At 40.6% G+C, this 57,671-nt stretch carries 50 protein-coding genes and 1 tRNA gene (2 of these 51 cut by a window edge); 25 read left to right on the top strand and 26 right to left on the bottom strand.

Features of this window, described 5'->3' with window-relative positions:
* The 6 genes from mnmG to CFT42_RS09590 form a co-directional block, all read right to left on the bottom strand.
* On the bottom strand, positions 1-471 hold the 5' portion of the coding sequence (mnmG, locus tag CFT42_RS09615; protein WP_088816015.1) for a tRNA uridine-5-carboxymethylaminomethyl(34) synthesis enzyme MnmG. 1,416 nt of this gene lie to the left of the window's left edge; the window shows 471 of its 1,887 coding nt (coding positions 1-471); the start codon lies at positions 469-471; its stop codon lies off the left edge, out of view.
* Between the two features lie 12 nt (positions 472-483).
* A complete protein-coding gene (gene mnmE, locus CFT42_RS09610; protein WP_088816014.1) occupies positions 484-1,857 on the bottom strand; it encodes a tRNA uridine-5-carboxymethylaminomethyl(34) synthesis GTPase MnmE in 1,374 nt (457 codons plus the stop codon).
* A gap of 191 nt (positions 1,858-2,048) precedes the next feature.
* The gene (locus CFT42_RS09605) at positions 2,049-3,296 is read right to left on the bottom strand and encodes a DUF1015 domain-containing protein (RefSeq protein ID WP_088816013.1); all 1,248 of its coding nucleotides are present in this window, start codon (positions 3,294-3,296) and stop codon (positions 2,049-2,051) included.
* Between the two features lie 69 nt (positions 3,297-3,365).
* Positions 3,366-4,550 carry a 3-phosphoglycerate dehydrogenase family protein gene (locus CFT42_RS09600; protein WP_088810081.1) on the bottom strand — a complete coding sequence of 395 codons (1,185 nt, stop codon included), beginning with the start codon at positions 4,548-4,550 and terminating at the stop codon, positions 3,366-3,368.
* A complete protein-coding gene (serC, locus tag CFT42_RS09595) occupies positions 4,543-5,637 on the bottom strand; it encodes a 3-phosphoserine/phosphohydroxythreonine transaminase (protein ID WP_088816012.1) in 1,095 nt (364 codons plus the stop codon). Before serC ends, CFT42_RS09600 begins: the two co-directional genes overlap by 8 nt.
* 273 nt (positions 5,638-5,910) lie before the next feature.
* The gene (locus CFT42_RS09590) at positions 5,911-6,264 is read right to left on the bottom strand and encodes a hypothetical protein (protein ID WP_088810083.1); all 354 of its coding nucleotides are present in this window, start codon (positions 6,262-6,264) and stop codon (positions 5,911-5,913) included.
* Between the two features lie 203 nt (positions 6,265-6,467).
* On the opposite strand from CFT42_RS09590, the gene CFT42_RS09585 reads away from it, so the two are divergent.
* Positions 6,468-7,067 (top strand): nitroreductase family protein, encoded by a 600-nt coding sequence (locus CFT42_RS09585; RefSeq protein WP_088810084.1) that lies wholly within the window; start codon positions 6,468-6,470, stop codon positions 7,065-7,067.
* A gap of 38 nt (positions 7,068-7,105) precedes the next feature.
* Here the strand turns inward: CFT42_RS09585 and CFT42_RS09580 are convergent, their stop codons facing one another.
* Both CFT42_RS09580 and CFT42_RS09575 read right to left on the bottom strand, forming a co-directional pair.
* Complete coding sequence (locus CFT42_RS09580) at positions 7,106-7,423, bottom strand: thioredoxin family protein (RefSeq protein ID WP_088810085.1); 318 nt, start codon at positions 7,421-7,423, stop codon at positions 7,106-7,108.
* A 65-nt stretch (positions 7,424-7,488) separates the two neighbouring features.
* A complete protein-coding gene (locus CFT42_RS09575) occupies positions 7,489-8,838 on the bottom strand; it encodes a hypothetical protein (RefSeq protein ID WP_088816011.1) in 1,350 nt (449 codons plus the stop codon).
* Between the two features lie 112 nt (positions 8,839-8,950).
* On the opposite strand from CFT42_RS09575, the gene CFT42_RS09570 reads away from it, so the two are divergent.
* Positions 8,951-9,334: a VOC family protein gene (locus tag CFT42_RS09570; RefSeq protein WP_205408901.1), complete on the top strand. Its 384-nt coding sequence runs from the start codon at positions 8,951-8,953 to the stop codon at positions 9,332-9,334.
* A gap of 143 nt (positions 9,335-9,477) precedes the next feature.
* Here the strand turns inward: CFT42_RS09570 and CFT42_RS09565 are convergent, their stop codons facing one another.
* The 13 genes from CFT42_RS09565 to CFT42_RS09500 form a co-directional block, all read right to left on the bottom strand.
* Positions 9,478-10,269, bottom strand: coding sequence for a class A sortase (locus CFT42_RS09565; protein WP_088816009.1), 792 nt, complete (start codon positions 10,267-10,269; stop codon positions 9,478-9,480).
* Between the two features lie 29 nt (positions 10,270-10,298).
* The gene (locus tag CFT42_RS09560; RefSeq protein ID WP_088810089.1) at positions 10,299-10,811 is read right to left on the bottom strand and encodes a DUF4352 domain-containing protein; all 513 of its coding nucleotides are present in this window, start codon (positions 10,809-10,811) and stop codon (positions 10,299-10,301) included.
* A complete protein-coding gene (locus tag CFT42_RS09555) occupies positions 10,808-11,032 on the bottom strand; it encodes an FmdB family zinc ribbon protein (protein ID WP_088816008.1) in 225 nt (74 codons plus the stop codon). Before CFT42_RS09555 ends, CFT42_RS09560 begins: the two co-directional genes overlap by 4 nt.
* A 59-nt stretch (positions 11,033-11,091) precedes the next feature.
* Positions 11,092-18,495 (bottom strand): isopeptide-forming domain-containing fimbrial protein, encoded by a 7,404-nt coding sequence (locus CFT42_RS14675; protein WP_117590153.1) that lies wholly within the window; start codon positions 18,493-18,495, stop codon positions 11,092-11,094.
* Between the two features lie 615 nt (positions 18,496-19,110).
* Positions 19,111-20,223: a glycerate kinase gene (locus CFT42_RS09540; RefSeq protein WP_088816007.1), complete on the bottom strand. Its 1,113-nt coding sequence runs from the start codon at positions 20,221-20,223 to the stop codon at positions 19,111-19,113.
* 11 nt (positions 20,224-20,234) lie between these two features.
* Positions 20,235-22,379, bottom strand: a complete 2,145-nt coding sequence (locus CFT42_RS09535) for a glycoside hydrolase family 65 protein (protein WP_088816006.1) — start codon at positions 22,377-22,379, stop codon at positions 20,235-20,237.
* Positions 22,376-23,404: a Gfo/Idh/MocA family protein gene (locus CFT42_RS09530; protein WP_088810094.1), complete on the bottom strand. Its 1,029-nt coding sequence runs from the start codon at positions 23,402-23,404 to the stop codon at positions 22,376-22,378. Before CFT42_RS09530 ends, CFT42_RS09535 begins: the two co-directional genes overlap by 4 nt.
* A 15-nt stretch (positions 23,405-23,419) precedes the next feature.
* Complete coding sequence (locus CFT42_RS09525) at positions 23,420-24,211, bottom strand: sugar phosphate isomerase/epimerase family protein (protein ID WP_088810095.1); 792 nt, start codon at positions 24,209-24,211, stop codon at positions 23,420-23,422.
* A gap of 12 nt (positions 24,212-24,223) precedes the next feature.
* The gene (locus CFT42_RS09520) at positions 24,224-25,276 is read right to left on the bottom strand and encodes a zinc-dependent alcohol dehydrogenase (RefSeq protein WP_088810096.1); all 1,053 of its coding nucleotides are present in this window, start codon (positions 25,274-25,276) and stop codon (positions 24,224-24,226) included.
* A 71-nt stretch (positions 25,277-25,347) separates the two neighbouring features.
* Positions 25,348-26,199 carry a carbohydrate ABC transporter permease gene (locus tag CFT42_RS09515; RefSeq protein ID WP_088816005.1) on the bottom strand — a complete coding sequence of 284 codons (852 nt, stop codon included), beginning with the start codon at positions 26,197-26,199 and terminating at the stop codon, positions 25,348-25,350.
* Positions 26,186-27,067: a carbohydrate ABC transporter permease gene (locus CFT42_RS09510; protein ID WP_088810098.1), complete on the bottom strand. Its 882-nt coding sequence runs from the start codon at positions 27,065-27,067 to the stop codon at positions 26,186-26,188. Before CFT42_RS09510 ends, CFT42_RS09515 begins: the two co-directional genes overlap by 14 nt.
* Before the next feature lie 93 nt (positions 27,068-27,160).
* A complete protein-coding gene (locus CFT42_RS09505) occupies positions 27,161-28,465 on the bottom strand; it encodes an ABC transporter substrate-binding protein (protein WP_088810099.1) in 1,305 nt (434 codons plus the stop codon).
* The gene (locus tag CFT42_RS09500) at positions 28,462-30,153 is read right to left on the bottom strand and encodes an alpha-amylase family glycosyl hydrolase (RefSeq protein WP_088816004.1); all 1,692 of its coding nucleotides are present in this window, start codon (positions 30,151-30,153) and stop codon (positions 28,462-28,464) included. Before CFT42_RS09500 ends, CFT42_RS09505 begins: the two co-directional genes overlap by 4 nt.
* Positions 30,154-30,362: 209 nt before the next feature.
* Here CFT42_RS09500 and CFT42_RS09490 point away from each other — a divergent pair, with 209 nt between their 5' ends.
* From CFT42_RS09490 to CFT42_RS09465, 6 genes are all read left to right on the top strand, one after another.
* The gene (locus tag CFT42_RS09490) at positions 30,363-31,382 is read left to right on the top strand and encodes a LacI family DNA-binding transcriptional regulator (protein ID WP_088810101.1); all 1,020 of its coding nucleotides are present in this window, start codon (positions 30,363-30,365) and stop codon (positions 31,380-31,382) included.
* Positions 31,383-31,574: 192 nt separating this feature from the next.
* A complete protein-coding gene (locus CFT42_RS09485; RefSeq protein ID WP_088810102.1) occupies positions 31,575-31,907 on the top strand; it encodes a PadR family transcriptional regulator in 333 nt (110 codons plus the stop codon).
* Entirely contained in the window at positions 31,900-32,487 is a 588-nt protein-coding gene (locus tag CFT42_RS09480; RefSeq protein WP_088810103.1) for an HAAS signaling domain-containing protein, read from the top strand. Before CFT42_RS09485 ends, CFT42_RS09480 begins: the two co-directional genes overlap by 8 nt.
* 1 nt (position 32,488) lies before the next feature.
* The gene (locus CFT42_RS09475) at positions 32,489-33,580 is read left to right on the top strand and encodes a DUF4097 family beta strand repeat-containing protein (protein ID WP_088810104.1); all 1,092 of its coding nucleotides are present in this window, start codon (positions 32,489-32,491) and stop codon (positions 33,578-33,580) included.
* A gap of 95 nt (positions 33,581-33,675) precedes the next feature.
* A tRNA-Val gene (locus CFT42_RS09470) sits at positions 33,676-33,748 on the top strand.
* A 100-nt stretch (positions 33,749-33,848) separates the two neighbouring features.
* A complete protein-coding gene (locus tag CFT42_RS09465) occupies positions 33,849-35,015 on the top strand; it encodes a metallophosphoesterase (protein WP_088816003.1) in 1,167 nt (388 codons plus the stop codon).
* 130 nt (positions 35,016-35,145) lie between these two features.
* Here the strand turns inward: CFT42_RS09465 and jag are convergent, their stop codons facing one another.
* The 5 genes from jag to CFT42_RS09440 all read right to left on the bottom strand — a co-directional run bounded on the left by jag (position 35,146) and on the right by CFT42_RS09440 (position 37,862).
* Positions 35,146-35,766 (bottom strand): RNA-binding cell elongation regulator Jag/EloR, encoded by a 621-nt coding sequence (gene jag / locus CFT42_RS09460; RefSeq protein ID WP_088810106.1) that lies wholly within the window; start codon positions 35,764-35,766, stop codon positions 35,146-35,148.
* Positions 35,763-36,626, bottom strand: coding sequence for a membrane protein insertase YidC (yidC, locus tag CFT42_RS09455; RefSeq protein WP_088810107.1), 864 nt, complete (start codon positions 36,624-36,626; stop codon positions 35,763-35,765). Before yidC ends, jag begins: the two co-directional genes overlap by 4 nt.
* Positions 36,627-36,666: 40 nt before the next feature.
* The gene (rnpA, locus tag CFT42_RS09450; RefSeq protein ID WP_088810108.1) at positions 36,667-37,029 is read right to left on the bottom strand and encodes a ribonuclease P protein component; all 363 of its coding nucleotides are present in this window, start codon (positions 37,027-37,029) and stop codon (positions 36,667-36,669) included.
* A gap of 83 nt (positions 37,030-37,112) precedes the next feature.
* Positions 37,113-37,247: a 50S ribosomal protein L34 gene (rpmH, locus tag CFT42_RS09445; protein WP_007548627.1), complete on the bottom strand. Its 135-nt coding sequence runs from the start codon at positions 37,245-37,247 to the stop codon at positions 37,113-37,115.
* A gap of 147 nt (positions 37,248-37,394) precedes the next feature.
* Positions 37,395-37,862, bottom strand: a complete 468-nt coding sequence (locus CFT42_RS09440; protein ID WP_088810109.1) for a hypothetical protein — start codon at positions 37,860-37,862, stop codon at positions 37,395-37,397.
* A gap of 437 nt (positions 37,863-38,299) precedes the next feature.
* On the opposite strand from CFT42_RS09440, the gene dnaA reads away from it, so the two are divergent.
* The 17 genes from dnaA to CFT42_RS09355 form a co-directional block, all read left to right on the top strand.
* Positions 38,300-39,649 (top strand): chromosomal replication initiator protein DnaA, encoded by a 1,350-nt coding sequence (gene dnaA / locus CFT42_RS09435; RefSeq protein WP_088810110.1) that lies wholly within the window; start codon positions 38,300-38,302, stop codon positions 39,647-39,649.
* Positions 39,650-39,830: 181 nt separating this feature from the next.
* Positions 39,831-40,976, top strand: a complete 1,146-nt coding sequence (gene dnaN, locus CFT42_RS09430) for a DNA polymerase III subunit beta (protein ID WP_088810111.1) — start codon at positions 39,831-39,833, stop codon at positions 40,974-40,976.
* 52 nt (positions 40,977-41,028) lie between these two features.
* Positions 41,029-42,372 carry an MATE family efflux transporter gene (locus CFT42_RS09425; protein WP_088816002.1) on the top strand — a complete coding sequence of 448 codons (1,344 nt, stop codon included), beginning with the start codon at positions 41,029-41,031 and terminating at the stop codon, positions 42,370-42,372.
* Positions 42,373-42,606: 234 nt separating this feature from the next.
* A complete protein-coding gene (locus tag CFT42_RS09420; RefSeq protein WP_369821470.1) occupies positions 42,607-42,771 on the top strand; it encodes an RNA-binding S4 domain-containing protein in 165 nt (54 codons plus the stop codon).
* Positions 42,772-42,783: 12 nt separating this feature from the next.
* On the top strand, positions 42,784-43,890 hold the full coding sequence (recF, locus tag CFT42_RS09415) for a DNA replication/repair protein RecF (protein WP_088810114.1): 1,107 nt from the start codon (positions 42,784-42,786) through the stop codon (positions 43,888-43,890).
* Between the two features lie 50 nt (positions 43,891-43,940).
* Positions 43,941-45,878, top strand: a complete 1,938-nt coding sequence (gene gyrB / locus CFT42_RS09410; RefSeq protein ID WP_088810115.1) for a DNA topoisomerase (ATP-hydrolyzing) subunit B — start codon at positions 43,941-43,943, stop codon at positions 45,876-45,878.
* 62 nt (positions 45,879-45,940) lie between these two features.
* Positions 45,941-48,466 carry a DNA gyrase subunit A gene (gene gyrA, locus CFT42_RS09405; RefSeq protein ID WP_088816001.1) on the top strand — a complete coding sequence of 842 codons (2,526 nt, stop codon included), beginning with the start codon at positions 45,941-45,943 and terminating at the stop codon, positions 48,464-48,466.
* A 135-nt stretch (positions 48,467-48,601) separates the two neighbouring features.
* Entirely contained in the window at positions 48,602-48,856 is a 255-nt protein-coding gene (locus CFT42_RS09400; RefSeq protein ID WP_088810117.1) for a hypothetical protein, read from the top strand.
* The gene (locus CFT42_RS09395) at positions 48,853-50,205 is read left to right on the top strand and encodes a tripartite tricarboxylate transporter permease (protein WP_088810118.1); all 1,353 of its coding nucleotides are present in this window, start codon (positions 48,853-48,855) and stop codon (positions 50,203-50,205) included. The genes CFT42_RS09400 and CFT42_RS09395 overlap by 4 nt, the downstream gene beginning before the upstream one ends.
* A gap of 21 nt (positions 50,206-50,226) precedes the next feature.
* A complete protein-coding gene (gene mvk, locus CFT42_RS09390; RefSeq protein ID WP_088810119.1) occupies positions 50,227-51,195 on the top strand; it encodes a mevalonate kinase in 969 nt (322 codons plus the stop codon).
* On the top strand, positions 51,152-52,120 hold the full coding sequence (gene mvaD / locus CFT42_RS09385; protein ID WP_088816000.1) for a diphosphomevalonate decarboxylase: 969 nt from the start codon (positions 51,152-51,154) through the stop codon (positions 52,118-52,120). The genes mvk and mvaD overlap by 44 nt, the downstream gene beginning before the upstream one ends.
* Positions 52,113-53,186 carry a phosphomevalonate kinase gene (locus CFT42_RS09380; protein ID WP_088815999.1) on the top strand — a complete coding sequence of 358 codons (1,074 nt, stop codon included), beginning with the start codon at positions 52,113-52,115 and terminating at the stop codon, positions 53,184-53,186. The genes mvaD and CFT42_RS09380 overlap by 8 nt, the downstream gene beginning before the upstream one ends.
* Before the next feature lie 270 nt (positions 53,187-53,456).
* Complete coding sequence (gene qoxA, locus CFT42_RS09375; RefSeq protein WP_088810182.1) at positions 53,457-54,560, top strand: cytochrome aa3 quinol oxidase subunit II; 1,104 nt, start codon at positions 53,457-53,459, stop codon at positions 54,558-54,560.
* 18 nt (positions 54,561-54,578) lie between these two features.
* On the top strand, positions 54,579-56,558 hold the full coding sequence (qoxB, locus tag CFT42_RS09370; protein ID WP_088810122.1) for a cytochrome aa3 quinol oxidase subunit I: 1,980 nt from the start codon (positions 54,579-54,581) through the stop codon (positions 56,556-56,558).
* Positions 56,546-57,157, top strand: coding sequence for a cytochrome aa3 quinol oxidase subunit III (gene qoxC, locus CFT42_RS09365; RefSeq protein ID WP_088810123.1), 612 nt, complete (start codon positions 56,546-56,548; stop codon positions 57,155-57,157). Before qoxB ends, qoxC begins: the two co-directional genes overlap by 13 nt.
* A gap of 1 nt (position 57,158) precedes the next feature.
* Complete coding sequence (gene qoxD, locus CFT42_RS09360) at positions 57,159-57,491, top strand: cytochrome aa3 quinol oxidase subunit IV (protein WP_088810124.1); 333 nt, start codon at positions 57,159-57,161, stop codon at positions 57,489-57,491.
* A 147-nt stretch (positions 57,492-57,638) separates the two neighbouring features.
* Positions 57,639-57,671, top strand: the 5' end (the start) of a protein-coding gene (locus tag CFT42_RS09355; RefSeq protein ID WP_088810125.1) for a tyrosine-protein phosphatase. 867 nt of this gene lie beyond the right edge of the window; the window shows 33 of its 900 coding nt (coding positions 1-33); its start codon is at positions 57,639-57,641; the stop codon falls past the right edge of the window.

The following is a 57,671-nucleotide window of genomic DNA, read 5'->3' as shown; positions in this document are numbered from 1 at the left end:
CGTCGTTAAAATGACAGCATCCGCCGTGTATTTTGCACCGCCATTTGTAATGACACCTTTGCAAACTCCGTCTTCGATGACTAGGCGATCAACGAGACCTTGCTTTAGCGTAATATTAGGCTCTTTTTCGATGGTGTGCTTCATTTCGTGCTGATAATCCCATTTGTCCGACTGTGCACGGAGCGCGCGCACTGCTGGGCCTTTTCCGGTGTTTAGCATGCGCATTTGCACATACGTTTTATCCGTGTTACGTCCCATTTCGCCGCCGAGCGCATCGATTTCGCGTACGACAACGCCTTTTGCGGGACCGCCGACAGACGGATTACACGGCATGAATGCCACCATATCCAAATTAATTGTGAGCATGAGCGTTTTTGCGCCCATACGCCCGCTAGCTAAGCCTGCTTCAACGCCTGCGTGGCCAGCTCCAACGACAATAACATCATATTGTCCTGCATCATAAATTTGCATCTATTTCACTCCTTATTTTCCAAGGCAAAACTGATTAAATAATTGATCTAATAATTCGTCCTGTACCGAGTCGCCTGTAATTTCGCCTAGCAAGTCCCAGGCGCGGGTCATATCAATTTGCACGATATCAACTGGCATGCCTGTTTCAACACCTAAAATGACAGCGTCTAGCGCGTCTGACGCCTGATGAAGCAAGGCGATGTGGCGCACGTTTGAAACATACGTCGCATCTCCAGCATCAATTTCGCCAGTGAAGAAGAGCGTTTTAATTGCTTCCTCAAGCTCCACAATGCCGCCGTCCGTTAACATGGATGTTTCTACGACTGGTTGCCCGCCTGCTAAACGCGTGACGCTAGCGATATCTATTTTGCGTTCTAAATCGGTTTTGTTTAACACGACAACAAAACGGGTTCCGCGTGCGGCTTCAAAAAGCGCCTCGTCCTCTTTCGTTAGCGGTTCATTTTGGTTCAAAACGAGCAACAGAAAATCGGCTTCTGCGAGAGCTTTTCGTGATCGTTCTACCCCGATTTTTTCTACAATATCCTCGGTTTCGCGAATGCCCGCCGTATCAATCAAGCGAAGCGGCACGCCGCGCACATTCACGTACTCTTCAATGATGTCACGCGTCGTTCCTGCGATGTCCGTGACAATCGCTTTATCTTCCTGAATGAGCTGATTCAAAAGCGATGATTTCCCCACATTTGGTCGGCCGATAATGGCCGTCGCAAGACCTTCTCGTAGAATTTTCCCCTGACTTGCGGTTTGAAGCAACTGGTTCACCGACGCTTTCACGAGGTGCGTTTTCTCGAGTAGCATTTTCACGGTCATTTCTTCCACGTCGTCGTATTCTGGGTAGTCGATGTTCACCTCGACTTGCGCTAGCGCGTCTAAAATTTCCTGTCTAAGGCTCCGTATTAAGCGCGACAAATTGCCGTCCATTTGCTTGAGCGCAATGCCCATCGCTCTGTCCGTTTTCGCTCGAATTAAGTCCATCACGGCTTCCGCTTGTGATAAATCAATTCTTCCGTTTAAAAAGGCGCGTTTTGTGAACTCTCCTGGTTCAGCTAGGCGAGCGCCACTTCTTAGTAGGAGCTGCAACACCTGATTCACCGATACGATGCCACCATGGCAATTGATCTCCACAACATCTTCACGTGTAAACGTCCGTGGCGCACGCATAACCGAGACCATCACCTCTTCAATTGTTTCGCCTTCTTCTTTTATATGACCATAATGAATGGTATGACTTTCTGCGTCACTAAGCCGTTTTTTGGCATAAAAAATACGATCCGCTACTGGAATCGCCTCATCACCGCTTAATCGAATAATTGCAATGGCACCCTCGCCTGGCGGTGTTGAGATCGCAGCAATAGTATCAAAATCCATTCTACCCCACCTTTCTCCGCAACAAAACGGATAAATTTAGTTTGAATAAATTTTCATTTGCACTCAACAGTTCGCTCTGCTTTCACCAAAGCTTGCTATTCACAAGTTATAAAATTTAATATCTACTATTTTAACTTATCCACATGTGAATAACAACCGTTTTTTTAAAATTAGACTGATGAAGATTATCATCAGTCTAATTTACTTTCTAGTTCGTGGACAAAAAGACCGCTTAATAGTTTAGGTTCAAACCATGTGGATTTTGGTGGCATAATTTCATTGGCGTCTGCCACGCTTAGTAGGTCATTCATTGTTGGCGGGTACATGGCGAAGGCAATAGAAAATTCGCCACTATCTACGCGTTTTTCTAGTTCGGAAAGGCCGCGAATGCCGCCAACAAAATCGATGCGGTCGTCACGTCTAATATCGCGGATGTCGAAAATCGGTGTGAGCACTTCATTTTGGAGAATCGAAACATCAAGGCTGCCGATGACATCATTCGGTATGCGACTTTTTTTGGCGGTTAAGCCGTACCAATTGCCGCCTGTGTAAAGTCCAATTTGTTTTGGCGCGCTTGGTTTAAACGGCGCAGATTGTTTTTCTGTGATGTCAAAACGCGCTTTTAGTTGGTCGAAGAAATCGGTCGGGATAGGTACATTTAAAACGCGATTGTAGTCGAGGATTTCGAGTTCTTCAGCCGGGAATAAGACAGCTAAAAAGAAATTGAATTCCGCGTCTGGCCCTTCATTCGGGTGCGCCTCCCTCCGTTTTAATCCTACCTTAACAGCCGATTCCGTGCGATGGTGGCCGTCCGCAATGTAAAGCGCCGGAATGGACGCGAATGCCGCCGAAATGCTTGCGACAATGTCCGCATCGTCAATATGCCAAACCTTGTGTGCCACATCGTGAAAGCTTGTAAAATCATAAATAGGGTCGTTTTCAGCCTTAAATTGCTGAATCACAGCATTGATTTCTGCTTTTCCACGGTACGTCAAAAAAATCGGACTCGTATTCGCATCACAAGTGTCAACATGACGAATCCGGTCGAGCTCCTTTTCCTCCCGCGTGAACTCATGCTTTTTAATCTTCCCAGAAATATAGTCGTCAATCGCCGTCGTTGCTGCAATCCCCGTCTGCGTGCGCCCATTCATCTCCAGTTCATAAATGTAAAAACCCGCACGAACATCTTTTTTCAACCATTCTTTTTGTAAAAACGCCCGTAAATTTTCTTTCGCTTTTAAGTAAACCATGTCATCATACGGCGATAATGATTTCTCAAGATCAATTTCCGCTTTATCAATATGTAAAAATGAATATTCATTCGCATCGCCTAGCACCCTTGCTTCTGCACTACTTAAAACATCGTATGGCAAGGACGCCATTTTATTCGCTACATTTTCATTCGGTCTTACTGCCTGAAACGGTCGTACATTCACCATTAGTTTTCCTCCTAAATTTGAAGAGCCTCAAGAAATTTCTCAAGGCTCCATTATTTCCCGGGAAATAATTTATACCGTAACGCCTAAAGGCTCGATAATTCGCACACGCAAAATGCCACCAACAGCTTCTAATTCAAGCTTGATTGCTTCTAAACTATTGGAATCATTTCGGTCCATATCGACTAGCGTATATGCATAATCGCCGCGGCTACGGTTCGTTAAATCCATAATGTTCATCGCATGATTCGCGACAATCGTCGTCACTTGTCCAACCATGTTCGGGATATTGCGGTGGCACACACCAATTCGCGGATGCCCGTTATAGGGCATATCAACCGCTGGATAGTTCACCGAATTTTTGATGCTACCTGTTTCTAAGAAATATTGTAATTCGCGGGACGCCATCAGCGCACAATTGGTTTCCGCTTCTTCCGTTGAAGCACCAAGGTGAGGTAGGACGCGAACTTTTTCCGTTTGAAGCAGCTGCTTGGTTGCAAAGTCAGTAATATACATGCGCAATTGATTGGCTTCTAGCGCCTCACAAATTGCGTCTTGATTCACAAGTTCCCCGCGGGAGAAGTTAAGCAACACGGCGTTTTGCTTTAATAAAAGCAAGGTTTCCGCATTGAACATTTCGCGCGTATTGTCGCGCAGCGGAACATGAACCGTAATATAGTCGCATGTCGCTAAAACTTCTTCAAGTGTGATGGCACGTTTGACGTCTTTTGAAATCTTCCATGCCGTGTCCACCGAAACATACGGGTCAAAGCCAACGACATCCATACCGAGCGCCACCGCATCATTGGCAACCAGTGCACCAATCGCGCCAAGTCCAATAATACCTAATTTTTTCCCATAAAGCTCCGTTCCAGAAAAAGCCTTTTTGCCCGCTTCTACTTTCGTTTCAACATCCTCGTCATCGATTCCTTGCACCCAAATGTTGCCCTCGATAATCGGCCGAGCCGCCATAAATAAACTCGCAAGCACTAACTCCTTCACCGCATTTGCATTGGCTCCAGGCGTATTAAATACGACAATACCGCGCTCCGAGCAGACTTCAAGCGGAATATTATTCACACCCGCACCAGCGCGCGCAATCGCCTTTAATGATTCCGGGAAATCATAATCGTGCAGACCATAACTTCTAAGTAAAATACCATCAGGGGACGCATTCGCATCAAGCACATATTTTTCCAAATCAAAAGTTCTTAACCCCTCATCGGCAATCGCATTTAACGTTTCAATATTAAACATGAACCTTTCCCCCTTCATGGCTACGTGCAAAATCCTTCATAAAAGCAACAAGCGCCTCAACGCCTTCAATTGGAAACGCATTGTACACGCTCGCCCGCATTCCGCCAACCGAACGATGCCCTTTTAAATTCACAAAACCTTTTTTTAGAGCCTCTTTTATAAACGCTTGATCTAGTTCTGCGTCACTGGTCGTAAAAGGAATATTTGTCAGCGAACGAACAGACGGCTCAACAGGTGAGCTAAATAGATTCGATTCATCGATATACGAATAAAGCAGACCTGCTTTTCGGCGATTCAAAGCCTCCATGCCGCTCACACCGCCTTGCGCCTTAATCCATTCGAATACTAGTTTCGCCACATATATCGCAAACGTAGGCGGCGTATTGTGCATCGACCCATCATCTGCCATCACCTGATAATCAAGCATAGAAGACAAGTTCTCCGCCCCCCCAATTAAATCCTCGCGAACAATGACAATCGTAAGTCCAGCTGGGCCGATATTTTTTTGCGCACCCGCATAAATAAGTCCAAAATCACGCACATCGTAGTGGCTCGCTAAAATATTCGATGACATATCCGCAACTAACGGCACATCACCCGTCTTAGGCACGTTAAATATCGCTGTTCCTTCAATCGTATTGTTTGCTGTAATATGCAAATAAGCTGCATCTTCAGACGGTGCAGGGATATTTGGAATATAGCTGAAATTTCTATCTTCAGATGACGCAATGACGGAAGTCGTAACATTCGGCAGCTTTTTAGCCTCTGAAATTGCCTTTTTCGACCAACTTCCTGTATTCACAAATTCTATTTTTTTGCCTTGCGCTAAATTTAAAGGCACCATCGCAAATTGTAAACTTGCACCGCCCTGTAAAAAAAGCACTTTGTAATTATCTGGAATATCCATTAACTCGCGAAGCAGCTGCTCGGCCGAATCAATAATTTCTTGAAAAAGTGCAGACCTATGGCTTAGCTCCATGACTGACATCCCTGATCCTTTATACGATAATAGTTCTTCTTGGACTTGCTTTAGTACTGGAACTGGCAAAGTTGCCGGTCCCGCTGAAAAATTATAGACACGCTCCACTCATCATCGCTCCTGTTCACAGTCATTTTACTAAAAAACGAATCACCAGTATTTCTTCTCAAAAGGTTACCAATCATTTGCGCCAACCGGTGAGACATGAGCCTTTTTTGTTTTTTTCGACAAGACACCTACTTTCGAAATTGTGAAGTTAGCCACAATTTTTTAAATTGCTTAAAAAAACTGTCTTTTTATACTTTTGTATATTATAGCAGAAGCTCTTTTGAATTTAAACAAAAAAATAGCAAACGACCATGATAGTCGCTTGCTATTTCCCTACATTAATTCAATATTCACTATATCGCTAAATTGAACGGCATAGATAATTCCAAGTACATCTTGCAGTAAAATCTCCTGCGTTACTTCATCTAATTCGAGAGGCACAAGCTCTAACGTGCGTACCCAGCCTAACCCGTGAAAAGCTTCCGGATCTTCAAATGGAGCCAAGTTTAAATGGGCTACGTCGGCCTCCTCAAAATATTGCAACCGCACCAGCCATTCTCGTTTTATGGCATCTTGAAGTGTAATAAGAAAACTTTCTTGTTCCACAACATCGCGCACTGGACGCACTTTTAAAGACGCTAGACTGGTATCAAATTCAATTTCTTTTAGCGGCAAAGCATAAACCATTATCATCACCTCTTCCTAATCCCATCATACGAACAAATGTTCTTTTTTGCAAGTTTTTTATTCTTACTTTTAAATTTTTTTCATTTAGAACCGCAACATAGATAGCGTTTACATGAACTTTTCTCGAAATTTTATAGTTGAAATTAAAAATATAGTTGCTATACTTATGTAAGTAGATAACATTTAAAAAGGAGTTTTAATCAATGACAAATACATTTTTAGATTCAATTAAAGTTCGCCGTTCCATCTATGCTTTAGACAAAAACGTCTCTTTATCACAAAACGAAATCGAGGACATCATCAAGGAAGCCGTTAAATTAAGCCCATCTTCTTTTAATTCCCAAAGTTCTCGTGCCGTTATTCTTTTTGGAGAAAGCCATGACAAGCTTTGGAATATGACGGAGGAAACGCTTCGCGGCATCGTTCCTGCTGAAAGCTTTGCGTCCACTGAAGAAAAAATCGCTTCATTCCGTGCTGGCTACGGCACCGTTTTATTCTTTGAAGATACAGAAGTTATCGAAGGCTTACAAGAAAACTTCGCTTTATACGCAGACAACTTCCCAATCTGGTCTGAACAATCAACTGGTATCGCGCAACATTCTGTATGGGTGGCACTTGCAAACGCTGGAATTGGCGCGTCCTTGCAACATTACAACCCCCTAATTGATGATGCTGTACAAGCTGAGTTCGACCTTCCAGCAAACTGGAACTTACGCGCACAAATGCCATTTGGTAACATTGTCGCTGAACCAGGTGAAAAAGAATTTATCGATGACGAAAAACGTTTCCGTACGTTTAAATAAAAAAAGAAGCCACATGTCGCTGAATGACATGTGGCTTTTTAAATGAAACTTTTTACGCGACTACGAAGCTCCTCGCAACTTACAATTCCCGCAATACTCCCTTTTATTTCACCATCCACAATTACGATGGAATTCGGAATCCCTTTCACTTGAAAACGCTCCGCAAGTGGTCTTTCTTTATCTATATTTACCTTCACAACTTGAATAAATTCGCCTTCCATCTCAGAAAATCGGTCTAGCGTTGGCCAAAAACATCGGCACGGTGCGCACCATTCCGCCCAAAAATTCAATAATATTCTCGGATGATTGGAAATTAATTCGTCAAGTTCCTCTTCTTTCGCATGTATAATCGCCATTTCCCTCACCTCTCGTTCAGATTATGCCAAAGTCCATTATGCGTCAAGCAAACGAGCTTAGGTGTTTACTTTTTAACACTTTTTACATATTTTTTTATCCCGATAAACCAGTAACTCATAATCGCAAGTGCAATTACACCAGCAGCAAAAAGCAAATCTGGGAGAAAAGCATGCTCAAAATTTCCTTTACCGCCGAGCGCGTAGACAACATTTGTGATCGTCAACTTTTCAGAAAAAAGGCTCCCTAGGAAAAGCAAGAACACCAATGTAATTTGATGTGCAATACTGCCTAATTTATTCCAACGACTTCGGAGCAACAAACTCGCGTCTTTCATCGCGTCCGACGAATGACTATACGCCTGCCGATTTAAAAACCGGCCCGTCATTGAAGAAAACATGCCTATAATGAAAACGCCAATTGAAATCGTCCATGGGAAAACCATACAGACTACCCCAATAGCTATTCCTATCGCGTATAGCTCCAAAATCGGGCGCTTTTTCCAAAATTTCTTAAACAACGGTTCAAATAGCAGTGAAAATATAATGCCGAAAAAATACACTAAATAAATTCTAAACATCATGTAATTGAAATTTTGCTCTGCTAAAGAGTAAAACGTCCCATATAAGAGGGCAAAACTAACGGCCATTCCTTGACCAAGTGAAAAATAGTGAACTAGCACGGATAGTTTTAAAACAGGACGGAAGCGAATAAGCGTCACGGTTAAGATGATAATCCCTACTAGGCAGGCTAGAACTGCAAGGGTTACTAGGCTTGCCAAATCAGTTGTTCGGACACCTTTTATAACGAAAATGATGGCTGAAAACACAAGAAAAATAATAAATGGGCGCATTAAAAAGCCGGTTTTTTCAATTCTCCCCACTTCATAATTTGGCAATTTGTAAACAAAATAGAAAGTCACAACTAAAAGTAGCGCATAAAATAAGAACGCCACCCATGGAAAAGTAAACTTCACGAGGAAGATTGCGGCACAAATTGCGACAAGGAGAACAGAAAGCGCAGCTAAGTAATTTTTATTGCTCATTTTTCTCCCATAAAAAAATCGCTCGTGATATTGCAAAGTAATGTAAAGTGGCAGAATCATACTGCTTGAAATCCCGATAAAAATGGCACCGATTTCAATCCAAAATGTTGCAAACGGGGCAAGCGTGGCAATTAGCGAACCGAATATGCCCATGCATAAAAGTAGCAATAAATGCTGTTTGGCGTTCATTCTTCTACCGAATGCGTTAAATAAAAATGTTCCTGTGTAATTAAACACGTAAAAAATAATAAGTGCGGCATAGCCGTTTAGCCAGCCTTCGTACTCATTTCCGACTAAAATAAATAGTAGATATGGCAAAAATGGCGCTGCATTCACAACCGCATACATATAAAACTTCCCTCTAGGGCTCATCCAATTCAACCTCCCTATTCCTTTTCAATCATACACTTTTTCTAGCGACTTTTCACACATTATTAGCCATGTTATAATGCAAAAAAAGACGTTTTTAGAAGGAGGAATTCAGTTGAAAGAAATCAATTCTTTTCTAATGTTCCAAAATAAAGCGGCTGAACAGGCGATACAGCTCTATTTAGAAACTTTTCGTGATGCGGAGATACTCTTCATAAATAAACATCCAAATGAAGCTGATGGCATCATGCTTGGGAAAATCAAAATCCATAATTTAGAAATTTTCATAAGCGATAGCAGCGTTAAACACGATTTTGATTTCACCCCATCTACTTCTTTTTTCATTAACTGTGAGGATTTAGAAGAACTCGAATCCTATCTTGCCCTACTTTCCGCAGATGGCAAAGTTTTAATGCCTCTAGATAACTACGGATTTAGCCAAAAATTCGCATGGGTATCAGACCGCTTTGGCATTTCATGGCAATTAAATCTACCATAATGTTTCACGTGAAACAATTTTTAAATCTCTCACAATAGGTTTGCGATGATAATTTTGTTTTCACCCATTTTTCGGCAAGCAAAAAGGAGCCTCCAATACGCGAGACTCCTTTTCATTTTATTCTAAACTAATTGAGGCCTAGGTTATTTATTCTTTTTAGGCTTTCTCCACATAATCACAATTATGAGGCCAACTATAAAAATAACACTTATTCCGATAATGATTGTCCAAAAGTTAAAGGTTGGCATTGTTTTCGTTTGAAAAACCATTTCGCTCTTACTTACTTGAGTTAATGAGAGTTTCTGTACTAAGTCTGCCGTTACAATGAGGCGATTTGTTGTTGCTGTTGGTTTGTCACAAGTAATAAGCGTAAGTGTAGGCTTTTCCGTTTGTTTCAACACATTTGTATTCGTTTCTGGAACTACTTTTACGTTTGAAATTTGGTAGCTGTATTGAAATGTGTCGTCTTGGAGATAAACCTTTTCTCCCTTTTTTGCATTCATAAGAGGACCAAAGAAAGCATTCTCTCGGTGAATATGATGGGCGGCTAAAACATAGTTACCCTCTCCCATTTTCCGGTCACTAACCACCGGAGCTGCACCTACATATAAATTTTCGTTTGTCATTTTTTGTAATATCGGTAGCTGGATATGGAGCTCCGGTATGCTAATTCCGCCAACAACATCCTCCGAATAGTTGTGCGTCGCTGATTTCGATATGCCTTTTACGGATGGTGGCTGTATATCTGCAGGCGTATTGCTCTTAGGAGCTTCTGTGCTCGCCTTATCTTCATTTGCTGCAAGTTCTTGACTTGTATACTGCGTTACATCATATTTAGTCGTCTGGTAAGTTAGGTATTCATTTTTCAGAAAAGGTATACTAAAAAGAAGAACACCAATCCAGATTAGCAAATAGCAAGTAATTCGGAATTTCATAACTTAGTGACTCCCTTATTTAAAACAGATTAATTCTGTATTTTTATCGATTTTTGTTGAGCTGTTTTTGTGCTTGAAATAACAAGTTCCAGACTATCTGCTTTTGCTGCTTTTGCAGGCATTTCAAAAACGAGTTGTCCTTCTTTACTTTCTCCCTTTGCTAAAGTACTCAAGAAAAAGACATCTTTCATTTTCCCGTCTTTATTTAAAGCGTTTGAAATTGTTGCGCTTTCAGATAATGGATATTCTTTTTTTGTTTTTGTATCTTTTATTTTAAATGTCAATAGGCTAGCCGGCTGCTCTTTATTAGCTTGATTGGTCATTTCAGCATCTAAGATGAGAAATGTTCCTGTTGCTTTCTTTTTCCACTCAGAAGTCCCGACTTGATCTGTCGTTTCTTGACTTAATACTTGTACTTTCATGTTGTCTACAACTGCACTAGTAGCTTCTTCTTTAAAATTAAACGCCCAGTAGCCTCCAAATCCAATCAAAACTACACTGACAACGATAATGAACAAATACCATTTATTACGTTTCTTCATTTTTGAATCTCTACTTTCTTTTTAAAATTGCGATGAAAAGTTGTTCGACATTTTGGACAGCTTACATTTTGCATTTTTTGTTGAATTGTAAAATGATAACCACACTTCTTACAATGAAAACTTACCTCTTTATTTTTTAAATAGGCTTGAATAATCGCTTCTTGTTCCTTTAGCGACTTCTTTTGAATCCTTGGATATGTTTCGGGCTCATTATTTTTCAATTTTTTATTTCCTTTCAAAAAATAGCTAGGCAAGACACTCTTGCCTAGCTATTGTTGTGTTAAGCGTTATTGTTACGTTTTCTGCGCGCTACAAGCGTAAGCGTGCCTAGTAGTACAAGTGCACCAGCAAGTATCCAAATCATGTTGTCGGTATCACCTGTATGAGGTAGATTACCAGCAGGATAATCAAGTGGTGGTGTTACTGTTGGTTTTTCCGAATAGATTGTTTTAGATGTTTCACCAAATGTTAGGCTCGCACTATTTGGAATACCCCCATTTTTAACAAATGGCGCTAATTCTTCGTTTGTCGCACTATCTTTGATTTTTGTCGTAATCGTCATTGTATACGTATGACCTGCTAGATACGAGAAGTCGCCATCTTTCTTCGCTAAGTCAAACGAAACGTTGTTTCCATCAATGTTTACTTGACCATTGCCTGTTACATCTGTTCCGTTTTCATCAACTACAGTAACATTTTGAATGTCTAGTAGGTCATTAACTGCATCGCTGATGTTAGCTTGTGCCCATGATGATGTTGTGTTTCCAAAGCTTGTTTTTACATGCCAGTCAAAGCTGTCATCGCGGTTTGCCAAGTCTAAGTGTTGTGTGTTCTCGACATCTTTATGAATCACTGGCTCCTCTGTTGGAGGAGTAACAGTTGGAATTTCAGAGTGAATCACTTCTCCAGCATTACCAAAGTGTAGATCCGCTTGGTTTGGAATTCCTCCTGAAGCAATATATGGTGCTAACTCTTCGTCTGTTGCACTATCTTTGATTTTTGTCGTAATCGTCATCGTGTACGTATGACCTGCTAAATACGTGAAATCGCCGTCTTTCATTGCTAAGTCAAACGAAATGTTGTTACCGTCAATGTTTACTTGACCATTGCCTGTTACATCTGTTCCGTTTTCATCAACTACAGTAACATTTTGAATGTCTAGTAAGTCGTTAATAGTATCGGTGATACTTGCTTCTGCCCATGTTGTTGTTGTGTTTCCAAAGCTTGTTTTTACATGCCAGTCAAAGCTGTCATCGCGGTTTGTTAAGTCTAGGTGTTGCACGTTTTCAACATCTTTATGAATCACTGGTTCCTCTGGCGGTGGAGTAACAGTTGGAATTTCAGAGTGAATCACTTCTCCGGCATCACCAAAGTGTAGATCCGCTTGGTTTGGAATTCCTCCTGAAGCAATATACGGTGCTAATTCTTCGTCTGTTGCACTATCTTTGATTTTTGTTGTAATCGTCATTGTATACGTATGACCTGCTAAATACGTGAAATCGCCATCTTTCATTGCTAAGTCAAACGAAATGTTGTTACCATCAATGTTTACTTGACCATTGCCTGTTACATCTGTTCCGTTTTCGTCAACTACAGTAACATTTTGAATGTCTAGTAAGTCGTTAATAGTATCGGTGATACTTGCTTCTGCCCATGATGTTGTTGTATTTCCAAAGCTTGTTTTTACATGCCAGTCAAAGCTGTCGTCACGATTTGTTAACTCTAGAGCTTGCGTGTCCTCGACATCTTTATGAATCACTGGTTCCTCTGGCGGTGGAGTAACAGTTGGAATTTCAGAGTGAATCACTTCTCCGGCATTACCAAAGTGTAGATCCGCTTGGTTTGGAATTCCTCCTGAAGCAATATATGGTGCTAATTCTTCGTCTGTTGCACTATCTTTAATTTTTGTCGTAACTGTCATCGTGTACGTATGACCTGCTAAATATGTGAAATCGCCATTTTTCATTGCTAAGTCAAACGAAATGTTGTTACCGTCAATGTTTACTTGACCATTGCTTGTTACGTCTGTTCCATTTTCATCAACTACAGTAACATTTTGAATGTCTAGTAAGTCGTTAATAGTATCGGTGATACTTGCTTCTGCCCATGATGTTGTTGTGTTTCCAAAAGTTGCATTTACATGCCAGTCAAAGCTGTCATCGCGGTTTGTTAAGTCTAGGTGTTGCACGTTTTCAACATCTTTATGAATCACTGGTTCCTCTGGCGGTGGAGTAACAGTTGGAATTTCAGAATGAATCACTTCTCCGGCATTACCAAAGTGTAGATCTGCTTGGTTTGGAATTCCTCCTGATGCGATATATGGTGCTAATTCTTCATCTGTCGCACTAGCTTTGATTTTGGTTGTAATTGTCATCGTGTACGTATGACCTGCTAAATACGTGAAATCACCATTTTTCATTGCTAAATCAAATGAAATGTTGTTGCCGTCAATGTTTACTTGACCATTGGCTGTTACATCTGTTCCGTTTTCATCTACGACGGTTACATTTTGAATGTCTAGTAAGTCATTGATTGTATCCGTAATACTTGCTTCTGTCCATGATGTTGTTGTATTTCCAAACTCTGCGTTCACATGCCAGTCAAAGCTGTCATCACGGTTTGTTAAATCTACATGTTGTGTGTTTTCCACATCTTTATGAATCACTGGTTCCTCCGGCGGAGGCGTCACAGTTGGAATTTCAGAGTGAATCACTTCTCCAGCATTACCAAAGTGTAAATCTGCTTGGTTTGGAATTCCTCCTGATGCGATATATGGTGCTAATTCTTCATCTGTTGCACTATCTTTGATTTTTGTCGTAATCGTCATCGTGTACGTATGACCTGCTAAATATGTGAAATCGCCATTTTGCGTTGCTAAGTCAAACGAAATGTTATTACCATCAATGTTTACTTGACCATTACTTGTTACGTCTGTTCCATTTTCATCAACTACAGTAACATTTTGAATGTCTAGTAAGTCGTTAATAGTATCGGTGATACTTGCTTCCGCCCATGTTGTTGTTGTGTTTCCAAAAGTTGCATTTACATGCCAGTCAAAGCTATCATCGCGGTTTGTTAAGTCAAGGTGTTGCACGTTTTCAACATCTTTATGAATCACTGGTTCTTCTGGCGGTGGAGTAACAGTTGGAATTTCAGAGTGAATCACTTCTCCAGCATTACCGAAGTGTAGATCCGCTTGGTTTGGAATTCCTCCTGAAGCAATATACGGTGCTAATTCTGCGTCTGTTGTGCTATCTTTAATTTTTGTCGTAACTGTCATCGTGTACGTATGACCTGCTAAATATGCGAAATCGCCATTTTGCGTTGCTAAGTCAAACGAAATGTTATTACCATCAATGTTTACTTGACCATTACTTGTTACGTCTGTTCCATTTTCATCAACTACAGTAACATTTTGAATATCTAGTAAGTCGTTAATGGTATCGGTGATACTTGCTTCTGTCCATGTTGATGTTGTGTTTCCAAAAGTTGCATTTACATGCCAGTCAAAGCTATCATCACGATTTGTTAAGTCTACATGTTGTGTATTCTCAACATCTTTATGAATGACTGGTTCCTCTGGCGGTGGAGTAACAGTTGGAATTTCAGAGTGAATCACTTCTCCGGCATCACCAAAGTGTAGATCCGCTTGGTTTGGAATTCCTCCTGAAGCAATATATGGTGCTAATTCTTCATCTGTTGCACTATCTTTGATTTTTGTCGTAATCGTCATCGTGTACGTATGACCTGCTAAATATGCGAAATCGCCATTTTGCGTTGCTAAGTCAAACGAAATGTTATTACCATCAATGTTTACTTGACCATTACTTGTTACGTCTGTTCCATTTTCATCAACTACAGTAACATTTTGAATATCTAGTAAGTCGTTAATGGTATCGGTGATACTTGCTTCTGTCCATGTTGATGTTGTGTTTCCAAAAGTTGCATTTACATGCCAGTCAAAGCTATCATCACGATTTGTTAAGTCTACATGTTGTGTATTCTCAACATCTTTATGAATGACTGGTTCCTCTGGCGGTGGAGTAACAGTTGGAATTTCAGAGTGAATCACTTCTCCGGCATCACCAAAGTGTAGATCCGCTTGGTTTGGAATTCCTCCTGAAGCAATATATGGTGCTAATTCTGCGTCTGTTGCGCTATCTTTAATTTTTGTCGTAACTGTCATCGTGTACGTATGACCTGCTAAATAATTAAAACTACCATCTTGCATCGCTAAGTCAAACGAAATGTTGTTACCGTCAATGTTTACTTGACCATTGCTTGTTACATCTGTTCCGTTTTCATCAACTACAGTAACATTTTGAATATCTAGTGAGTCGTTAATGGTATCGGTGATACTTGCTTCTGTCCATGTTGATGTTGTGTTTCCAAAAATTGCATTTACATGCCAGTCAAAGCTATCATCACGATTTGTTAAGTCTACATGTTGTGTGTTCTCAACATCTTTATGAATGACTGGTTCTTCCGGTACATCATTAACAACGACACCAACACGTTCAGGTTCAACAGCTTGTAGATTGTTAGAAGCATAAGCAAATGAATTCCATGCTGCACGAGTTTGTTCATCGATTGTTGGGTTTGTTAAACTTGCATCTAACACTGTTGGTGCTTGCATAGAGAAGTTTAACGCGATGTTATCACCAGTATTAAAGCTTGCATTATCAAGTAAAGTAATCTTAAAGCTGTGAATTTGACTCCAATCCATTACAGATGTTGCGTCCATCCAATTTGGTTGTTGCGCATCTATTGGATTTGTAATTGGAGTTGTTGTTTCTGGATAAAGAACGTTTTCTGTTAAATCATCTCTAGTCGGATTAGTAGCCGTACTATAAGTGATGGCTACTTTTCCAGCCCATTCAGCCGGAACTGTAATCGGACCCGTCATAATTGGTGTAAATTGGCTTCCCCGTTGTGTATTATCTGTAATACCTAAATCGCCAACAGAAGGAAGTACGTCCATTAATACCATTTGATTAACTTGGGTTTCTCCGTCATTTGTAAGATTAAGTTGATAATCAATTGTTCCACCTAATGAAGTATGACCAAATTTAGAAAACTCCGTATCTTGGTCGCCTTTAACAAGTTTAGAAGTCGTAATCTTATCTTCGCGAAGAATATAGTATTTATTACCTGAAACTACTAAGTTTTCATCTACATTACCATTGCCATTAATATCATTTGTATCTTGTACTTTAACAGAATTAGTAATAACATCCCCGGTTTGTGTTGGAACATCAAAATTAGCGTCTCCAACCGAACCATAGACCATTGGTGTTAAAGTAGATGGTGCATCTTCGGCAATATTAACAGCGAAGAAATAAGAAATGGATTTTCCAGGATATAAACTATCTTCATTCCATTTAACGTGAATTAGTTGTTGCCCCGTTCCATTGTAGTTGGAATCAACTATTTTAATAGTTCCCTCTTCGTTATTTCCATCAGTGGTAGCTGATCCCCACGCAAGCTGATCAGCCATTTGATACATAGGATTCGCTTCATCCACGGTAACCCCTTTTGGAAGCAACAACATCTCTTCTAATGGACTTCCTGCTTTTTCTACAGAAGAAGTGTCATTAGCTAATTGACCTTGAACAAAATTTCTTCCTGGTTGAACAATCCCGTTTTCTTGATTTACTATTTTGATAGAGCTACTAAGAATTGGAATCGAACCTGCTGGTTTTGGAACAATGGTTGCCGTTCTCTCGCCTGTCAGCGTCGAACTATCATTCATATCAGCATCATTATTCCAAGAAACTTGATTTCCTTCTGCATTGTAACCTGTCACATCATAAGAAACCGTGTTAGTAACTCCACCAGTGTATCCAGGTGTCACACTATAATACATATAAATCCAATTATTATATCCTGCTGGTCGATATTGATAGGAATACCGAATCTTACTAACATGCGTCCCATCAGCAATTCCATAATCATGTAATTTATATGTTCCTGGTCCAACACCTTGTGCTAGTAATTGTTCTTGCCCATTAATCGTGACATAGATATCCACTTTCGATTCTTTTGAAGGGTCAACAGAAACCGCATCAGGGGGAGCAGCATCCGGGTTATAATCACTAGGATTAATCACGAACTCACTTAAATTTAATGCATTATCAATATTATAATTCACTTCGTATTTATCATAATCCATTGTAGGACTATTTGTTAAATAGTTTGTTAAAGCAAGTAAAAATCCTAAACGAGCACTATCATATACACTTGGATTTGGATTAGCACTATCTCCGCCAACACCGCCTTCTGCATCCTTAGGACCATAATGCGATGGACTAATAAGCGTTCCAGATGGTGCTGGAACATCTCCACCAAATGGACCCGCATACGTCTTAGCGGTTGCATCCTTAGAAATCGCTTGATCACTGTAATCTACAGCTGAAACCGTAGCGGTATTCGTATAGGATGTTATCTCCGTTATGCCCGCATCATAAGTCGTACGGACTTCAATCGTTTTATTAAATAAGGAATCTCCGCTTGCTACTGCTTTTTGTGCATCAATCGTAGGTGCATCAAATTCCCATGTTACAGTTCGTGCTGCGCTATCATACACTCCGCCAGAATCATCACTAACATAAGTTAATCCCGCGGGAATCGTATCTACTACTTTAATTTTACTTCCTTCTTTAAAGTAAAGTAAGCCTGTGTCTTTTGCATCTGCATTAACTTTGATAGACCATACACCAGTATCGCCTTCTACTGCTGGATCACTACTTGCAGTACCATTTTTCAATGTTTCTACATATGCTTTTGAAACCGAAACACTTGATGAAGCTTTTGCTGTAACAGTTGCATCATCTGTTGCATTTCCAGTAAAATTATCAGCTGTGAAACTAGCCTTTGCAACGAACTGTGTTCCATCCGTTGTGACACCATTTTCAGTGTGTACCTTAATAATTACTTGCTCTGCTTGCCCAGCACTTAATGTATCAAAATGATACGTTAAACGATGTGCATTAGCATCATAGCTTGGAACAACATTGAAAATGGCCAACTCATTTAAATCCTGCGTAAATGAACCATTCGCTGGAAGATCAATAGTAATATTTGCATTTTGATATGTTATTTGACTTCCTGTTACTTTAAAGTTCAAAGCAAAAACAGTATCTTGCCCTGCTTGAACAGAAGCGTTCACTGGAGCAATATCAATATCAGCATTGACAGTCCCAGATTTAAGTGAAGGCGTTCCTAACGAGCTTTCTGCCGTAATTAGCAATGTGTTTGATGTGTGATCCACACCATCTATAGTTGTTTTACCGATAAGACCATAATTACCCGCTTTTTCAGCCTTCAATGTTAAATCAGCGGCGTTATCTTTTTTATCCTCATTCCAAGTAATCGTGATTTCTGATTTATCTTGGTTAAAAGTTGCAGTTTTAATGTTTGCTTTTAAGTTGTTGTCGGCAACTTTATCAAAGGAAATATCATTTGGGATTGCAATTGTTGCTGTATCACCACTTGTTTGGGAAATATGAACATCAAAATTAGAGCCCGTTTTAACGTTCTGATTTTCCGTTGATAATTTAAGCACTTGATCTTCTGTACCTGAGTTAGTGTTTGTTGCAGCTAAACTAACAATGGGAGATACAAGCGTTTGAATGATCAATAGCAAAATTGCAATGCCAGCAAATCCTTTTTTGAAATTTGGCATCTTTCTTCCCTTCCTTTGTAATCTATTAATTTGATAAACATCCTTTCTCTTACGAAATGTGGTTGCATATAATACCGTATGCCATTAGATTTTAGCATTACTAACTTCAAAACCTATGCGTAATTTACACATTTAAAAAAATTTTTGTGACTATTTTTAAAACATTAGTCAATCTCTATTAAACCATTGCTTTCACTATCCTAAAACAACTCTTTAATAAACGTTCTTTATTGTCACCACATGATTAACTAAATAACTTTTCCATGATTAAAATAAAACCACGGACAACGTAAAAATTACAGAAAATATTTGGCTTTATTTTATATCGCTGAAAAGAAAAATGTTATAAAATTTTAAACGCAATAAAAAACTTAAACTTTTGTTTCAATCACACCCTATCATATTATAATTGATAACTTTGAAACGCTTGTGTAGTTTACACATTTCAAATCTTGTTTGTGGCAATTCTTTAAAGTTCTACCTTATATCCTACTTCAGCATTATGATAAACAAAAATAAGCATAAACCTAGTAACTACCATCCTCAAAATGGCTTTATTACTAGATTTATGCTTTTAAATCTATTTATCTTGAAACGAACTCAAAAAATCAGCTTTTAGAAGCCTCTTGTCACTAGCGCTGCGACATTGCGAGCTGTCCGTTCAATATTTTCAGCCGCGTCATAGAGCGTTTCAGCAAGCGAAGCTACACGACCTATTGAAGGGAAAACAGCCGTAATACCTTTTGAATAAAGCTCCGAAACGTCTTCTGTCACACTACCACAGATGGCGATGACGGGCACGTTTTTGGGGGCACATTTTGCTACACCAAGCGGCGCTTTTCCTTGCGCGGTTTGACCGTCCATGCGCCCTTCGCCCACAATGATAAGATCAGCATCTTGGCAGACTTCTTGCATCTTTAAGCGAGCTAAGACGAATTCAATTCCAGCGTTTAGTTCCGCAGAAAGGAATTCGGCAAGTCCTGCACCCATTCCACCTCCCGCTCCGCTACCTGGTTCAGTTGGAATGCGGCCAAAATGGCGGGTATAAAAATCAGCGAGCATGGCATCAACGCGGGCAATTTCAGCTTGCGGCAACCCTTTTTGAGGTCCAAAAATGGCTGTCGCGCCGTTATCCCCACAAAGCGGACTCGCCACATCGCTTATGACGCGAATTTTGACGTTTTCAAGCGTCTTTGGAACACCTGTGCCATCAATTTGCGTGATGCGCGCTAGGTTTTCACCAATTGGTGCCACTTCATTTCCCGCAGCGTCTAGGAAGCGGTAGCCCATACCTGCTGCCATTCCAATTCCACCATCATTTGAGGCGCTACCGCCAACGCCGACTAGAATTTCTGTGGCGCCCAAATTTATCGCATGGCGAATGAGTTCCCCGACGCCAAATGTGCTCACTTTTAGAGGGTTGCGCATTTCACGCGGGATTAAGTCGAGCCCGCAAACTTCGGCCATTTCAATGAAAGCAGTGTGCTCTTTAAAAGCGTATGACACATTCCGCTTTCCTCCCAAAGGGCCAGTTACTTCGAGCTCCTGAACTTCCGCTTCGTACGCGTCAGAAAGCACCGCGAGCGTCCCTTCGCCGCCATCAGCTACTGGAAGCAAAACGTATTCTGCGTGTGGGAAAACCTGCGCAAAACCTGCGCGAATGCTTGCAGCCACTTCTTTCGCGGACAAACTCTCTTTAAATGAATCGGGCGCAATCACTACTTTCATGGCGCTACCTCCTAAAATTTTATTGTTAATGTTTGTTCTAACACATATTTTTTGCCTAAAACGGAAAGCTGCATCGGCACATCCGTTTGTTTTTCGATACGAAGCGCGCTTTTTGTGAGCGCAAAAGCCAATTGTTCTCCTAAATAGCAGAACTGAAAACGCAATTCATGCCAGCTATCCGGTAAATCCGGATTAACCGATAGGACGCCGTCGCGAATTTGAATGCCAGAAAAACCGTGAATCACCATGAGCCAAATGGCGCCAAGTGAGGCCGCGTGAATTCCGTCATCTGACGAGTGCGGATTATCGCCAAAATCAATGCGACAAGCCTCTTTGAAAAAGCGGTAACTAAGTTCGCGGTTGCCACACCACTGAGCTACAATGGCATGAATGGCTTTACTAAGCGATGAATCATGAATCGTTCGCGCCTCATAAAATGCTAAATTTTTTGCCATAACATTTTTTGGAAACAGCGCCGGGAATAAATAGAGCAGCATAACCACATCGGCCTGTTTTAAAATTTGCATTTCGTTGACTTCTGAACGCGCGTAGTCTAGCAAAATGCTTTGGCTACCTTGTTTTTTCTTATATTTTTCCAAAGAAATAACGGGCTTCTGTAAAAAAGTATCGTCTTGTGGAATGATACCCTCCGCGTTCGGTTTTGGCAAATGAAGTCCTTGCAAAAATTTTTCCGCCTGCGGTTTAAACGCTGGGTTCCATTTGGCGGCTTCCTGCACGTTAAAGTGCGCCATATAGTTCGTGTAGGCGTTATTATCAACGTGTTCCGTGTATTCATCAGGCCCAATGACGTCCCGAATAACGAGCTTGGCTCCCGCTTTTTCCGCGCGACTTAGCCAAAATTTCGCCGTTTCGAGGAGCAATTCAGCCCCGCAAGCGCGCATAAAAGCATCGTCTTTCGTCGCCGCGTAATAAGCCACCACCGCAAATGCAATATCCGCCACAATGTGGTGCTCCGCAAGCGCCGACGCAATTTTCTGCCGCTTCCCAGTTTGAATATTAATCGCCGCAAAAAGAGGCGTCTCCTCATCGCCACTAAAAGCACTTTCCCACGGGAATAAAGCTCCTTTGTAGCCGTTCTTACGCGCTTTTTCACGCGCTTTTTCAAGGCGGTGATAGCGGTAGAGCAGCAGGCTTTTGGCTTCACTTGGCTTTTTATGTAGCACAAAAGGTAAAATAAAGATTTCCGTGTCCCAAAAAACGTGCCCCTTGTAGCCCTCTCCGGTCAGCCCTTTCGCGCCGACACTAAGAGGCACCTCCCCATTTGGCGTCATAATTTCAAGATGGTACAGCGCAAATGAAACGAGCAATTGGTCATGCGCATCGTCCGCTTGAATTTGAATACCCGCAACTTGCCAAAATTCCTGCCATTTTGATGCTGATTCTGCCAAACAAGCATCATAATTTTCTGCTGGAATAGCAGCTATATCGATTTCAGCATCTGTGAAAATATGCGTCATTTTTTGAAGCGTTATCATTTTATTTTTCACTGCTTGATACGTTACTTTACCCGTTAATTGGCGATTTTTCGCAAAAAAAACAGCTTTTTCAGAAAGCGTTGAAATAATCGTCATGTTCGCTTGGCTTTCTGTTGTTTCATACGAAGCATACATGCGAGTTTCCCCCAAAACGCGCAGTTCCCGCTCAATTAATTGCTGTGTGCCAAAATTGGTTTGCTGCCCATCAATGCCCGTTTCAATTGTAATTAGAGCGTCGCCAGAAAGCGGTGTAATCGACACACGGCTCGCAATAAGCGACTTCGTTTGTTTGGACGCAAAACGGCGAAACTCCAATTGATAGGACTTGTTTTTCGGACTGCGCCACTCAATTTGGCGGACGAGTTCTCCTGTCGCCAAATCTAAGGATAGTTCAAATTGAGCGAGCTTTCCTAGCTGCATGGAGAACACTTCACCGTCCAGTGTAATTTTAAACCGCATCACATCAGGCAAGTTGACGAGTTCGGCGCTGACGCCGCCAGCAGGCTTATTGTAAAGTCCCGCTACATACATGCCGCGCACCTGCTCGGAGTAGTCCTCTTCAAACGCGCCGCGCACGCCTAGATTTCCATTTCCAACCGTAAAAAGAGTGCCATATTTATTTAAACATTCCATTTTAAATTCGCGTTCTGACCATCTCATAAATAGACACACTCTTCCTTCTCGGCGGACTCATAAAGTGCGGCAACAAGACGCTGGATGACATACCCTTGCTCGCCGGAAGCGACTTCACCCGTCCCTGAAAGAACTTTTTCAACAAAAGCCGCCATGCTTTCTGGATGACTATCTTTTTGATTAAAACGAGGTTCCCGGAGCATTTCTAGCTCGCCGTCCGTATCCGTATAAATTTCCGCTGGGTAGAGCGTTCCGCCCGCCCGATCCCCGAAAAACGCAACATCAAAAATCCGTTCTTCCTTCATATGCAAAGCAAAAGACGTTTCGAGTTCCAGCACACTCCCGTCCGCAAACTCAATCCAGCCGAGAAGCGCATCTTCCACCGTGAATTTTTCCGGATCCCAGCTGCCAAACGAGCCCGTCCGTTTTTTCGTACCAATTTTTTGGAAACTTTTTGCCATAACGCGCTTAACTTCCGGGAAATCAAGCACGTACATCGCCGTATCGAGCATGTGAATGCCAATATCAATCAGCGGCCCTCCGCCTTGAATTTCCTTGTTCGTAAACGTCCCCCAACCCGGCACGCCAGAACGCCGAAGCGCTCTAGCACGGGCAATATAAATGTCGCCAAAAAGCTTTTTCTCTTGTTTTAAAAACCGCGCTTCATCTGAAAAACGGTGGTGAAAATCATACGCGAGTACGAGCCCTCTTGATGCGGCTTCCTCAGCCATCGCGAGCGCCTCTTCAGGCGTCATCGCAGGTGGCTTCTCGCACATGACGTGCGCACCGTTTTGAAGCGCCAACATCACATTTTCAAAGTGGAAACGATTCGGCGTACAAATGCTCACCATATCCACTTTTTCATTTAAAAACAGCGATTTAGCATCCGAATATGCTGCTAAAAAGCCGTTTTGTTCCGCAAATTCCTCCGCACGCTTTAAATTCGGATCACAAACAGCCGCAAGAATAAGCTCCGGTCGCGTCTTATAATACTCAGCATGAACCGTTTCTGCCACTTGCCCTGCCCCAATTATCGCCACTCTCTTTTTCATCCCATTAACCCCTAACTACAAACAACTTTTAATATGTGCAAGCGCCTCTTTATAAGCCTGCTCTTCATTCTCACTGCGAATACGACATTCAAACGTCATATATCCATCGTAACCAAGCTCTTTTAGCGTATCGAAATGCTTTTTAAAATCAAGCGCCCCGCTGCCCGGCTGATACCGATGATTATCGGCAAGGTGAATGTGTTTCACATCTTTTTGATGCGCCGTCAGTGCCTCTGAAATACCGTCCTCTTCAATATTCATATGGTAAAAATCGGCGATAATTTTCACATTCGACAGCTCATTTTTATCAATATAATCTTGGGCATCTTGAAGCGTATTAATCATATGGTCCTGATAGCGGTTGAGCGGCTCAAGAAAAATCGTTGTACCCGTTTCGCCCGCTACCTTGTCAAGCTCAATTAGCGAAGCGCTGACCGCTGCAAAATCGCCTTCAGTAGAGCGCGGAGACGTCATTGGCGGGAGGCGATACGTGAACATGCCCCAGGCCGCCGGCACAACAATGCCTTTGCCGTTAACCTCCTTTAAAGCGCGTAAAATGGCTTTAATCTCTTCCAAACCTCGCAAACGTCTTTCTTCGATGAAATCGCCAATCCAGCCATCATAGCCGCCACACGCGGTTGAAACTGGCAGTCCGGTCGTCTTGATTGCCGCTTTTATTTCTTCTAGATTTTGAACAAGTTGCTTGCCGTCGATTTCAAAACCATCGAAGCCTAAATCTTTCACATACTGAAATTTTTCTTGAATATTTTCTGGAAAAAATGCTTGGTTTTGCGTTCCGATTTTCATCCTAATCTCTCCTTAAAAGTTAATGCCCATTTTAATGCTTTCATCTGGGTGCTGATCCACGTATTTCATGAAGCCAGCCGCGCTTTCAGAAAATGGAATGACCGGGTCAATGATATCCTCACAGTCCAAATAGCCGTTCATCAAAAGCTCAAAACACGTGTCTTCAATGCGTTTTCTGTCCCAGCGTGGATAATCTGGATTTGGTTCGCTTGCCGCACGGGAAAAGACAATTTTCGCGTTATTAAAATGAGCTTCGCGTCCTAAATTGAAGCCATCTGGAAACGGTTTGGCGAAAGCCACGTAGGAAATAATCCCACCGTATGCAATGCCGCGCAGTGCGCTTTGTAGCGCCGCCGAGTTGCCGCTTGTTTCAATAATCGAATCGGCGCCCAGTTTATTCGTCACTTTTTTGATTTCGAGGCCGACATCGACTTTTGTAGGGTCGAAAGTGAAATCGGCGCCATGTTTTTTAGCAATTTCTAGGCGATGTGCAATTGGGTCCACACCGATAACAATACTTGCACCCGCTTTTTTGGCAAGCTGGATAGCAATTTGTCCAATAGCGCCTAGACCTACAACGACGACAAAATCCCCTGCGCGAACATGTGCGTCGCGAACGCCGCTCATAGCAAATTGGGCAGGATCATAGCAAACAGCATTTTTATAACTACCGCCGGCTGGGATTTTACGCAACTTATAATTGTTCACGCCTTTTGCAATGACGGTTTCTCGAATTTGTCCGTAAGTGAGTACTTTATCCCCGACCGCATATTCGGTCACAGTTTCCCCAACCTCCGTAATTTCACCACAAATCATGTTACCAAGCGGCAAGTCGCCGAATTCAATGCCGCGTTTCGCCCCCTCGTCGCGCTTCACAAACATATTCCATTCTGCCGAAAATTCTTCATCAATAAAAGGACTAATCCCTCTAAAATCAACCACTTCCGTCCCATGTTTTGGTGAAGCAAATTCAACCTTTATTTTCACTTCATCTTTCTGAATAGCTACTTCTTCATATTCCACAAGCGCCGCCACACGCGGCTCTGTCGCAACTAATTTTTTCATCTAACAAACTTCCTTTCAATTCAATGTTTTACTAAGTCCTCGCTTTTTGGCAAAAAATACCGTTCAGCCTGCTAGCCTTTGACGCCGCCGTCAGTTAAATTCCCTTTAATAAAGCGCTCTGACAACGCGTACATAATCACAACTGGAAGCGCCGTAATAAGCGAGGCTGCCATCATTCGACCCCAAATGTAATCAGGCGTGCTAAAGAGCGTGTTCAGCCCAATTGGGAGGGTGAATTTCTCGGAACTCGATAGGAAAATCGAGGCGAATAAATAGTCGTTCCAAGCAACCATGAAACAGTACACGAACACGGAAATGATGCCAGAAACGGCAAGCGGAATAATAATCCGCAAGATAATTTGGAAGCGGTTTAGGCCGTCCATCATCGCGGCTTCCTCAATATCGTCCGGTATGGTGTCAAAATAGCTTTTCAACATGAAGACAGCTGTCGGCAAGGTTTGCACCACCATTGTAATGATTAGCGACGTTTCTGTGTCATACAAGCCTAAACTTGAAATAATTTTAAACAAAGGAACGATTAACAAAATTCCTGAAAACATGTACACGGTATAAAAGCTTGCGTTTATAGTGATGCGTCCTTTAAACCGCAGTTTGGACAATGCATACGCGCCTAATATCCCAAGAGCCACAGCGACCCCAGCCGCAACGAGTGACACAATTAAACTGTTTTTAAAGTAGGTTAAAAACGGGAAAATATCAGGATTAAAAATATCGATATAATGTTGCCACGTAAAATCCCGCGGGAAAATTGTTGGGCTCGTTGAAATGGCTTCTTTCGTCCCTTTGAACGATGTCATAAGCATAATGAAAAATGGGAAAAGGGAAACTATCAAAAAGGCAACCATGGTAATATAAAACGCGATTTTTTTCGTGCGTTTTGCTTTTTTGCTACTTACCGCCATTTAAATCCACCCGCTTTCTTGTAAAAATAATAACCACGAAAATAATGACAAAGAGGATAACTGAAATGGCCGCCGCTTTCCCTAAATCATTAAAGGCAAACGCCGTTTTATACAAGTAGACCCCTAAAATGTTGACTTTATTCGTAAGTAAGTACACATCGGTGAACATATAGAACATCCAAATCGCCCGAAGTGTCACAACCGTTGCTAAAACAGGCATAATCGCCGGCAAAGTAACAATTTTAAATTTCTGCCAAAAGTTCGCGCCGTCCATATCCGCCGCTTCGTAAAGCGAATTATCAATCGTTTGTAAAATGGCAAGAAACGAAATGAAAGCGTACGGGAAATAGCGCCAAATCGCGAAAAGCACGACTAAAAAGAAACTCGAAACAGGATTATCAAACCAAAGTGGCGCAGAATCAAAAATGTGCAGTAAATCGACCGTAAAATAGTTGACAATACCATATCCATTATTAAACATATATTTCCAAGCAAAAATTAGTGAAATCGACGGTGTCACATATGACAAAATGATGAGCGACCGCGCCGTTTTTCTAAATTTAAATTCACGGTTAAAGAAAATCGCAACAGCGAGCCCAAGCACCGTACTGCCCGCCACAACTAAAACCGTGTAGCCCACTGTCAGGCCAAGCGACTTATAAAATTCTGGATCCTTTAAAATGTCCAAATAATTCGTCAACCCAATAAATGTCGATTTCAAATTTGGATTGAGCGGCATATCTAGAAAACTAATATGAATGTTCGATAGCATCGGATAAAGTACGAGCGCCGCAAGCAAAACAAAACTTGGAGCCAGCAAAATCATCGCGAGCTTAAAATCGGATCGTTTATAAACTTTTGTCTTCATAATTCCCTCCTACCGAATAAACGGTTTACGCCTATTCTTGAAGCGGAACGGCACTCTTTTCTAAAATTTCGACCAAAAGAGTGCCATCCTTTTTTATTTCCCTGATGCATTTGATTCAGCTTTAGCTTGCGCCTCTTTTAAATCCTTCGAAGGACTGCCGCCGCCAACGGTTACATTGTTAACCATTTGAGCGATGATGCCCGAGCTCGTAATATCCCCCATCTTCGTGAAGTTTTTGCCGTCAACAAGTCCGAAAACTTGGATTTCGTCAAACGAAGCTGCAATTTCATTCGAAAGGTCGCCAAATGCTTGAACGACTTCATTATTTTTGTACGCGTCTTCTTTTAAAACGTCCTTATTAACCGGTTGCGCACCGCCTGGTGACATCAGTACCCAAGACGCCATATTTTTCGGTTCCGATAAGAATTCAACAAACGTACTTGCCGCTTCTTTTTGCGCCTCATCAAGCCCTGCCGAAATCGTTAAACCTGAAACCGTACCATAAACAGCTTTTTCTTTTTGTTCTGGAATCGCAAAACCGATGTTGCTCGCGTCGCCGTCTTCAAACACAGCGGGCAGAATATAAGTTGAGTAAATCGCCATTGGCGCCGTTTTATTCATAAAAGCATCTTTAATTTCCGTAACATCGTTCGAGCCTGGCATCGTGTACTGCGAAAGCTCTTTATAGTAAGAGAGCGCCTCATTCATCGGCTTCGTATCGATTGTAATATCGCCGTCAGCATTTAAAACATTCGCTTTGTTAGAAAGAGCAAACTGAGAGAAGGCTTGCTCACTCATTGTGCTTTCTGCTGTTGGCATTGCAATCCCATACTTTTTATTTTTTGCATCCGTAAAGTGTTCTGCAATTTTCAAAACATCGTCCCAGCTTTTTGGTTCCGAAAAACCAGCGTCTGAAAGAGCCTTTTTGTCGTACCAAATGCCTTGTACCCAGCCACTAATTGGTGCCGCAATATAGCTTTTGCCGTCCTCAGAACGAACTAAGTTGCGAGCTCCCTCGTAGTAGCTATCTTCCCCAACTGTTTCCATCACATTTTTAACCGCATCTTGGTCAATCAATTTATCCTTATCCATAACTTTCGCGAAATCTTGACTTACTTCCATGACAGCCGGAAGCTTGCCAGAACGCGCGAGCGTCACCACTTTTGTGTTATACGCATCTTCCTCAACCGGAATTTGCTTCACTTTAATGTTTTTATGTTCTTTTTCAAAATCGGCAATCAATTTGTTGATGACATCTAGGCGATCTTTTTCCACCGAAGAGTGCATAAATTCAATTGTAACCTTCTCATCACTCGCTTTAGACCCACCTCCGCAAGCCGTCAGTAACGCGCCCAAAACAAGCACAACAACAAGTAAAACTAAGCTTTTTCTTTTCATGATTTTTCCTCCTCATTTGGTTTTAACCAGTAAAATGCATATGGTTCTAATTCTAAGGTACCGCTCCCACGATACGATTTACCCGAAATAATATCGGTGTAATTCCCTTCCTCTAAATCAAAATGTACCGTTTTATTAGCTAAATTATGAATGACTATCATTTCACCCGTTGCATTCACACGTTTTAAAGCAAACAATTCTTCGCCGCCATCTAAAACTTCCATCGTAACGTCTGGGTGGAATAAAGGCTCATTTTTGCGTAGCGTCACGAGTTTTGTTAGCGCATCATACGTTTTATGGCGTAAACTTTCCGAATCCGCCAGTTCAGACGTAATTTCATCATAATGATATTTTTTACGATTAATCGAACGGTTATGTTTCGTTTTCTCTACGCCATCATAATCATTACGACTACCAAGCACACTTTGCACATAAATCGCCGGCACGCCTGGAATCGCAAGTAAGATGCTGTGCGCCACCAAAAAGCGCTTCAAACGCAAATCGTCCGCATCATTTATATGATTAAGCGCATCCATATACGTCACGTTCACCTCATAAGGACTTTTCGACCCGTCCGGATTTTCTTTATAAGAAACAAGCGCCCCCTCATCTTCAAGCAATTTCACAAGCGCCAAAATCTCTTCCTCTGGTACAATACCGCGAATCGGATTTAAACCAATGCCATCATGTGAAGCAAGAAAGTTAAAGTACGTTGTTTGTTTAAACGGCGTTTCAATCTCGCTTGCCCATGCCGAAAGCACTGACGCCTGCCCGCTTTTAACCGCATGGAGCACCAGTGGCGGCAACGGAAATTGATAAACCATTTGGGCTTCATCGTTATTTCCAAAATAACTAATATTATCGCGGTGTGGCACATTTGTTTCCGTAATTAAAACCGTACCTGGTTTTGCCGTATCCGCAATTAAACGGAACAATTTAATGATTTCATGCGTTTTCGGTAAATGAATTGAAGTCGTCCCCGGCTCCTTCCACATAAATCCTACCGCATCAAGCCGCACATAAGATGCCCCTTCTTCCAAGTAAGACAGCAAGACGTCCACCATTTTGTAAAGCACTTCTGGATTTTCAAAGTTCAAATCAATTTGATCGTCGCTAAAAGTGGTCCAAATATTCACTTTAGACCCATCTTTTTTCAAAAAAGGAGTTAAAAGTGGTGTCGCTCTCGGTCTAGTCACCTGACTTAAATCTGTATCCGCTGGCAAATCAATGAAAAACGCCTCATACTCCGGATTTCCCGCCAAATATCCCTTAAACCAATTGCTTTCCTTTGAAATATGATTGCACACGAAGTCGAACATCAGTCGCGTTTCGTCCGCGAGCGCCTGAATTTCCTGCCAATCGCCAAGCTCCGGATTCACTTTTTTATAATCAATAACCGAAAAGCCATCATCTGAAGAATAAGGATAAAACGGCAATATGTGCACCAGTTCAAACGAATTTTTCAAATATTTATCAAAAAACGTTTTAAATGTTGCCAGCTTCGCCTCGTCTTCCTTGAAAATTTGATCCCCGTATGTAATTAAAACAATATCCTTTTCGTCCCACTCCGCTTTACTATAAAGCGCTTTCTTTTTTGTTTCTAAAATACGCGCTTCAATTCTATCCGCAAGCTTCGGGACAACATCTGCATCATAAATGCGCGCCAAAATTTCTTGTAATTTTGCCATGATAACCTCCTTTTCGTGGTACCGCTCCCATAAAATGAATTATAAAATAGAAAGCGCTTTCTGTCAATTTATTTTTAAATTTTTTTACGAAAAGCTTTGGTATATCGTATTCTATTCTGCCGTGTTGGACAATTCCATTAAAATTGAGTAAGATACATTTAGAATCTTTTTTCATAAAACCGATACCATAAATAGAAAGGAAGATGGAATTGGCTGCCACGATATACGATATTGCGAAACATGCCGGTGTATCGAAATCAACGGTCTCACGTGTACTCAACAAACAAACGAATATTTCCGAAGAAGCACGCGAAAAAGTGCTCCGCGCCATTAAAGAATTAGATTATCAGCCTAGTAAACTCGCACGCGCACTAACTTCCTCAGGTTTTGATGCCATCATGGTCATTTCAAATCGCTCCACGAAAACAACATCAGGAAATCCATATTTTTCAGAAATCATTCATTCGATTTCAGTAGAAGCAGAACGGGAAAATTTTGATTTAATTTTGCAAACAGCCAAAAATAGTAAAGACGAGCTCCAGAAATGCCTTACAAAAATCCAAGAAAAGATGATAAAAGGCATTATCATGCTTAGTTCACCCGCAGACGAAACCTTTTTTGATAAAATTGACGCGTATAATATTCCTATCGTTGTTACGGGGAAAGTTGAAGGCGCTTACCGAAATATTTACTCCGTCGATACGGACAATTTTGGCGACAGCTACGCCCTAACCAAGTTTCTTATCCAAAACGGTCATAAAAAAATCGCCTGTATCCATGCCCCACTCGACTACCACGTTTCCGTTGACCGCCTAGCCGGCTTCAGAAACTGTCTATTCGACCATCAACTAGATATTCGTGCAAGCTGGATTATTGATAGCGGTTATCAAATTGAAGATAGCTACAAAGCCGCTGTACAATTAATGTCAAGCGACGATAAACCAACCGCCGTTTTCGCAACCGATGATATCAAAGTCATGAGCATTTACAAAATGGCGGCTGATCACGGATACAAAATTCCAGAAGATTTATCCGTCATCGGCTACAACGACAAAGTTGCATCAACCTTTTTGTCCCCCCCACTAACATCCATTGACATTCCCATTAATCGTCTGGGACAAAGTGCTACAAAACTTCTCTTTCAAATATTAAAAGGAGAACAAAACATTCCAAAAGAGACCATCATCTCCACCAATATGATTATAAGAGAATCCATTAAAGAGATTTAAATCAGGCCGAACAAAGTAGTTACTTTGTTCGGCCTGATTTATTTTAAGGAAGTATGTCTAGAATTCCAAGTAAAACTATCAATTCCATTTTAGTACCTTGCATTGAACAGTAGTTAGTGGTATACTATATTCGGGTAGTGAATAATAATCAGTACTGAGAAAATAAATATAGCAAAGAATGGAGGGCTTTTTATGGAAGTCAATCCGCAGTTTAAGAAAGGCGTCCTAGAATTGTGTTGTTTGTATTTGATTCGTTCCAAGGACCGCTACGGTTATGAACTCGCGCAACAAGTTTCCATATACATTGAAGTCGCAGAAGGTGCCATTTATCCGGTATTACGACGACTTGTAAAAGATGAATATTGTACCACTTATTTGAAAGAGTCCACCGAAGGACCCTCACGAAAATATTATCAATTAACATTAAAGGGTGAAATTTACTTGAATGAATTAATTTTTGAATGGAGTAACTTTACAAACAGCGTCACAAAATTAATGGAAAAGGAGGGAGTGCGAGATGAATAAAGAACTATTTTTAACCGAATTAGAAGAGCGACTAGCCTCACTAAATCCAGCTGATCGCGAAGAATTACTCGAAGATTACCGCGAACACTTTAGAAGTGGCGAAGCAGAAGGCAAAAGCGAAGAAGAAATCGTCCTAAGCCTCGGCACGCCAAAATCAATCGCCGAAGACATCTTCACACAACGCGAAGAACTACTTCAAGACCCTATGACTCCGCCAGAAACATACTACGTTCCAAGAAAGCCGACCACAAAAGAACGCACACCAGGCTTAAGAGTCATTTTGCTCATCGGTCTTATCTTCCTAGATTTAATTCTTTTAATTCCCATCGGCATTTCAATTTGGAGTTTTGTCATTTCACTTTGGATTTTAGTCGGTACGCTCGTTTTATCACCAGTGTTACTACTCGTTTCCCTCATGTTTGGACAAACACTCGAAATGTATCAAGGCTTTGCAAGTATTGCCATGACCGGCCTAGGCTTAATGCTATTACCAGTTATTCTTTGGTTTACAAACCTTGTTAAAAAACTAAGTGTTCTAGTCATTTCTTGGCATACTTACACGCTGAAAGGAGGACGTTAAAATGAGAAATACAAAATGGACTTGGCGCGTCTTCTTTGCCGGCTTAGCTTTACTTATCATCGGCGGAATTGGCTTTGCTTTCACATTTAATGGCAACGTGATTGAAAAAGGCGAAGCTTATAACAAAACATTTACACTGACAGATGACAAGGTTGAAAATATTACATTAAATATGGAACACGACAGTAATATTATTTTTAAGGAAAGTCAAAATGGCAAAAATTATGTAGAAGTATCTGGTCACTACACAAAAAGTGAAATCGAACAAATTAAAACGACAGAGGTGCAAAATGACGGCACCACGCTTAACCTTGAAGTTAAAAACAAAGAACCGTTTGTTGACTTTATGAAGATAAATATATATGGCAAACAAGAAATTACGATTTATTTAAACAAAGAACAAGCTCTTAAAGAACTTGTTGTAGAAGGAAATTCGTCGGATATGATGGTTTCTGACGGCAGCTTGCAGACGCTTAAAGTGAGCGCTTCTTCTGGTGAAATTCAGCTTGAACGCACAAATGCTGACCAAATCAGCGTAAACAATGACTCTGGCGACACCCGCTTAGTTGACCTCACTGGTGACACAAATGTGAAAGCTTCTTCCGGGGAAATCGAAGCCGCGCGAATTGATGGCGATTTAACGACTGAAACGACCTCAGGCGATATTGATGCCGAAAATGTAACAGGCAGCGCCATCAAATTGGTGAGCAATTCGGGTAGCATTTCTGCTGATAACTTCAGTGCGAAACAAATTTCGCTTGAAACAAATTCAGGTGATATTGAAGGCAGCCAGTTAGATGGAAAAGTTCACTCAACCAGTTCTTCTGGCTCAATTGAATTAGATGGACTCGGGGCAAGCGCTTCGGCCAAAACGAGCTCCGGCGATATTGAACTAGCCTTCAATCAGGAACCAAAAACGGTCACTGTAGATTCCAATTCGGGCGAGGTAAATGTAACGTTGCCGGCGGGAATTAAAGCCATTTACAATGTGCGCTCAGATTCTGGTGACATTAAAATGCCAAACAACTCGAAAAATGCATCTAGCGAAATAAACGCGGTCACCTCTTCTGGTGACATTAAAATAAGCGATTAAATTTAGCAAGCCAACACTTTGTTTTAACCAAAATAAAGGTGTTGGCTTTTTTGTTATTGACTTCTGCTGTTAAAATTCGTATCATTGGTTTATACGGTCCTGTAGCTCAGTTGGGAGAGTATCACCTTGACATGGTGGGGGTCGCTGGTTCGAGACCAGTCGGGACCATTTTGAAGCCTGTTTTCTACTCGTTAGAAAATGGGTTTTTATATTTATGCTATACTAAAATTAATGATTGTTTCACGTGAAACATTAAGGACGGGTTGTTATGGAAATTAAAACGTCAATTCATACTTTTTTCCTTTTAGTAGGTTTAAATCGCTTAGGGAAAGAAGTGTTTTTAGAGAAAATCATTTTGCCACAGTTGATTTTGGATTGCGAGGTACCACCCAAATTTGTGCATTTGGAACAAAACGCGGGTGATTTTGACCAAAAGTTGTTGGAAGCGATTCAGTATCCGGCAAATACGGAGTATGTTTTTGTGAGCGTGCCGCACTTGGCGGATGAGTTTTTGGATTATTTGAAGCGACATGCGCTGAAGAATCGATATTCGATTGAAATTTTTGACTTTGGGGATTCGAAATCGGCGTTCCACCATTTCAGTGACGCCAAGGTTCACCGTGTGGATTATCGTGAGAATTTGACGATTTCAAGCAATTACGAGGCGTACGCGACCTGTTTGCTGCCAGAAAATAAAACGTATCACATTATTGGAGATACGCATGAATGTGTAGCGGAGCTAAAAACCATGCTGGAAGACTTTGGATTCCAATTTGATGGATCTGACCGGGTTGCGGCTTGCCCGCCTGATGACCAGGCGTTTATTTTTTTAGGGGATTTTATTGATAAGGGCAAACAAACGCGGCAGATGGTCGAATTTCTCTTTGAAAATCAAAAGTATTTTTATTTTGTTCTCGGAAACCACGAAAGTTTCGTCTACAAATATATTCGCGGGGAAATTAAAGGGGCCAATCAAACAATTGTCGACACCTATTTCGACTCAATCCCCGTTTTGAAGGCCGATGCAGAATTACTTGCGAAATTTAACGCGCTTGTAGAAAATGCAAAACCTTTTTACGAATTAAAAGGGCGTTTTATCGCCACACATGCGCCTTGTAAAAATAAGTATTTAGGCAAAATGGACGAGAAATCGCTACGTAAAATGCGAAATTTCCATTTAAATCGCGATATGCCCATTCAGGATCAGCTGCTATTTTTGAAAAAAGAAGCTTCTGAAGAACTTCCATTCCATTTTTTCGGTCATGTCGCCTGCGCGAATGCATTTCGAATCCACAACAAAGTGCATCTCGATACTGGCTGTGTTCACGCAAATTTGCTTACAGCCGCAATCACTGACGGCACTACCGTGCAAATTCACTCCATCCCCTCACATCATCACACGACTTTAACTAAAAAACTACCACATTTATTCTAAACGTCAAAAGACTGATGACAAACGGTGAGATTCTAGGCAAAGCCGAGTACCGCACCGGAGCGTACTTGAGTACGTGAGGAGCGGAACGGAGGCTTTAACGACGAAGATTGCTGTTTGTCATCAGTCTTTTTCATGATTTTGCTGGTTTAATTACAATATAACGGTACGGGTCGCGCCCTTCCGAATGTGTTTCAACTTTGGTATTTTCGCTTAAAATAGCATGAATGATTTTGCGTTCAAATGATGGCATTGGTTCCAAATGTACTGCACGCCGTGTTTTAATTGCTTTATCACCCATTTTTTTAGCGAGTCCAGAAAGTGTTTCATAACGTCTTTCACGATAATCGCCAACATTAATGATAATGTTTTTAAATTGTTCGGTTTGTTTGTTAGCAATTAGTTGTGTTAAATATTGAAGCGAGTTTAAAGTTTGACCATGTTTTCCAATTAAAACGCCTAGGTTTTCTCCAGAAATTTGGATTTTGATGTCTTTTCCCTCTTCTTCCACGTCAATTGAGATTTTTGCACCCATTTTTTCAGCAATATCCAAAATATAGTCGGTCGCGATTTGCGTGCCGTTTTCTTTTTCAATTACTTTAACCATAGCCAGACGTGAACCTAATCCGAAAATACCCTTTTTCCCTTCGTCCATAACCTCGACATCAACTTGATTTTTTTCAAGTTTTAGTTCTTTAAGTGCATTTTGAACAGCTTCTTCTACAGTTTGTCCTTGCGCAGTTATATCTCTCACTTTCTTTTCTTACCTCCTTTTTTCGAAGCTTTCATGTTTGCAGCTTTCTTTTGAAGTCTTGCTTCCTCTGCTTCTGCCGCTTCACGCGCTTCTAGTTCGCGTTTATTTTTAAAAGGATTGTTTATTAAAAGTGTTTGGAATACGGTGAATACGTTACCGATAATCCAGTAAAGAGCCAGTGCTGATGGTAGCGTAATCCCCATGAATAAAATCATAACTGGCATGATATAAATAATCATCGCCATTGATTTATTTTGTTGTGTTTGTCCCATCATTGAAATTTTAGATGAGGCAAATGTTGTTAGGGCTGCTACAATTGGTAAAATGTAATAAGGATCTGGACTTCCGAGCGTCATCCATAAGAATGTATCTGTTTTAATTTCAGCAGTTCGGCTAATTGCTTGATAAAAGCCGATTAGAATAGGCATTTGAATCAAGAGTGGCAAACAACCCATCATTGGATTGATGTTATGCTCTTGGTATAAACGCATTGTTTCTTGTTGCAGTTTTTGTTTCGTTTCATTGTCTTTTGATGCATATTTTGCTTGAAGTTCTTTTAATTTTGGCTGAACATTCATCATTTCTTTTTGACTCTTAATTTGTTTAATCATAAGTGGCATAATGAGCAAACGAATTAAGATTGTAACAACAATAATTCCCATCGCGTAATTGCCACCGAATAAATCTGCAAACCAAGTAATCACCCAAGATAGAGGATAAACGATGTAATGACTCCAAAATCCTGTAGAGTCTTTTGTAATTGGGTCAGTTGAATACCCACACCCCGAAAGAACTGTCATAAGTAAAACGACTAAACTTGTAATAAACAGTTTTTTCTTCAGGTTCTTTTTCTTTTTCAAAAAGTATTACCTCCCATTCCGCCTTTTTTAAAATTCCCACTCATTTTGAATAGCTCTTTTTAGAACGTTTCATCGCCTTAGCAATTTTTAAAACGTGCTCTAAACTACTCTTTACTTCGTGAAAATCCATGTTGGCCGCCGGTTTTCTGGCGATAATAATATAATCATTTTGCGAATCAATTTCGTTCTCAAATTCATGAAAAGCTTGTCGTATGTAACGTTTAATACGATTTCGACAGACAGCGTTTCCAATTTTTTTACTAACGGATAAACCAATTCGAAAATGTTGTAAATCTTCTCTCTTTAATTTATACACGACAAATTGCCGGTTAGCAAATGACTTCCCTTTCTTAAAAACAAGCTGAAAATCATCATTTTTTTTGATCCGATACTCTTTTTTCATACAGACTCCTTTGGAATGTCCTACCTAAGTAAGAAAATACTTTAAACCTTCCAATAAAAAAACCACTGAGCCTTTTCAGTGGTCTACGCAGATAATACTTTTCTTCCTTTACGACGACGTGCTGCTAAAACTCTACGGCCGTTTTTAGAACTCATACGTGTACGGAAACCATGTACTTTTTTTCTTTTACGTTTACTTGGTTGATATGTTCTTTTCACTTTGTTACACCTCCCATAAATGGGTCCAATCGAATTAAATCTATTAGACAGTCTTAAATATTGTACGTAAATTAACTTTATTTGTCAATAGAGCTAGATAAACTCCGCACATAATCATACCATATTTTAAACATCAAAAAAACCCCTTTACTGCGATAAATTCAGATATTTTTTTCTCTCTGTTTTAAAATAGGGAATTTTTCGTTTGGAGACTTCCTCTAAATATTGAAGAAACTCACCAATTTTTTCATACTCTAGTGGGCATTCAAAATATAAATTTTTTTGAATCAAATAATTATCCATGTAATAGCTTGACTCATTAAATTTCAATAAATCTTCTATAAAATGAATAACTTTCGAAAATTTTGGCATCTCATCGACGTCTTCTATATCTGTGAAATGGAAGAAAAGAACATAAATATGATTTTTTTTAAGGCTTTCTTCAAATATTTTTGGTTCAATGCTACTTTTATAAAAAACAGTAAAATCTTTTAATACAGCTGGTTCCCTTTTATCATAAATGACTAAATAACCAAACGCTTTTTCTCTATTACTTTGTTCAGCAACTCGGTAAAATTCTAAATCTTTACTATTGATTAATCTCTGAAAATGCATGCTTGAACACAACCTTTTTGTCAAATTTACACTGTACTTTCATTCTACCATAGCTTTATATTTTTTGTTTAGTATGTGGATAAACTTAAACGTTCTTTTAAAATTATCCACATATTGCGATTTTTATTGTGGATAATTTGAATTGATTTTAAATTTTATTCAGATGGCTACTCACAAGTTATACACAATAACACATACTGTGGACAACTTTTTTTCACAGGTGGATAAGTTTGGGGAGCAATTTTGAAAGTCCTTGCTATTCAAGCATTTTTTTGATAATATATCAGGTGTTGAAGAGTAAAATAATTGGGGAAAACTAAACTTATCCACAGTATCGTTTTACATTGTGGATATTTTTTAAACAGTACCGGGATATCTTTATCCACTGTTTTTCTAGCTTGTGGATAAATAATAAAAAAAGAAGAGGGGGGAGTTTTTTGCAACCAATTGAAGATGTTTGGTCTGATGTGCTACAAATCGTCCAAAAAAATATGAGTAAACCAAGTTACGACACATGGATGAAATCAACGACTGCACATTCATTAGAAGATAATACATTTATTATCTCAGCTCCTAATAATTTCGTACGGGATTGGCTAGAAAAAAGTTATACGCAATTTATCGCAAATATTTTGCAAGAAGTAACCGGAACATTGTTTGAAGTTCGTTTTATTGATGGTGAACAAGATGAAAACTTTGATTATAAGCCCATCCCACCTAACCAAATTATGTTGGATGAAAATGATCCAGACAATGCCAAACATATGTTAAATCCTAGATACGTTTTTGATACATTTGTTATTGGCTCAGGAAATCGATTTGCTCATGCGGCTTCACTTGCTGTTGCCGAAGCGCCTGCAAAAGCCTATAATCCATTATTTATTTACGGGGGCGTAGGGCTTGGAAAAACCCATTTAATGCACGCCGTAGGTCATTACGTACAGCAACATAAAGAAAATGCCAAAGTTATGTATTTATCGAGCGAAAAATTTACAAATGAATTTATTAGTTCTATTAGGGATAATAAGACCGAAGAATTTCGAACAAAATATCGGAATGTCGACGTTTTATTAATCGATGATATTCAATTTTTAGCTGGTAAAGAAGGAACACAAGAAGAGTTCTTTCATACTTTCAATACACTTTATGATGAACAAAAACAAATTATTATTTCCAGTGATCGGCCGCCGAAAGAGATTCCAACATTAGAGGACCGACTTCGTTCTCGCTTTGAATGGGGACTCATTACAGACATTACTCCACCGGATCTTGAAACACGGATTGCTATTTTACGGAAAAAGGCAAAAGCAGATGGCCTTGACATTCCAAATGAAGTCATGCTTTATATTGCCAACCAAATTGATTCCAATATTCGGGAACTTGAAGGTGCACTCATTCGTGTAGTCGCGTACTCCTCTTTAGTCAATAAAGATATTACTGCTGGCCTTGCTGCGGAAGCTTTGAAAGACATTATTCCGAACTCAAAATCGACCGTTATAACGATTAGCAGTATTCAAGAAGCAGTTGGCGAATATTTCCATGTTAAATTAGAAGATTTTAAAGCAAAAAAACGAACGAAAAGTATTGCTTTTCCTAGACAAATTGCGATGTATCTATCCCGTGAACTTACAGACGCTTCACTTCCAAAAATTGGTGATGAATTCGGCGGGCGTGACCATACAACGGTTATTCATGCTCACGAAAAAATTACACAACTCTTGAAAAGTGATACAGCTTTAAAAAATGATATCGCTGAAATTGAAAAAAACTTACGTAAGAATGTTTAATTGAATTGTGGACATGTGGAAAACTTGAACTTACTTATACACAACTTATTAACATGTGGAAAACTTTTTATACGAAGTCCTTTTCTTACTTATCCACAAATCCACAGTGCCTATTACTATTACTACGATTTTTTATTAATTAATTAAAAGGTTTTACAAAAAATGATGATGGGGGATTTTTATGAAATTTGTTATTCAACGTGACCGCCTAGTTCTTGCTGTAAATGAAGTCACACGTGCTATCTCTTCCCGGACAACAATTCCAATTTTAACAGGGATAAAAATGATGGTGAATGATGAAGGTGTTACTTTAACAGGTAGCGATTCTGACATTTCAATCGAGGCATTTATCCCCTTAATTGAAAATGATGAAGTCGTTGTTGAAGTAGAATCATTCGGAGGCATCGTTTTACAATCTAAATATTTTGGAGATATTGTGCGACGCTTACCTGATGAAAATGTTGAAATAGAAGTTACAACAAATAATCAGACGACAATTCGTTCTGGACAAGCTTTTTTCACTTTAAATGGCTTAGATGTTTACGAATATCCGAAACTACCAGAAGTTTCAGATGGTAAAAAAATTCGGATTCCAATCAACGTACTTAAAAATATTATTCGTCAAACTGTTTTTGCGGTTTCCGCAATTGAAGTGCGACCTGTACTTACTGGTGTCAATTGGATTATTAAAAACAATACGCTAACGGCTGTTGCAACAGATAGCCACCGACTTGCGTTACGCGAAATTCCACTTGAAGCCGAAATTAATGAGGAGTACAACATTGTTATACCAGGAAAAAGTTTAGCTGAATTAAATAAAATTTTAGATGATGCGACGGAATCCATCGAAATGGTTCTCGCAAACAATCAAATTCTATTTAAATTAAAAGACTTACTTTTCTATTCTCGTCTTTTGGAAGGAAGCTATCCAGATACATCGCGCTTAATTCCAACTGATACAAAATCAGAGCTAGTCATTAATGCGAAAGCTTTCTTACAAGCAATTGATCGTGCTTCCCTACTGGCGCGTGAAAATCGAAATAATGTTATTAAATTGACGACACTTGAAAATGGACAAGTTGAAATTTCTTCTAACTCTCCAGAAGTCGGAAATGTTTCCGAAAAACTATTTAGCCACAGTTTTACAGGTGAAGAATTAAAAATTTCGTTTAATGGGAAATATATGATGGATGCGCTTCGTGCTTTTGAAGGTGATGATATTCAAATTTCCTTCGCTGGGACAATGCGCCCATTCGTCCTTCGTCCTCGCGATGCAGAAAATCCAAATGAAATTTTACAACTTATTACACCTGTTCGTACGTATTAATTAAAAGCCCGCCTGATTTGGTGGGTTTTCTTTTTGAAGAGGTGCTTACGTTTTGATGAAAGATATGACTAAAGGAAATCCAACAAAATTAATTTTTTATTTTGCCATGCCAATGCTACTTGGCAATCTAGTTCAGCAACTCTACATTATGATTGATGCGGTAATTGTAGGGAAATTTGTTAGCGTCGACGCCCTCGCAGCAGTTGGTGCAACCGGCGCTATTAATTTTTTTATGATTTCCCTCATCATCGGTTTAATGAGTGGAATTGCTGTTGTTGTGGCGCAATATTTTGGGTTTCAAGATTACAATAAATTGAAAGATGTCATTGCAACCGCTTCTATCGCAGTCGTTGTTGCGGGAATTTTCTTCACCATTGTGGGGGTGCTACTCGCGAAACCATTACTACTTCTACTGCGCACGCCAGAAAATATATTGAATGACGCTAATATTTTTCTAACTACCTTATTCATCGGCATCTTGCCAATGAGTTTATATAACGGAGTTTCGGCGATTTTACGTGCACTTGGAAATTCAATTACCCCACTCCTCTTTCTTATTTTTTCGTCACTTATGAACATCTTCCTCGACTTTGTTTTTGTTGTTTGGATGGATTATGGTGTGCAAGGCGCAGCTTGGGCGACTGTTTTATCACAAGTTATTGCCGCGATACTTTGCATTTACTACGCTTATAAACATGTTCCTTACATGCGCATTCAGCGAGATCGTTTTAAAATACATAAACCTCTTTTGCAGGAAATGATTCGTATAGGTTTGCCTTCAGGGCTTCAAGGGGCTTTCATCTCCATCGGGAATATGGCCATTCAAAGTTTAATCAATGGTTTCGGAGCGACTGTTGTTGCGGCCTATACTGCTGCCAGCCGAATTGATTCCCTCACCTACCAACCAGGCATTGCTTTCGGCGCTGCCTCTTCCACATTTGCCGCACAAAATGTTGGAGCTGGCAAACTGGACCGCGTAAAGAAAGGTTTTTGGTCGGGTATTAAAGTTGTCACCATAACAAGTTTAGTTATCACACTCATTGTGCAGCTTTTCGCGAAACAGTTTTTACTTCTTTTTGTAGACGGAAAAGAAAAAGAAGTGATTGAGATTGGTGTGAGTTATTTGCTTATTGTGTCTTTGTTTTATGTTGTTGTGGGGATTTTGTTTGTTGTACGTGAAACGCTTCGTGGTACTGGCGATGCCCTTGTGCCTCTAATGATGGGGATTTTTGAACTTGTTTCACGGCTTATTATTGGTTTTGCACTTTCTAAAGTTATGGGCTATGAAGGATTATGGTGGGCGACTCCAGTTGCTTGGGTTACGGCAACAATGCTTGGACTTTGGCGCTATAAGTCAGGTGCTTGGCAAAAAAAGGCTGTTATTCGAAAAAAATAGGAAAAATTTAAAAAACGTCACAGAAAGGCGTTTTTTTTAGTTTTTAAGAAAATAATATCCCCCCACTAGAAATAGTAAAAAAAGCCATAATTGAGTTATATGAAAATAAACTTTGTAATTATGGCTAAAGTTTAGTAAAATAGAAAGGTAGAGATAAAAAAGATTGGGTGTGAAAATTTGGCTAATGTAATAACAATCGATCGTGAATTTGTGACACTCGGGCAACTGCTACAAATGCTTGATGTTGTAAGTACAGGCGGTATGGCAAAAGCTTTTTTAAGCGAACATCCGATATATATCAATGGTGAGCAGGATAACAGACGCGGGAGAAAGCTGAGAAATGGCGATGTTGTACTTATTCCGGGAACTGGAAAAGTAAAAATTGAACAGGCGCTGTAATGGTGTAGAAAGATGCATTTAGAAAATATAGTCTTACGAAATTTTCGAAATTATGAAGAGTTAATGCTCGAATTTGATCCATCTGTTAATGTTTTTCTTGGCGAAAATGCGCAAGGAAAAACGAATTTGCTTGAAGCGATTTTAATTCTAGCGTTAGCAAAATCACATCGAACAACGAACGATAAAGATTTTATTAAATGGGATTCTGACGCAGCAAAAGTTGAAGGTCGCATCATGAAGCACGGTCAAAGCGTCCCTCTCGAACTCACTATTTCCCAAAAAGGTAAAAAAGCAAAGGTTAATCATTTGGAACAAAAAAAATTGAGCCAATATGTAGGAAACCTAAACGTGGTCATGTTTGCACCAGAAGATTTATCACTTGTAAAAGGTGCACCAGGCGTTAGACGTCGATTTTTAAATATGGAAATTGGTCAGATGCAACCCGTTTATTTGCACGATTTAAGTGTGTATCAGCGGATTTTACAGCAACGCAATCAATTTTTAAAGCTCGCCCAAATGAAGAAAAAATACGATGCGGTCATGTTGGATATTTTAACAGAGCAATTTGCGGAAGTGGCCGTTCGCCTAACTGAACGGCGTGATGCATTTATTCGAAAACTCGAAAGTTATGCGGCACCCATTCATCATGATATTTCACGGGGGCTTGAAACGCTTAAAATTAGTTATGAACCTTCAGTATCGCTAGTTGAAGAAGGAGATTCCATCTCAGCTTTACTCGAAAAAATGAAGACGATTCGGCAGAGAGAAATCGACCGAGGTGTAACGCTTATTGGACCACATCGGGATGATTCTCTATTTTATGTTAATGGGCAAAATGTTCAGGTTTTTGGCTCTCAAGGGCAGCAAAGAACAACGGCGCTATCTATTAAACTCGCTGAAATTGATTTGATTCATGAAGAAACAAACGAATACCCTTTACTCCTGTTGGATGATGTTTTAAGTGAACTTGATGATTTTAGGCAATCTCACTTATTAAATGCGATTGCGGGCAAAGTTCAAACTTTTGTTACGACAACGAGTGTCAGCGGAATTAATCATGAAACACTTACGAAAGCTACAACGTATATGGTTGAAAATGGCCACATTAAAAAATCCTGATTACTAGGTTGATATAATTTTAGAAATAAAGAAAGTGCGGTGGAACTTAAATGTCAGAAGAAAATATTTCAAATGTACAAGAAAATGCATCTGATTATAGTGATGATCAAATTCAAGTATTAGAAGGCTTAGAGGCGGTTAGAAAGCGTCCGGGTATGTATATCGGTTCAACAAGTCAACGCGGTTTGCATCACCTTGTTTGGGAGATTGTCGATAACGCAATTGATGAGGCACTCGCTGGATTTTGTACAGAAATTGAAATCACGATTGAAAGCGACAATAGTATTACAGTAAAAGATAATGGTCGTGGTATTCCAACTGGTATTAATGAAAAAGTTGGCCGTCCTACGGTAGAAGTTATTTTCACTGTTCTTCACGCTGGGGGTAAATTCGGCGGTGGCGGATATAAAGTTTCCGGCGGTTTGCACGGTGTTGGTGCATCAGTCGTCAACGCCCTTTCGACAAGTTTAGAAGTTTCCGTTCATCGTGACGGTGAAAAATTCTATCAGCGTTTTGAACGTGGGAATGTTGTGATGGATATGGAAAATCAAGGGAAAACCGATTACCGTGGAACAATTGTTCACTTCACACCAGACCCAGAAATTTTCACTGAAACTGTTGAATTTGATTATGAAACACTTCGTACGCGTACGCGCGAATTAGCATTTTTAAATCGCGGTTTAAAAATCTCCATTGAAGATAAACGTGCAGAACATGAAACGAAAAATGAATATCATTATGAAGGCGGAATTAAATCCTACGTGGAACATTTAAACCGCGCAAAAGAAGTCATTCACGAGGAACCGATTTACATTGAAGGTGAACGTGATGGCATTATGGTTGAAGTTTCCATGCAGTACAATACAGGCTTCTCAAGCTCGATTATTTCGTTTGCGAACAACATTCACACCTATGAAGGTGGAACACACGAATCCGGCTTTAAAACCGCATTAACGCGTGTTATTAACGATTATGCGAGACGAAATAAGCTGTTTAAAGACAGCGACGAAAACCTGTCTGGTGAAGATGTCCGCGAAGGTCTTACTGCAATTATTTCCGTTAAACATCCAGATCCACAATTTGAAGGGCAAACGAAGACGAAACTTGGTAACTCCGAAGCGCGTTCGATTACGGATAAACTGTTTTCAGAAGCACTTAACAAATTTATGATGGAAAACCCTGATGTGGGTAAAAAAATGGTTGAAAAAGGCGTAATGGCCGCTCGCGCCCGTCTAGCAGCTAAACGTGCTCGTGAAGTGGCGCGTAAGAAGAGTGGACTTGAAATTTCAAGCTTGCCTGGTAAACTGGCCGACTGCTCATCAAGAAACCCGGAAATTAGCGAACTTTACATCGTTGAGGGTGACTCTGCCGGCGGTTCTGCAAAACAAGGTCGTGATCGTTTATTCCAAGCAATTTTACCGATTCGTGGGAAAATTTTAAACGTAGAAAAAGCGCGTTTAGATAAAATTTTAGCTAACGAAGAAATTCGAACGATTTTTACAGCGATGGGAACTGGTTTTGGCGGTGATTTTGATGTATCCAAATCGAGATATCACAAACTTATTATTATGACCGATGCCGACGTAGATGGTGCGCACATTCGTACCCTTCTACTCACATTGTTCTACCGCTATATGCGCCCGCTTGTTGATGCTGGTTACATTTATATCGCTCAACCCCCTCTTTTCCAAATAAAGCACGGGAAGCAAGTGGAATATGTTTATTCCGATAAACAACTAGAAGACTACTTGGCAGATTTAGACGGCGAGAAATATAGCATTCAGCGTTATAAAGGTCTTGGGGAAATGAACCCTGAACAATTATGGGAAACAACGATGAATCCAGAAAATCGGACGTTGCTACAAGTAAGCATTAATGATGCTATTGATGCTGATGAAACGTTTGAGATGTTAATGGGTGACCGCGTTGAACCAAGACGTAAGTTTATTGAAGAGAATGCACAATACGTTAAAAATCTAGATATTTAAATTATTTCCCGGGAAATAATTTTGAATAAGCTTGACAAACGGAAAGGGAGGTTTCGCTTAAAATGGCAGAAACACCGAATCAAAGAATAACTGAAGTGAATCTAAATAAAGAAATGCGAACATCGTTTCTCGACTATGCGATGAGTGTTATCGTGGCACGTGCACTTCCTGATGTTCGAGACGGGTTAAAACCCGTTCATCGTCGTATTTTATATGCGATGAACGATTTAGGAATGACTTCTGATAAAGCGTATAAAAAATCGGCACGTATCGTCGGTGAAGTAATTGGTAAGTATCACCCGCATGGTGATACAGCTGTGTATTTTACAATGGTTCGTATGGCACAAGATTTTAGCTATCGTAACATGCTTGTAGACGGTCACGGGAACTTTGGATCTGTCGATGGTGATATGGCTGCGGCAATGCGTTATACAGAAGCACGTATGTCCAAAATTTCAATGGAACTTTTAAGAGATATTAATAAAGACACAATTGATTACGTCGATAATTATGATGGCTCTGAAAAAGAACCAGTCATTTTACCTGCGCGTTTCCCAAACTTATTAGTGAATGGTTCCTCAGGTATTGCGGTTGGAATGGCAACAAATATTCCGACTCATCATCTTGGTGAAGTAATTGACGGCGTATTAGCGCTTAGTCATGATCCAGAAATTACAATTCGTGATTTAATGGAACATATTCCAGGACCAGACTTCCCTACTGCTGGTATGATTATGGGACGCAGTGGTATTCGCCGCGCTTATGAAACTGGTCGCGGTTCTATCACCGTTCGTGCCCGCGTAGATATTGAAACGAAAAATAACGGGAAAGAAACAATTGTTATTACTGAACTTCCGTATCAAGTGAATAAAGCCCGCTTGATTGAGCGTATTGCGGAATTAGCGCGTGAAAAGAAAATTGACGGAATTACAGATTTAAATGACGAGTCCGACCGTTCTGGTATGCGAATTGTTATTGAAGTTCGTCGCGATATTAGCGCAAGTGTTATCGTTAATAATCTGTATAAGATGACAGCTTTACAAACAACATTCGGCATTAACATGTTAGCGCTCGTAGATAACCACCCTAAAGTTTTAAATTTAAAAGAAATTTTGTATTACTATTTAGAACATCAAAAGGTCGTTATTCGCCGTCGTACGGAATTTGAACTCCGTAAAGCGGAAGCTCGCGCCCACATTTTAGAAGGTTTACGTATTGCGCTAGATAATATTGATGCAGTTATTCAACTCATTCGTAGTTCTAAAACGACTGAAGCGGCAAAAGAAGGTTTAATGACGCAATTTAGTCTTTCTGATAAACAAGCGCAAGCCATTTTAGACATGCGTTTGCAACGCCTGACTGGTTTAGAACGCGAAAAAATTGAAGAAGAATATCAAAATCTAATCGCACTTATCAATGAATTAAAAGCGATTTTAGCTGATGAAGAACGTATTTTAGAAATTATTCGCGAAGAATTAGAAGAGATTAAATTGAAATATGCTGATAAACGCCGCACAGAAATCTTAACAGGTGACCTTGTCAGCATTGAAGACGAGGATTTAATCCCAGAAGAAGAAGTTGCTGTGACCTTAACAAAACGCGGCTATATCAAGCGTTTGCCACTTTCTACGTATCGCAGTCAGCGGCGCGGTGGGCGCGGTGTCCAAGGTATGTCTACGCATGAAGATGATTTTGTAGAACATCTTGTGGCGACGAGCACACATGATACGCTACTTTTCTTTACAAATACAGGAAAAGTTTACCGTGCGAAAGGTTATGAAATTCCAGAATATGGTCGTACGGCAAAAGGGATTCCAATCATTAACTTACTTGGAATTGAAAGCCAAGAGCAAGTGAATGCGGTTATTAATTTAAGCGAGTTTACAGATGATAGCTATCTATTCTTTACGACTAAACACGGTGTAGTTAAACGGACGACCCTTTCGCAATTTGCTAAAATTCGTCAAAGTGGTCTTCGCGCTGTTGAACTTCGTGAAAATGATGAACTTATTTCTGTTCAAATGACAGATGGCCAAAAGAATATGATTATCGCAACAAAAGATGGTCAATCAATTTATTTCCCAGAAAATAATATTCGTGTAATGGGACGTACGGCTGCCGGAGTTCGTGGTATTCGTCTTCGTTCCGGTGATGAAGTTATTGGAATGGAAATTTTGGAAGACGATGAAAAAGTGCTTGTTGTAACAGAAAATGGTTACGGGAAACAAACCGCAGCTGAGCAATATCCACTACGTAATCGCGGTGGTATGGGTGTCAAAACCGTTTCTATTACAGAGAAAAATGGTCGGTTAGTGGCAATGAAAACTGTAACTGGCGAAGAAGATATTATGCTTATGACCGTAAGCGGCGTATTGATTCGTTTTGAAGTTGATACCGTTTCTCAAACAGGACGGAGCGCTATGGGCGTTAAACTAATTCGTTTAGATGAAGACGAAAAAGTAGCCACAGTAGCGAAAGTTCCAAAAGAAGATGAAACGGAAGAAGATTTAGAAGAAGAGGATCCACAAGTGTTAAAAACAGAAGTTCCAGATGAGAGCTTTGAAGACGGTCCAAGCGAAGACTTGTAAAAAGTCAGTAAGTTCCAAGTGAGTTCAACTTACTTGGAACTTTTTCTGTGCGGATATTGAAAAAAAATTAATAAATGATTATGATATTCAGATAGTGGTTTGATTTATAATTCATTTGGAAAGCAGGAAAAAAGTATGCCAAAAAAGAAAGATGATGCTCAAAATATTGAAATTTGGGCGGATCTTGTTCATATAAAAGATTTAGTTTTAGCGACATTCATTTGTGTTGTTTTCACAATGGGCGGTTATTTTATCGCGCCTAATGAAGCACCGTTACCCCTATTTTTCGGCCTAGGTGGAGCGATTGTAGGTTTTATTATTTCGAGTTTTATTATTAAACCGAAGCGTACGCTAAAAGAAATTGATGAAACGGAGGATGTTGAAAAATGACCGTCCAACTTGTCATCGAAATGATTTTAGCGTCTGTTTTGGCGGCTGGTATTTACACGATTATCGGCATTGCGCCTGGAACTGATGAAACAGCCGTTCTGGCGCCTGTTACGCTTGCGCTCGTCCTTTTAGGCGTTTCGCCGATGGTTGTGCTCGCTTTTTTTGTTTCGGCAGTCGTAACACTCAATTTGACTGATGCGGTTCCTGTCGCCGTTGCAGGGACACCAGGCGGGGTCATGGCTTCGCCGATGGTTCCATATGGACTGACACTTAAAAAAGCAGGACAATCGGTTGTGGGGATTCGAAAAATGGCTTCAGGCGCGGCCATCGGGACGATTATCGCTGTTCCTGTTAGTTTAGGGCTAGCCACACTACTCGCCCCACTGTCCGAAGTTATTACCAAATATGCCGCGCCCGTCTTTTTTGTCGGGGCAATTTTCTTAGCGCTTATGAGTAAAAATAAAATACTCTCGATTTTGGCTATCTTACCCTTCGGTTTGCTAATTGAAGGCCTACGTTATTTGTACTGGGGAATTGGCGCCATTCCAGAAGGAAAAACCGTTACCATTTCCTTTTTCCTTGGAATTACCATTGGCCCAATGATTTTCAGTATCATTTCACTGCTCAATAAAGAATATCGCGATGCCCTTCCAAAGCACGCAAAACGGGAAATTACGATTGCAAATGTCGGGAGGCAAAAAGGTTTTCCTAACCCATTTAAAGTTCTAACAAAGCAAGAATCATGGGCAACAATTGGGACTTCGCTCGCTGGGTGCTTTACGTTTTTCATGAGTCCTGTCGGGATGACCGTTTTATTCGGAGAAGGTGTTGTAAGCCGTGTAAAAGACCCGATTAAAAAAGCTAAAATTGCGTTAGCAAGCATGGAAGGTTTGGCGCATTCCACTTATTTAGCAGGTCTTTTAATTCCATTAATTGCGCTCGGTGTGCCGCTTTCCCCCGTTGCAATTGGGCCGGCCAATCCGTTGTTTAATGCGCCGCCCGTCTTTACGCTCGATCATAACATGTATCACATTTTATCGATGTCGGAATTTACGGTTGCAACGATTATCGGTTCTGTAGTAGGACTTGGACTAACATATTATGTTATCATGAAGTATTCCCAACAAATTTGCCGTTTTGTATTTAAATACATTCCTCATGAAGCCATTTTGGGACTTTTCATTGCACTCGTGATGATGTTAAGTTACATGGACGGCGGTTTTATTAATATGGCGGGAGTTTTACTTGTAGCAATTGTATCAGGAGCTTTAAGCCGACTTGGTATTAATTTTGGTGTGCTCTTTATGACGCTTTACGCAGCGCCATGGATTGTTACAACGTTATTTTAATGTAGGAAGGAATGGAGCCGATTGGCGACTGGAAGTGCTACAGCAAAATTAATTTTATGTGGTGAACATGCTGTCGTTTACGGGGAACCAGCAATTTCAATCCCCTTCGCGCAAGCTGTCATTCAAACCGAAGTAATAAAAACTGAAAAAGAAACGAAATTTTCATCTGCTTTTTACACAGGTGATTTAAAAAATATGCCCGATTTTCTTGAGGGAATTAAACAAATGGTTGTCGCGATTTTGGACAAACTAGGTCAGGCCCCTGTTTTAATTCGCGTTTTAAGTGAAGTACCAATCGGCCGAGGACTCGGCTCAAGCGCGGCCGTATCGACTAGCATCGCTCGCGCACTGTACGCCTACTTTGAGCAAACAATTTCCGACAGCGAATTGCTCGAACTTGTCAATCAATCAGAAAAAATCGCCCACGGGAATCCAAGTGGCGTGGACGCGGTCACAGTTGTAACGGGCAAACCGATTTGGTTTGAAAAAAACAAGACGCTCGAGCCACTTCATTTTGAAAAGAAAATCTATTTAGTGGTGGCAGATACTGGTATTCCTAGTGAAACGCGCTCTGCCGTAAGTGATGTCGGACGCTTATTGCAAGAAAATCCAAAAAAATATCGGCCATTTATTGCCGAACTTGGAAATATTTCCCGGGAAATAAGAGGACAACTTGAAAATAATCCCGATTTGAAAATCATTGGGGCGGAGATGAACAAGGCGCAAAACCTTCTAGAACAGCTGACAGTGAGTGATTCGAGTCTGGAAAAATTAATCCGTGTCGCTTTACAAAACGGAGCTTTAGGTGCGAAGTTAACTGGCGGAGGCCGAGGCGGTTGCATGATTTCTTTAGTTGCGGGCGCAAAACAGGCGGAAAAAGTCGCGCAAGCTCTGAAAAATGCAGGCGCAGCACAAGAATGGATTTTTACGATTGGAGAAGGTAATCATGAAAGCAACAGCGATAGCTCACACGAATATAGCGCTCATTAAATATTGGGGCAAACGCGATGAAAAACTGATTTTACCCGCGAATAGTAGCTTATCGATTACTTTGGATAAATTTTATACCGAGACGACTGTGGAATGGCTAGAGGACGCAAAAAACGATTCGTTTAGCTTAAACGGCCAAGTGAAACAAGACGCGAAAGTGGCGCAATTTTTAAATGTGCTCCGTGCTGAATTTGATGTGCCTTACTTTGCAAAAATTGATTCGGTTAATCACGTTCCAACCGCCGCCGGACTCGCCTCATCCGCATCTGCATTTGCCGCTCTCGCAGTAGCGAGTTCAGCAGCGCTTGGTCGAAAGGATGACATGGCAAATTTATCTCGGCTCGCTAGGCGCGGTTCGGGTTCAGCGACCCGCTCATTATTTGGCGGCCTTGCGATTTGGCAAAAAGGCACACGTTCAGACGGCCGCGACTCGTTCGCAGTCCCATTTCATAGCAATTTAACGGAAAAAATTGCCGTTGTGGTGGCGGTTGTATCTGACGAAGAGAAAGCTATTTCAAGCCGCGATGGAATGAAGTCCACCGTTTTGACCTCGCCATTTTTTGGTGAATGGATTCAGACGGCGGAAGAAGATTTACGCAACATTAAAAACGCGTTTTTATCCGAAAATTTTGTAGAAGTTGGCGAAATTCTCGAACATAATGCAATGAAGATGCATGCGACAACTTTAGGCGCAAAGCCACCTTTCACATATTTCAGCTCTGTTTCAATTTCTGTCATGGAGGAAGTTCGAAAACTTCGTGCAGAAGGCATACCCGCTTATTTTACGATGGATGCTGGGCCCAATGTAAAGGTAATTTGTTTGCGAGAAAATGAAAATTTAGTAGCAGAGCGTATGCGAAAATTTGTTAAAGACGCTCATATTTGTCACGCTGGAGAGGGAGCAAAGGTGATTCGAGTTGACTAAAATTCAAGTGAAAGTTCCAGGAAAACTTTATATTGCGGGTGAATATGCGGTTGTGGAATCAGGTCACACGGCGGTTTTAACGGCTGTTGATAAATATATTACGCTGACGATTGAAGATGCTGCAAAAAACCAGCTGATTATTCCACATTACAATGATGCGGTTTCGTGGCCTCTAGGCGGGGAACTCAAAGCGGAGGGTGACCATTTTGCTTTTACAGCACTGGCAATTAATACGGCGACGGCTTATTTGAAAATCCGTAAAATCGCTCTTTCACCGATTAAAATTACAATTGAAACGGAACTTGTGAATGATGATGGTGTTAAATTTGGCTTAGGTTCTAGTGCCGCTGTTACAACGGCGATAATAACCGCTTTAATGGAAAAATTTGCGCCTGATACGGAAATGTTGACCAAGTTTAAAATGGCTGCCTTGTCGCACCTTGTTGTTCAAGGAAATGGTTCTTGTGGTGACATTGCATCGTGTTTATATGGCGGATTAATTGCGTACACGACATTTGATCAGGAGTGGGTCAAAATGCATTTGCCATACAAATCACTCGCTTGGTTTTTGGCAAATCCATGGCCGAAATTAAAAATTGAAAGACTACCTAATTTTGAAATGCCATTTTTAGTAGGTTGGACGGGAAATCCAGTCAGCACCGGCCGTTTAGTTGCGGAAATCCAACTTTTCAAAGAAGAGCAACCCGAAAAATATGCTGATTTCCTATTTCAATCCGAAGAAGCTGTTCAAAAGTTTTTATTGGGTATTAAAGAGCAAGACGTGAAAATAATGTTTGCGGCGCTTCGAAAAAACCGCGAGATTTTGCAGAAACTTGGTAATAGCGCAGGTGTTAGCATTGAAACGAGCTTGCTTTCGGAGCTTGCTAATGTGGCGGAAAGTTTTTCGGGTGTAGGAAAATCTTCTGGTTCAGGTGGCGGCGATTGCGGGATTGCGCTCATTCCAAATCAAGATTTAGCAGCAGAAGTGACTGCAAATTGGGTGGAAGTAGGTATAAAGCCTCTGCCATTTCAAGTTGGCGAAGTTCAGATTAAAAGTGTGGAATAAGTAGACTTGTTTTAGGGAATATCCTAGTAGCAAGTCTCTTTTTTTGTAGTTTGTGAAAAAAATCATATGCCAAGTTTTTGAACAAACAAGAAAAATCAGCTATAATGTAAAGCGAGTATGGATTTAAAGTTTTTTAATTACTTTAAAAGTTTGTGATATATTTAGAATGTGAAACTTAAAAAGGGATTTGAAAACAATTTTTTAGAAGTTGTATTTTTGCGCAAAAATACACACAAAAAACACACATCAAATGGAAAAGAGGGGATTCGGGTGTCGAAGCTACTAAAATCATTCCTACTAACCACGCTAGTTGCTGCTGTTGGCGTACTTGGCGGTTGTGGTGATTTAACAGTACTAGATCCAAAAGGGCCTGTAGCAAAAGGTCAAAGCGATTTGATTTTGTATTCCATTATTTTTATGCTTATTATCGTTTTGACAATTTTTGTATTGTTTACGATTATTCTTTTTAAATATCGTGAACGTAAAAACCCAAAAAATTATGAGCCGGATATGCACGGTAGCAGAAAATTGGAGATTTTATGGACGTTAATTCCAGTTGTCATTGTTATTGCGCTAGCTATTCCGACTGTAAAAACAATTTATGCGGGTGAGGAAGCACCAAAAGTTACTTCTCATAAAGACCCTGTTGTTATTTATGCGACAAGCGTTGACTGGAAATGGCTCTTTAGTTATCCAGAGGAAAGTATCGAAACGGTAAACTACGTACATATTCCAACTGATCGTCCCGTTTTATTTAAACTAACGTCTGTTGATACAATGACGAGTTTCTGGGTGCCGCAACTTGGTGGTCAGAAATACGCGATGACAGGTATGACGATGAATCTTTATCTGCAAGCAGATGAAGAAGGAACATTTAAAGGGAGAAATTCAAACTTTAACGGTGAAGGTTTCCACGAGCAACGCTTTAATGTGATTGCACAATCGGATGAGGATTTTGCGGCTTGGACTAAAAAAGCGCAGCAGTCACCGAAGCTGACGCAAGATGTTTACGATAAGCTTTTAATTCCAGGCGGTTCAAAAGAAAAAACATTCTCTGGAACACATTATGATTTTGTTGATCCAGCGGCCGATCCAGAATACGTTTTCTACGCGTATAAACGTTTTGGCTTTGAGCTAACAAATCCACATAATCCAAATGTAAAAGTGACTGTTTCAGATACACCATTATTACCGGCGCGTCCGGTGACGGTGACGAACCCACAATTTGAACGGCACAATATGGAACCGATGATTATTAAAAACGGTTCAGGTTATCATAAAGATAAGCATTATGATGACGAAATGAAGAAAATGGAAGACGATATTCAAACGAATGAATTTAATAAAAAAGAATCGGATGACGCGGGCGAATAAAAAAGGGGGCTTTTGAACATGAAATGGAATGAGTTTATCATCACTGGCGACCCTCTGATTTTAGGTGCACAAGTTTCAATTGCACTCGTCAGCATCGGGATTGTCGTGTTACTTACGTATACAAAAAAATGGAAATGGCTCTTTAAAGAGTGGATTTCATCAGTAGACCATAAACGAATCGGAATTATGTATCTATTGGCAGCCGTATTAATGTTTTTCCGGGGCGGCGTAGATGCGCTTATGATGCGTACACAACTCGCCTTACCAGGTATGGAATTTTTAGATGCACAGCACTACAATGAAGTTTTCACAACGCACGGAACAATTATGATTTTATTCATGGCAATGCCGTTCGTTATCGGGCTTATGAACATTGCCGTGCCGCTTCAAATCGGGGCGCGTGATGTGGCCTTCCCGTTCCTAAACAATTTGAGTTTTTGGACGTTCTTTATGGGCGCTATGCTGTTCAATTTGTCTTTCGTTATTGGTGGCTCACCAGACGCCGGTTGGACAAACTATGCGCCGCTTGCTGAAGAATTTAGTGCCGGTTACGGGATTAATTTCTATTTACTCGGGGTACAAATCGCGGGTATCGGTACGCTAATGACGGGGATTAACTTCTTCGTCACGATTATGCGAATGCGAACAAAAGGCATGACGCTAATGAAAATGCCAATGTTTACTTGGACAATTTTAATCACGAGTTTGATTATTATCTTTGCTTTCCCAGTTTTAACGGTGGCGTTAGCACTAATGTCCTTTGACCGCCTATTCGGCACAGCCTTTTTCACGCTGGCAAACGGCGGACTTCCAATGATGTGGGCGAACCTGTTCTGGGTTTGGGGGCATCCGGAAGTTTACATCGTAATTTTGCCGGCATTCGGGATATTTTCAGAAGTTATTTCGACATTCTCGCGCAAAAAACTATTCGGCTATCCAGCGATGGTTGCGGCGGTTGTCGTTATATCCGTCTTGAGTTTCCTCGTTTGGGTCCATCACTTCTTTACAATGGGTTCAGGCGCACTCGTTAACTCGTTCTTCTCGATTACAACGATGATGATTGCCATTCCAACGGGTATTAAGATATTTAACTGGCTCTTTACGATGTATAAAGGTCAAATACGTTTTGACACGCCAATGCTTTGGTCGCTTGCGTTCATTCCAAACTTCGTTGTCGGCGGGGTAACTGGGGTTATGCTTGCGATGGCAGCGGCCGATTATCAGTATCACAATACGTATTTCCTAGTTTCTCACTTCCACTACGTATTAATTGCGGGTACGGTATTCTCCTGTTTTGCAGGTTTGATTTACTGGTATCCAAAAATGGTCGGGTACAGACTAAACGAGAAAATCGGAAAATGGTTCTTCTGGGTTTTCGTAGTAGGATTTAACGTATGTTTCTTCCCACAATATTTCTTAGGTCTTGACGGTATGCCGCGCCGCCTTTACACATACGTGCAAGGTGATGGTTGGACGACGTTAAACTTTATTTCCACAATCGGGGCATTCCTGATGGGGGCTGCGTTTCTTATTCTTTGCTGGAATATCGTTTACAGTTACAAACACTCTAAGCGGGAAGTTACTGGTGATCCGTGGGACGCTCGCACGCTCGAATGGGCGACAAGCTCTTCAGTTCCACCAAAATACAATTTCGCGATTCTACCAGAGTGGAATGATTTAGACGATTTCTACAACATGAAACAAAAAGGAAAATCTTACTTAGATAATAAAAATTATAAGCCGATTCATATGCCAAGTAATACAATGCTAGGCTTTATCATGTCTGTGTTCTTCTTTATCGCAGCGTTTGGTCTCGTGTTTTACTGGTACTGGCTAGGAATTCTCGGCGGATTAGGTGTTCTTGGCTGTATGGTTTATCGTTCGTTCCAAAAAGACGATGGCTATCACGTTGAAGTAGATGAAATTATTGCAACGGAAGAACATAATGCACGCGAACGTGAAACGGGCATAAAGGAGGGTAACCCATGGAATCTGTAAAAACGAATTCTTCGCTTCCATTAGAATATCAATCGGAGCAAGGCAGACTAAACATTTTAGGTTTTTGGATTTTCCTTGGCGCCGAAATAGCACTGTTTGCAACGCTATTCGCAACCTATTTCGTTATGTTTAAAGCTGGTTCTAATGCCGGGCATCCACCGTCCGAAATGTTTGAGCTACACCTCGTTTTAATCATGACGTTCTTGCTTCTTACGAGTAGTTTCACGTGTGGTCTTGCAATCGGCGAGATGCGTAAAGGCAATACGAAGATGTTAATGGTTTATTCGATTATTACACTTCTGCTTGGCGCAGGTTTTGTCGGCTTTGAAATTTATGAGTTTGCGCATTACGTGATGGAAGGTGTGACGATGAAAGTCGGTTCTTACTGGTCGGCATTCTTCGTTCTACTTGGGACTCACGGACTTCACGTAACAATTGGTCTGTTTTGGATTTCATTTATTTTGATTCAAATAAAAATGCGCGGTTTGACGCCACGTGCAGCATCAAAAGTATTCATTTCGAGCCTATATTGGCATTTCCTTGATGTTGTCTGGATTTTCATCTTCACGGGTGTCTACCTGTTAGGGATGGTGAACTAAAATGGCAGAAAATAAAAATACAAATAGCGCACATGTGGAAACGGGAGTTCCGTGGAAGCATATCATTGGCTTTATTTTATCCATCGTCCTTACACTTGTAGCGGTTTGGGTAGCACTTTACTCCACGCTCGACTACAGTGTAAAAGTCGTCATCATCTTCATCTTTGCCTTTATCCAAGCGGCACTGCAACTGCTCATGTTCATGCACATGACAGAAGGTCGCGACGGCAAAATTCAAGTCGGCAACATTCTCTTTGCAGCTTTCATCGCAATCGTAGTTGTGCTCGGCTCATATTGGGTCATGGAAATTGGGCACATGAATCATTTAATGTAAAGTAAAAACGTGCTTTCCTATTTCAGGAAAGTACGTTTTTTTTGAGAAAACACATAAAATTCATAATTATTCACACGAAATTTACCTCTCCTTTATCGAAGCCTAAAAAAAGCACTTTATAATAGGCATTAGGAGGGGATTTTACATATGAAAAAATGGATGAAAGTTACTGGGATTTCA

It is taken from the genome of Listeria goaensis (genome assembly GCF_900186125.1).
Taxonomy (GTDB): domain Bacteria; phylum Bacillota; class Bacilli; order Lactobacillales; family Listeriaceae; genus Listeria; species Listeria goaensis.
The sequence above is the reverse complement of the archived record's forward strand: the minus strand, read 5'-3'. Positions and strand labels throughout refer to the sequence as shown.

Bases quoted from the DNA above. Each gene is read 5' to 3' on its own strand.
- mnmE (WP_088816014.1), bottom strand. From the start codon at position 1,857: ATGGATTTTGATACTATTGCTGCGATCTCAACACCGCCAGGCGAGGGT.
- CFT42_RS09605 (WP_088816013.1), bottom strand. From the start codon at position 3,296: ATGGTGAATGTACGACCGTTTCAGGCAGTAAGACCGAATGAAAATGTA.
- CFT42_RS09600 (WP_088810081.1), bottom strand. From the start codon at position 4,550: ATGTTTAATATTGAAACGTTAAATGCGATTGCCGATGAGGGGTTAAGA.
- CFT42_RS09590 (WP_088810083.1), bottom strand. From the start codon at position 6,264: ATGGTTTATGCTTTGCCGCTAAAAGAAATTGAATTTGATACCAGTCTA.
- CFT42_RS09585 (WP_088810084.1), top strand. From the start codon at position 6,468: ATGACAAATACATTTTTAGATTCAATTAAAGTTCGCCGTTCCATCTAT.
- CFT42_RS09580 (WP_088810085.1), bottom strand. From the start codon at position 7,423: ATGGCGATTATACATGCGAAAGAAGAGGAACTTGACGAATTAATTTCC.
- CFT42_RS09575 (WP_088816011.1), bottom strand. From the start codon at position 8,838: ATGAGCCCTAGAGGGAAGTTTTATATGTATGCGGTTGTGAATGCAGCG.
- CFT42_RS09565 (WP_088816009.1), bottom strand. From the start codon at position 10,269: ATGAAATTCCGAATTACTTGCTATTTGCTAATCTGGATTGGTGTTCTT.
- CFT42_RS09560 (WP_088810089.1), bottom strand. From the start codon at position 10,811: ATGAAGAAACGTAATAAATGGTATTTGTTCATTATCGTTGTCAGTGTA.
- CFT42_RS14675 (WP_117590153.1), bottom strand. From the start codon at position 18,495: ATGCCAAATTTCAAAAAAGGATTTGCTGGCATTGCAATTTTGCTATTG.
- CFT42_RS09540 (WP_088816007.1), bottom strand. From the start codon at position 20,223: ATGAAAGTAGTGATTGCGCCCGATTCATTTAAAGAGAGTTTGTCCGCG.
- CFT42_RS09535 (WP_088816006.1), bottom strand. From the start codon at position 22,379: ATGAGATGGTCAGAACGCGAATTTAAAATGGAATGTTTAAATAAATAT.
- CFT42_RS09530 (WP_088810094.1), bottom strand. From the start codon at position 23,404: ATGAAAAAGAGAGTGGCGATAATTGGGGCAGGGCAAGTGGCAGAAACG.
- CFT42_RS09525 (WP_088810095.1), bottom strand. From the start codon at position 24,211: ATGAAAATCGGAACGCAAAACCAAGCATTTTTTCCAGAAAATATTCAA.
- CFT42_RS09520 (WP_088810096.1), bottom strand. From the start codon at position 25,276: ATGAAAAAATTAGTTGCGACAGAGCCGCGTGTGGCGGCGCTTGTGGAA.
- CFT42_RS09515 (WP_088816005.1), bottom strand. From the start codon at position 26,199: ATGGCGGTAAGTAGCAAAAAAGCAAAACGCACGAAAAAAATCGCGTTT.
- CFT42_RS09510 (WP_088810098.1), bottom strand. From the start codon at position 27,067: ATGAAGACAAAAGTTTATAAACGATCCGATTTTAAGCTCGCGATGATT.
- CFT42_RS09505 (WP_088810099.1), bottom strand. From the start codon at position 28,465: ATGAAAAGAAAAAGCTTAGTTTTACTTGTTGTTGTGCTTGTTTTGGGC.
- CFT42_RS09500 (WP_088816004.1), bottom strand. From the start codon at position 30,153: ATGGCAAAATTACAAGAAATTTTGGCGCGCATTTATGATGCAGATGTT.
- CFT42_RS09485 (WP_088810102.1), top strand. From the start codon at position 31,575: ATGGAAGTCAATCCGCAGTTTAAGAAAGGCGTCCTAGAATTGTGTTGT.
- CFT42_RS09480 (WP_088810103.1), top strand. From the start codon at position 31,900: ATGAATAAAGAACTATTTTTAACCGAATTAGAAGAGCGACTAGCCTCA.
- CFT42_RS09475 (WP_088810104.1), top strand. From the start codon at position 32,489: ATGAGAAATACAAAATGGACTTGGCGCGTCTTCTTTGCCGGCTTAGCT.
- CFT42_RS09465 (WP_088816003.1), top strand. From the start codon at position 33,849: ATGGAAATTAAAACGTCAATTCATACTTTTTTCCTTTTAGTAGGTTTA.
- rnpA (WP_088810108.1), bottom strand. From the start codon at position 37,029: ATGAAAAAAGAGTATCGGATCAAAAAAAATGATGATTTTCAGCTTGTT.
- CFT42_RS09440 (WP_088810109.1), bottom strand. From the start codon at position 37,862: ATGCATTTTCAGAGATTAATCAATAGTAAAGATTTAGAATTTTACCGA.
- dnaN (WP_088810111.1), top strand. From the start codon at position 39,831: ATGAAATTTGTTATTCAACGTGACCGCCTAGTTCTTGCTGTAAATGAA.
- CFT42_RS09420 (WP_369821470.1), top strand. From the start codon at position 42,607: ATGCTTGATGTTGTAAGTACAGGCGGTATGGCAAAAGCTTTTTTAAGC.
- recF (WP_088810114.1), top strand. From the start codon at position 42,784: ATGCATTTAGAAAATATAGTCTTACGAAATTTTCGAAATTATGAAGAG.
- gyrB (WP_088810115.1), top strand. From the start codon at position 43,941: ATGTCAGAAGAAAATATTTCAAATGTACAAGAAAATGCATCTGATTAT.
- gyrA (WP_088816001.1), top strand. From the start codon at position 45,941: ATGGCAGAAACACCGAATCAAAGAATAACTGAAGTGAATCTAAATAAA.
- CFT42_RS09400 (WP_088810117.1), top strand. From the start codon at position 48,602: ATGCCAAAAAAGAAAGATGATGCTCAAAATATTGAAATTTGGGCGGAT.
- CFT42_RS09395 (WP_088810118.1), top strand. From the start codon at position 48,853: ATGACCGTCCAACTTGTCATCGAAATGATTTTAGCGTCTGTTTTGGCG.
- mvaD (WP_088816000.1), top strand. From the start codon at position 51,152: ATGAAAGCAACAGCGATAGCTCACACGAATATAGCGCTCATTAAATAT.
- qoxB (WP_088810122.1), top strand. From the start codon at position 54,579: ATGAAATGGAATGAGTTTATCATCACTGGCGACCCTCTGATTTTAGGT.
- qoxC (WP_088810123.1), top strand. From the start codon at position 56,546: ATGGAATCTGTAAAAACGAATTCTTCGCTTCCATTAGAATATCAATCG.
- qoxD (WP_088810124.1), top strand. From the start codon at position 57,159: ATGGCAGAAAATAAAAATACAAATAGCGCACATGTGGAAACGGGAGTT.